The sequence below is a fragment of the Maridesulfovibrio salinus genome (assembly GCF_055394525.1).
Genome location: NZ_AP042461.1, coordinates 287,587 through 344,536, shown reverse-complemented (window position 1 = coordinate 344,536; position 56,950 = coordinate 287,587). Strand labels below are relative to the sequence as shown.

The window sequence follows — 56,950 nt, the reverse complement described above, 5'->3', positions numbered from 1 at the left end:
TTTTAAATAGTTTGACCGGAATCATCAGGCTGATTATCTATTGAGAATAGAAATGTTAAATCTGTAACCATATCTTGCTTAGCGAGGGTGAAATTATATGGTTTGGGACAGCTTTGACGCTGAAAAATTTGAAACATGGTTCAACACTCCACCCGGTCAGTTCGCTCTGGAGCAGGAGGTTGCGCTTATGGACAGCCTTATTTCCGCCTGGCCAAGGAGAAAACGCAAGCTTCTTGAAGTCGGTTGCGGTACAGGGCTGTTTATTGACCACCTGTACAGGTGCGGTTTTGATATAACCGGAGTGGACCGCTCTCCGGTCATGCTTGAGTCTGCCCGCAAACGCCTTGGCAACAGGGCTGCGTTGCATCTGGGCAATGGCGAGAGGCTTCCGTTCAATGATAACGAGTTTGACTTCACACTGCTTTGGACCGTTTTAGAGTTCTGCGATAATCCGCAAGAGGTAATCCGGGAGGCGGCCCGTGTTTCAGCCGGAGGAATCCTTGTGGGTTTCCTCAACCGTCATTCAATTTATTATTTTACACATGGGCGCATGTGGCCATGGGCTTCATCCAGCACTTTGCGTTCCGCCCGCTGGTTTTCTCCTTCCGAGGTCCGCAAGATGATTAAGAAGGAGAGTGGCTACAGTCCTGCTGTTACCCGCTCGGTTCTTCCGGGGCCCTTATGGAGCTGGAAGGATAAAACTCCCTGGAAGCAGCTTAACGGTATTATTTATCCCCCTTATTTTGGGGCTTTTACCGCATGCAGGGTTGATTTTCGCAACCGAAGACCCTTGAATCCTCTTCACGCATGGAAGCATGTTCCATCCGCGGCAAGCAGGGCAAAACGAGAGGAGCTCAAACCCGAATGTTTTCGTGATGCAGAATAGAGAAGGTGTTTGTCTGAGGTAAAGAAGTCTCTTCCATACTTGGAGATGACCTCTGAGAAGTATTTTGTTATTTATCCGGTAAATAAAACTATCAGGAGTCTGACATGAAGAAATTGATACCGTTGCTGGTAATCTGCTTTTTATTTGTTTCTTCCGGGTGCGCCAATAAGGCTCAGTCCGGTGCTGGGATAGGCGCTCTTGCCGGAGCAACAATCGGTGCTCTCACGTTCAATAACAAGGCTTCGGGAGCGGCGATAGGCGCGGGCATAGGTGCTCTCATGGGCTATGTGGTCGGTAACGAGTGGGATAAATACGATGAAAACAAAGTAGCCCAGACTCTGGAAAGCAATCATTCCGGTCAGACTTCCAACTGGACAAATCCTGATACCGGAAAATCCTACAGTGCGGTTCCTTCTCCGGCTTATGTCAAACAGGGGCAGGTCTGCCGTGATGTTACTATAACAGAAGATGGCGGGGAAAAGATTCAGGCCAAAGCGTGTCGTGACGATGACGGGGTCTGGAGATTGCAACAGTAGACCTTAAGTAATATTTAAGGCCGGTGTAATGACAATGTAAGGCCGCAGTCATGCACAGACTGCGGCCTTTTTGATTAAGTCATCAAGTTGGATTTAACAGAATAATTTCCATTTATTCAGAAACCATGGCCTGAATAAGTTTATCCAGCTCTCTGGTCATTTCAGCGATCTCTTCCACTGACCGGGCAGCTTCATACATTGATGAACTGGTTTCCTGAGAGATACGATCGACCTCTTCACTGGAACGGGTGATTTCTTCCGCGGTCGTTGACTGCTCCTCCGAGGCGGCCGCAATGGAATGCACCTGCTGGGATGAGTCTTCAGAAAAGTGCACGATCTCTTTTAGGACTTCACCTGCCTGACCTGCAAGTTCGGTGCTGCGTGAAACAGCGGAAACAGCGGAATCTGTAGAATCAATATTCTTACGGCTTGAGTTCTGAATCGCGCTTATTGCCTCATTGACTTCAGTGGTTGCGGTCATGGTCTTTTCCGCAAGTTTGCGGACTTCGTCGGCAACAACCGCAAAACCCCGTCCTGCCTCACCTGCCCGGGCTGCCTCAATGGCTGCATTCAGGGCCAGCAGGTTTGTTTGATCGGCAATGTCGCTGATTACTTCAATTATGTTGCCGATGCCTTCAGCCTGACGGCCCATTTCAATGGAATCCGTTTTGAGAGTATCGGCCTGCTGCTGAACCTCTGCAATAGCTTCCACAACCTTATCTACAACATCAGCACCGATAGAAGCCTTTTCCTTGGTTGTTCCAGTATTCTCAGCGGCTTTACCGGCGTTGCTTGCGACTTCAAGTACCGTGGCATTCATTTCTTCCATAGCCGTTGCGGTTTCAGCAGTCCGCTCACTCTGAGTGGCTGCACCTCTGCTGGCCTCATCCACCTGACGGTTAAGGTCAGATGCCGAGGTTGAAAGACGTTGGGAAATGGTGGAGGCCTGTTCTGCGAGGGTCGCAATTTTCTGCTGCATCCCGATAACTTTTGTCTGGTCCACCAGTATTTCGAAAACTCCGTTGAGCTTGCCTTTCTTGTCCGTGATGGGAATGCCGGTGTAGGACACAGTGGCGGCTGTGTTCTCTTTCAGATCTTCTCCAGTCAGCACTGCCTCATAATTCCTTTTACAATCGTGACTGCGGATAAAATCAACGCATCTGCTGCGGCTGCCGCTGTCTGGAAGGAGTTGTGAAGATGCCGTAGCGGCTTTGTTGCTGAAGATGGTTTCCTGGGACGGGGTGATGCACGCTATGGGGTTGGCTATATCATCGAGATATTTGACCAGTGAGTCTGCGAGGCTGTTTCCATTATCCATAATTCCGGCAAAAAAACCCGAAAGTTCGGAGGAGTCACCTCTGAATCGCAGTTCTCCCTGCCTGATTTTATGTACTGCTTCTTCCAGCTGTTCTGATATGGAAGTAAGGCTGTCGTTTATTTCCAGCATAGCCATACTTACACCTTTTGCCTTTTCGCGGTTAATCTCCTTGGCGGCGTCAAGGTCTCCGGAAGCTATTCTGGTAGCGATTCTCTGAATACTGGCAGGCTCACCGCCTAGCTGGTTTATCAGAGATAATCCGATAAGGTGAGTGATCAACGCTGAAATCAGGGCTGCGGATATCACAATAGCGATCAGGAATACTCTGCCACTTGCGTATTCATTTTCAGCCTGATGGAACACATCCTCTGCAACAACAAGCTGTACGTCTATGAGCCTTCCTATAACTTCTGTGACCGGATCAATAACGGGATAAAGCTCCTTTTGAATGTAGGATACAAGTCTGTCTTTATCCCTCGAACTTAATATAGAACGGAGCTTGTTAATTGATGAGTCAGCTTTAGAAAGTTTCGGCTTCAGTTCATTTACCAGCCGTATCTCGTCCGGGACAAGTTCTGTAGCAAGATAGGCATCCAGTTCTTTTTTGATATGTTCCTGGGCTGTGTCCAGGTTTTCAAGTCCCTGATCCCAGGTCAGAGCAGAGCTGCGGACCTTGTGAGATGTGTCGACGATATTTACTGCGTATTCGTCTGATATTATTTTGAGTTGTTTCAGGGGTATAACCCGGTCAAGGTATACCGTCTTCAAACCGGAGTTGGAGTCCCCTGCCAGAATCAGCCCTATGGCCGAAGTGGTGATCATAAGCAAAAGCAGAATTCCTGCTAGCAAGCTTACTCTTGTTTTTACCTTCATTCTGCTTAAGGCTTTCATTTTTCCTCCCTCTACCAGTTCAGGAACTTTCAGTACAATAACTTGTTAATAATATCGTGGGGATTAGAGTGTCAGTTTATAAAATACTATAGCCTCATTTTTTTTCAAGACTATTGTGTTATAAATATCGCTTAAAGCTTAAACTTGATCGTAATCTTTGGATGTTTATCGAAGTACTGGTGTAATGGGGAGAAGTGGGCGCTGATTATAATTGTTAGAATAGGTTGCACTGTTGTGCAATGAGGGATATGGAGTTGCTTTGCTCCAAAAGTTGAAAGGGAGACCACTTGCCTGGGGAAGTGGAAGGATGGCAGTGGCCTCCTTTTCAGCGGAATGCCCGCCAACTCTACTTAACGATCAGCAATTGGACGTCGCAGACGTTAGTGTTGGTGGGGCCTGTTTTATGCAAGGCTCCTACCGTTTGAAGGAAGTGGTAGGAGTCGTTGTTTTTTAAATAATCGACAATTGACAGTCCTTTATCTCTGGATTCTTTCAGAATAGATTCGTCTGCAAATCCTCCGGCTGCGTCTGTGGGCCCGTCGTTTCCATCAGTTGAGGCGGCAAGAAAGAATATATTTTTGGCGTTATCTTCGTCCTGACTCAGTTTCTTTAAGAAATGCAGAGCCATTTCCTGATTTCTTCCGCCCTTACCGGAACCTTTTATTGTAACTACTGTTTCGCCACCGGCTATAATGCAGGCTGGCTTCTTTTCGAGCATTTCCCATTCACGTTCATCTTGTGCTATCGCCCAGAATAGATCTGCTGCAGCTGAAGCTTCACCCTGCAGACGCGAGGTCAGCACCCGCACATGATAGCCAAGTTCCTCAGCTTTTTCTTTAGCGCCCATCAGAGCGATACGGTTGGTACCGATAAGGATGTTGTTAACCCTGATTTCTTCGAATTCGTTTTCGCTGAGGGTTTCGGGCAGTTTATCTTTTTTTCCGAGCTCAAGAACTCTGAGCACATGTGAGGGTATTTTGTCGCGTATATCGTAGTGATTAATAATTGATATAGCGTCACCGTAAGTACTGCGGTCGGGACTGGTCATGCCGGATGCGATAGTGTCCAGATCATCTCCGACCACATCTGATAAAATAAGATTGAGGCTGCGGGCCGGGCGCAGACAGCGCAGCAGGCGGCCGCCTTTAAGATTTGAAAGATGTTTCCGTATGCAGTTGATTTCGCTTATGTCTGCCCCGCAGGAGAGTAAGGTCTTGGTTACATTCTGCTTGTCTTCGAGGGTTACTTCAATTTTTTCGCCATCAATTTCGGCATGCATGGGGCAGGGCAGAAGTGCAGATCCTCCACCGGAAATAAGATTTATAACCAGAGTTTTATCTGTTGCGGAACAAGCAAGGTCTTCAATCTGCAAGGCTGCTTCAACTCCGCTCTTATCCGGAACAGGGTGGGCTGCTTCAATGGTACGGATCCGTTCAAGATTTTCAGTATGACCGTACTTGACTGAGATCAGCCCGGATTCAATGCGCTCCCCAAGAATTTCTTCAACAGCTTTGGCCATTTTGGCCGTGGCCTTACCGGCTCCGATAACAACGATGCGTTCGAATTCATCAAGATCTATTGTAACATCGCCTTTATCATCGGCAATTGTAAGTATCCCCTCTTCTAGCGACATGCGTCTGATGATAATCCTGTATGGATCAACTCTTTTAAGGGCTTCAGCGAAAATCTGCTTCAGATGGGTCTGTTCTTGGGTCATGGTCATGGCTTTCTCTGCTCTGCTAATCGTTACTGAGCCCAGCATCTCCCAACCCCTTAAGGGCTTCGCTCAGGTGGGTCTTCATTAATTCCGCAGCTTTTTTGCCGTCCCTGTTTCCTATTGCCTCAAGAATTTCTTCATGTTCCTTAAGGCTTTTCCGGGGCTGTCCCGGGATTTTCAACGGAGCCTTCCATCCTTCGATCATGGATCGGTAAAGAGCATCCATAATGGAAGAAAGGACTTTATTGCCGGTGCCTTTACCTATGAGTCTATGGAATTCAGCATCAACCAGAATTGCCCGAGGCAGGTCCTCTTCCTCGACGGTTTCCCTGAATTCTTCATGGTTTTTTTGCAAGGCCTCAAAATCTTCTTCAGACATTCGCTCTGCCGCCATACGGGCCGTGGACGGTTCCAAAAGGGCACGAACTTCAAAGAAATGGCGTAAAGCTTCGTTATTGTCCTTGAGCCATGTTGAAAGGGGGGAGAAAATATCTCCCTCATAGCTTTTTACAAAAGCACCTATTCCCGGCTGGGTTTCTATAAAACCCTTGATTTCAAGAATGCGCAGAGCTTCACGAATGGACCCGCGCCCGACCTGGAGCTCTTTCATGAGCTGGCGTTCGGAGGGGAGCGGCTCTCCTTCAATAAAGGTCTTGTTCTTGATGAGTTCCTCAAGCTGCATTGCTGCAGTTTCTGAAACTCTGACTTTTTTGATGGGTTTGAACATGCGCATTCTTAATAAATAGTATTGTTATTTCTTTGTGTTGCGATCTGTGCTGCTTGTCAGGGTTTTCGAGTCAACACTGATGCAGCAATTAATATGGTCTGACATCATATTGTATACTGGTCCTACCAGTATAACTGAGTTCGTATTAAGTCAAGAAAATGTGAATCCAGAGCTTCTCCGGGGATTTGTTTTTCCATTATATTTAATATTGTATTCAAATCACGAGATAATTATGATAATCTGCGTGTGAGTGTTAACTGTAAAGTTTGTAAACCCCTATATGTTGTAGGGTAATTTTGGGGGAGATTGTTATGAGCTGGAAGGATTTGCGATTGGCGTATAAATTCGTCATCGGATTTGGATCGGTGCTGTTGTTGCTGGTCCTTTTGGGGGGGTGGTCTATTATGGGGATAGGCACGATTGTTCATGATTCTGAGCAGGTGATTGAGGGGAACAGGCTCAGGGGTGATTTTGTCCAGAAGATTGTGGATCATCTAAATTGGGCTAATCAGGTGAATACTCTTTTGACGGATAAGAACGTGAATACTCTTGAGGTCCAGACTGATCCGCATAAATGCGGCTTCGGTAAATGGTACTATAGTGATGCCCGGAAACAGGCTGAAGAGCTGGTTCCCGAGATACGGCCGCTGCTTGCACAGATTGAGGAGCCGCATAACGCATTGCATCTATCTGCCGTGGAAATTGGGGAAAAATATGAAAATGTGGACCCGGACATGGGGAGTTTTCTGCGGGATAAAAAACTTGACCACTTGAACTGGATGATGCTTGTCCTGAAGGAGTTGATGGATCCTAAGACAGTAAAGATTTCCGCTCAGGCAGATCCTCATAAATGCGGACTGGGTAAATGGCTTTATTCATCAAAGGTGCAGTCGATGTCACGTCAGCATCCCGAATTTGGCGCTCTCCTTAAAGAGGTCTTGGAGCCTCATGAAAAATTACACGATACGGTAAAGGATCTTGATGACTACCTCGTCAGGGGTGATCGTAGAGGGGCGCAGTTATATTTTGCTGATAAGGTGGAAAAGTTTGCGTTGGAGACTCTGGGTAAGATTGACGCCTTGATTGCCTGGCATGATAACGAGCTTAAAATACTAGCGGAGACAAATGAAATATATTCGACAGTGACTGTTCCTGCTCTAAATAAAATCCAGTCAATCCTCACCGAGGTTCGGCATACCGTGGCCGATAATATCATGACTGACGAAGAGATGCTGGCCGAGGCAGCCAATACAAGGCGAATCGTGATCATAGTCAGCGCGGTTGCCGTTATTGCCGGTGTCCTTATGGCCTGGATAATAGCAAGTGGAATCCTTGGGCCGTTGCGGAAAGGGCTCGAATTTGTAGGTGAAGTAAGCGAAGGAAATCTTGCTGCAGACGTAGAGCTTAAACGCAAGGATGAACTAGGCCGTCTGGCTCAGGGTATGCGTAATATGGTCAGCCGCCTGCGTGAGGTGGTTGACGATGTTACTAATGCCTCAGACAGTGTCGCCAGCGGCAGTGAAGAGCTTTCCGCGTCGGCTGAAAGTCTGTCACAGGGGGCTACTGAGCAGGCCGCTTCCATTGAAGAGGTTTCATCTTCCATGGAAGAGATGGCAGCCAACATCAAGCAGAATGCTGAAAATGCGATGCAGACAGAAGGGGTTGCCGAAAAGTCTCAGGCGCAGGCGGACCAGAGTGCTCAGGCGGTGGGTGAGGCCGTGCAGGCAATGAAGAGTATTGCCGAGAAGATTATGATAATTGAAGAGATTGCCAGACAGACCAATCTGCTGGCTCTGAACGCGGCAATTGAAGCGGCACGTGCGGGTGAGCACGGTAAAGGGTTCGCCGTTGTCGCGGCGGAGGTCCGCAAGCTGGCCGAACGCAGCGGTGTAGCTGCTGCCGAGATCAGTGAGCTTTCATCGTCTTCTGTGGTGGTTGCTGAAAAGGCCGGCGGCATGCTTGAGGAGTTGGTCCCGAGTATACGAAGGACAGCCGAACTGGTTCAGGAGATCGCTGCGGCAAGTAATGAGCAGAACACAGGTGTGCACCAGATTAATCAGGCCATCCAGCAACTTGATACCGTTATCCAGCAGAATGCCTCTGCTTCCGAAGAGATGGCTTCCACTTCGGAGGAATTGTCCCGTCAGGGCCAGTTGTTGCAGCAGGCCATGAGTTTTTTCAGGGTTGAGAAGGTTAGAGCCAGAATGCTGCCTTCTGGTAGAAGCTCAACTGCGGTTGACGAAGACGGTTTTGACAGGTTTTAATCTGTTGAGGATAAATTCAAGCCCCGGTGCAGTCTAATTGCAGCGGGGCTTTTCTTGAACTCTACAATTTACAATAACAAAGAAAAAGGCACACAATCTTTCGAAAGTGTGCCTTTTCTTTTAAAATGGTGGGTCGTGCTGGGCTCGAACCAGCGACTCTCTGCTTAAAAGGCAGATACTCTACCAACTGAGTTAACGACCCGTATATTTAAAAGCGCGTCTATCCAGATTAGCAGACTTAAATTTGATAAGTCAAGCAAAAAAACATTTTCTGTTTAGACCGCCAATTGTCAAAGATGTTTGCGGTGGTGGGTCGTGCTGGGCTCGAACCAGCGACTCTCTGCTTAAAAGGCAGATACTCTACCAACTGAGTTAACGACCCTCCGCTTGCGAACGAAGAAGCTTTTATCCATACAGGCATTCCCTGTCAACAGGAAAAGTGAAAAAAGTTTATTTTTTTTGTTTTTTGAGTTAGAATAGGTGGCTTGGATTATATGCCAAAAGTGATGTTTGCTCGTCGTTTTGTTTTTAAGTAGTTATTTTAATTAGGTAAAATTGAAAAAAGTTGACAAAGTGGACTCTTTTTCATATATTGACCGTGCTAATGTGGGGAGTTGTCTCCGCTGGGCAATACTATTTGGAGGAAACCTATAAATGACTCGTAAAGACCGTACTGAAGGCATATACAGCCGTCGTGAAGTTCTGGATGAAGGTGAGAGACGCCAATATTGCGCTCTTCAGCTCAAGGAACTCCTGACTTATGCCTACCGTTATTCCGAAGACGTTAAGAAACGCTTCGACAGAGCTCAGTTTCAGGTTGATAAATTCAGTGATATTTCCGACCTCAAGCATATACCTATTTTAAAGAAGAAAGAACTCATCTTTCTGCAGTCCATGGGGCCACGTCTTGGCGGGCTTCTGACCAAGGATCTCGGTGAGCTTCGCCGTATATTCCTTTCTCCCGGCCCTATTTTCGATCCTGAGGACCGTGCCGAGGACTACTGGGGATGGACTGAAGGCTTTTACGCCGCAGGCTTCCGTTCCGGTGATGTGGCTCAGATAACATTCAACTATCATCTGGCTCCTGCCGGGCTCATGTTTGAAGAACCTTTGCGCAATCTCAACTGTGCAGTTGTCCCTGCAGGCCCCGGCTCTACTAACAGTCAGCTTGAAATCATGCAGAAGCTCAGGGTTACCGGTTATGTCGGTACTCCCAGCTACCTTACCCACCTTGCCCAGAAAGCTGAAGAAGCAGGGCTTAATCTGCGTAAGGATCTGTATCTTGAAGTGGCTTTTGTCACCGGTGAAAAATTCTCCGAGAAAGTCCGCTCCAACCTTGAGAAAAAATTCGATCTGATCATGCGTCAGGGATATGGTACCGCGGATGTAGGTTGTATCGGTTACGAGTGTTACCACAAAAACGGTCTGCACATCACCAACCGTGCCTTTGTTGAGATCTGCCATCCCGATACCGGTATTCCGCTCAAGGACGGTGAAGTCGGTGAGATCGTCATCACCGCTTTCAACAAGACTTACCCGCTCATCAGGCTTGCGACCGGTGACCTGAGCTATATTGACCGCACCCCCTGCCCCTGCGGACGTTCCACCCCGCGCCTTGGCAACATTGTAGGCCGAGTGGACACCACCGCACGCATCAAGGGTATGTTTGTATACCCCCATCAGGTTGAGCAGGTCATGGCACATTTTGAAGAAGTCAAACGCTGGCAGATCGAAGTCACCAACCCCGGCGGCATCGATGAGATGATCCTCAATATCGAGGTCTCCAACTTCAAGCGTGAAGACGAACTGCTGCATATGTTCCGTGAAAAGATCAAACTTCGTCCGATCCTCAAGGTGCTGACCCCCGGCTCACTCCCGCCGCAGGTCAGACCCATTGAAGACAAAAGAATCTGGGATTAGCCCGGGACATTGCATGGTGCAAAATAAAATCAATAAATGCGCAAAGGGTCTACTGGCCCTTTGCGCTCTTTTTTTTCTTATGGGCGCAGTCGGATGTACTAAAAAGCCTGTACCGCCTGAGATGGCGGTGTCGTTCCTGCCCTGTCCGGGGGAGTATCTTAATCCCGTGGGCGACCGCCTGACCTTTGATCTGCTGATGAGCGAAGCATCGGAAGCTGATTACGTGCTTATAGGTGAAGGGCATACCAGCATTTGTGACCATAAAGTCCAGTTCGAGATCATTGAAGGTCTTACAAGGGCCCACAAGAAGGTCGCCATCGGGCTGGAAATGGTCACTGCCGGGAAGCAGGATATTCTCAACCGTTTCAACCTCGGCCAGTTATCAGTTGATGAACTGCCGGAGGAACTGGATTGGGAAAACGGCTGGCGTTATGATTTCAGCATGTTCAGGCCTATTTTCGAGCTTGCAGCAAAGCGCCAGCTTACTGTGGCCGGTTTGAATTTTCCTTTCCGATTGACCCGTGAGGTTCGGAAAAAAGGACTGGAAGGCCTGTCAGCGGAAGATAGGGCTCTGCTTCCTGAAAAGGTTATCGCTCCCCCGGTTGAACAGGAAGAAGGACTTAAGGAAGTTCTGGCTATGCATAAAGGGCGCGATGCCACGGACCCCGAGCAGGTGGAGAGATTTCTTCTTGTGCAGTCATTGTGGGATACGGCAATGGCGGAAAAAGCTGTCAGCCTGCGCAGAAGTTCAGGACATCCGGTTGTTATACTTGCCGGAGGCGGGCATGTTGAACACGGATGGGGAATTCCCGGACGTTTGAAAGTCCTTGATCCTGAAGCAAAAATTATGACCCTTATGCCCTGGCGTGGGGAAGAATTTTATCCGACAGCTGCGGATTCGTTTTTTTATTGTCCCCCCAGTTATGAAAGCAGGATGGGGATGACCGTTGAAATGCGTCAGGGAAGAGCCGTGATTACTGAGGTTAAGCGTGACCGCAAAGCCTATCGCAGTGGAATCCGTCCCGGAGATATAATCGTTGAAGCGCAGGGAATTCCCGTGACCTCTTTGAGAGCCATACACATGGCCGGAGCCAAAGCTCATCAGGAGAATAAGCCTCTCTTGTTCAAAATGGACAGGCAGGGAGAATCTTACGATCTTGACCTCGGGCTTCTGGGCAGGATTAAAAAAGACAAATAACCTCCTTACATATTTCAGGAAAGACAATGCCAGAATTGCCGGAAGTAGAAGTTATATCCCGTGGATTGGCCGAATCTCTGGTCGGCAAGACCATTGAGTCGGTTAAGATTCTTAACCACAGCAGCGTGAAAATGCCGTGGTTTTTATTCTCTTCCCGAGTAGCCGGAAGAGAGATTACAGCTGTCAGGCGCAGGGCCAAGTTGCTGATCATGGACCTTGGGGAAGATCTGCATGTGACATTTCATCTTAAAATGACCGGCAGGGTTATTGCCCATGACGGCCCCACAGCTCCACAGACACATACCCGTCTGGTTTTCGGGCTTACTGACGGAGGGTCTGTAGAGTTCCATGACACCCGTAAGTTCGGTGAGGTCCGGGCGCTTAATAATGAAGAGCTTGAAGAGTGGGATTTTTACAAGAATCTTGGCCCGGAACCACTGGAAACCACAGCAGCGGAACTGGCGGAGCGTGTTGCTGGACGCAAGGCTCAGATCAAGGGTTTGCTTCTGAACCAGTCTGTTGTGGCCGGAGTCGGTAATATTTATGCTGATGAATGTCTGTTCCGTTCCGGCATTCATCCCAAGGCCAAAGCATCTGACCTTTCTCGCGAGTCTCTTGAGAAGCTGTTTACCGAGCTGCAGGCAGTTCTCAGGCAGGCCATCAGTGAGAACGGCAGTTCCATCCGTGATTATGTTGACTCGGGAGGCGATGCCGGTGGATTTCAGAACAGCTTCAAGGCTTATGGCAAGAAAGGTGAGCCCTGCCCCTGCTGCGGTAAAACTTTTGAAGGCGGAACTGTTGCCGGCAGAGGGTCAACCTATTGCTGCAATTGTCAGAAGATGTGTGATTAGCCTCAGCCTAGCTTTCCCCGGTTACCGGAGGCATCCATAATGACAGCAGAATCAAGCAGGATAGTCCGTAACGCATCAGTCGTTGCGGGCGCTACTTTACTTTCCAGGGTCCTTGGCTTCGCCAGGGACCTTATTGTTGCGTTTGCTTTGGGAGCAGGGCTTCCTGCAGATGCTTTTTTTGTTGCCTTCCGCATCCCGAATCTTCTACGCCGCCTTTTCGGTGAAGGGTCTTTGACCATGGCTTTTGTGCCTGTCTTCAGCCGAATCAGGCAAGAGCAGGGGGAGGAAGCCGCTTTTGCTATGGCCCGCTCGGCCATGAGCTGGCTGCTGATAATTCTGGGAGTGCTGACCCTGCTGGCAATTATTTTCGCAAAGCCTATGGTGCTTGTTATCGCACCGGGGTTCAGCCGTAACCCGGAGTTGATGTCACTTACGGTTGAGCTGGTAAGGGTCTGCTTTCCTTATGTTGTGTTCATTTGTGGTGTTGCCTTGTGTATGGGCATACTAAACAGCATGGGACATTTTCTGGCTCCGGCGCTTGCTCCGTGCATGCTTAATATTGCACTGATCACTGCTGCTCTTATCGGCTATTTCACTGGAAACAGCGTGGCCCTGTTCATGGCCTGGGGTGTGCTTATCGGCGGGTTCATGCAGTGGATGCTGCAACAGCCTTATCTTAAGCGGGTGGGGCTAAGCTGGCGAGGAAAGCCTGACCTGAAAGATCCCGGTGTAAGGCGCATGGGCAAGCTTATGCTTCCTACTGTTTTAGGGGCGGCAGTCTATCAGATTAATGTTGCTCTGGGCACTCTGCTGGCTTCTTTTCTGCCGGTGGGCAGTGTCTCTTATCTGTATTATGCGGATCGGTTGGTGCAGTTTCCTTTGGGTATATTCGGCATTGCAGTGGGGACTGCAGCCCTTCCAAGTCTGGCCGCCCTATGCGTTAAGGGCAGGGAGGAAGAATTCGCCCTGACCCTCAGGCAGACCGTCGGGCTGACACTTTTTATCTCTCTGCCGGCTATGGCTGGGCTGGTGGCACTTGCCGAGCCGCTGATCGGCCTGCTTTTTGAGCGCGGTGCTTTTGACTCACAGGCGGTTAGCGCTACGGCACAGGCTCTTATGGCTTATGGAATCGGCCTGCCGTTTATCGCCATGTCCCGCCCTCTGGTTTCGGCTTTTTATGCGCAGGAAGATACCAAGACTCCGGTGAAGATTGCCATGCTCTGCCTGCTGGTGAATGTGGTGGGCGGTTACCTGCTGATGCAGTATCTGGCTCATGTGGGGCTGGCACTGGCTGTATCGCTTTCTTCCATGCTCAACAGTCTGCTTTTGATGATAATAATGACTAAAAGAACAGGAGGAACTCCTCTGCCATGGCTGAACGCCTTTAAGAGTCTTTTTCTGAGCGGGATTATCGGTTTCGGGGCATGGTCTTCCGCTCGCTACGATATTCTCTGGTTCACACTTATTCCGGTATGGATTGCGGTTTATGGAGGCGGGGCTTTGCTGTTAAAGTCTCAGGATGCGCGGATGCTGATCGGAGCGCTCCGCCGGAGAGGATGCTGATTTAGAGGTAATTGCCCGTATTATGCTGCAAAACCGGATTATTTTTTAACTCCGGCTTTGGGGCTGGATTCTTTTCAAGTATTACGGGTAAAGAAACGCAAGTCCCTTTTATAGCTGTTCGAGTCTTCCCATGTTTGAAGAAGCACGTAAATATTTTCCCCGAGGCATGAAACAGCCTGAGGATGGATTCCGTTTTTCTACGGATTCATTACTGGTAAGCAGCTTTGTCTCAGTTCCCAAGAAAGCGCGGATTCTGGATCTTGGCACGGGTAGTGGAGTCATCCCCCTTGGAATCATGCTGCGTAATTCTGATAAACAGATTACCATTACCGGAATTGATGTTAACCCGGAAATGATAGCGTCAGCACAGTCTAATGTTGAAAAGCTGGGATTTGCCGATCAGATAAGCATCGTGAAGGCCAATGTCTGCCGCCCTGATTTTGCACCTGCCGGAAGTTATGACCTGGTCGTCTCAAATCCTCCATACCGAACCGAAGGACGGGGGCGCGCCTGCCCTGACGAACTGAAAAACAAGGCCAGATTCGAGATTGACTGTGATCTGGACGCATTTGTTGCGGCGTCTTCGCTTATGGTGCGCAATCGTGGGCGGGTCTGTTTTGTTTTTCTTTCCGAACGGTTGAGTGAACTGATCAATTCGTTCACCCGCCACAAACTTGAGCCCAAGCGTATGAAGTTTATTCATGGACGTTTGGATTCCCCGTCAAAAGTTGTGCTGATTGAGGCTGTGAAAAATGGCAGACCGGGCCTGATCCTTGAACCTCCGGTGATTTTGTTTGAGAAAGGAACGGACCTAACAGCCGGGGCAGTTGAATATTGTTCCTTTATTGCCAAGTAACCGCTCCGCAGGTAAAGAATATCCAGACAAATACAGGAAGCTGTTTCCTGCTGATGAATGGGGCGCTTCTCTATGCACAAGTAAATGCTCTGTAAGGTTTTGTCATTATCGTGAATCAGCAGTGTCATGGGCTGGACTGGTAAAGGATCACCCTTTATAGAGGACCTTGAAATATCCATAATAAAATGAGTTTACGCGTCCGAAAGACGGTCGCAGGCAAGCACCGGAATCTATGATCAAAAAAATTATCCTTAAAGACTTTCTTGCCCATGCTGATACCGAGATAGAACTCGGTGAAGGCATGACCGTGCTTACCGGGCCTAATAACAGCGGTAAATCTTCTGTGGTGGAAGCTTTACGCTGCATTGCCACCAACCCGCTGCCCAAGCATTTTATCCGCCACGGGGCAAAAGTGGCCCGGGTTGAACTTGAAATGAATGACGGTGTTCGCGTGGCCTGGATACGCAAAAAGGCCACTGCATGGTATGAAGTGCTGCATCCCGGGGAAGAAGAGTGGGTGGTGTATGCCAAATTCGGCCGCAAGACTCCTGAGGACATTCTCAACATCCTGCGGTTGAATCAGGTCCCGCTGGAAGGGGGTAACTCCCTTGATGTCCATATCGGCAACCAGCGCAATCCCATTTTTCTGCTCGATCAGCCTGCATCCGTGGCTGCACAGTTTTTTGCTTCGTCGTCCGAGGCTTCTCATTTGCTGGCAATGCAGACCGAACTTAAAAACCGGGTCCGTTCCGCCAAGCGCGAAATGAAGTTTCAACAGCAAAAAATGGATGAAATACGTGTTGAACTGGACTCTTTACAAAACCTGCCGGACGTCAATCTTGAAATAGAATCAGCGCGTGAGCTCAAAGGACGGATTGAAAGGACAGAAGCGGAAATTCCCGCGATTGAAAATCTTATCCAGCGTAAAAAAGAGCTGGAAGATTATAAAAACAGGTTTGCCGGTCGTGAAAAGAAACTGGCTGAGCTTAAGGCTGCCCCGGAGATTTATCCTACTAAAGAACTTGAAAGTACCGTGTCACGTATGAGTGACCTGCGTGGCTTCGGAGATAAGCTGAGGGGAAGGTCTGACCTGCTGTATGAACTCAAGGATGCTCCGGATCTTTTTCCGGTTCAGCAACTGGAAGGGGACATAAGCAGGCAAAGCAGACTGTTTTCAGCACAGAAGATGTTTTCTTCAAGGGGCAGGGCTCTTGGACATCTGGCTTCACCTCCCGAGATTTATGATACTTCCGCTCTGTCTGCAATCATCTCCAATCTTGACCGCAACCGGGCGTTTCAGAGCAATATAGGGCGACGTTCCAATATTTTGAAACCGCTCAGTCATCCCCCTGAACTGTTTGACGAAATTCCTATGATACAGTTGCTTGGGAATATCTCAGCACTTAGCACAGCGCGTGAAGAGAACCGCAAACGCATTGCAGAACTCAAGCAGGCCGAAAAGCAACTTAAGCTGCGTATTGAAAAACGTCTTGCGGAAATAGGGAACTGCCCCTTGTGTGGCGGAGACCTCGAAGCTGAAAAGATGATCGGGGAGGACGGCTATGACTCTTGAGCGGGTAAAGGGTAAAGGGCTTTTCCTGATCGGTGATCCACACATTGCATCCACTCCGCCCGGTCAGCGTCAGGGCGATTATGCCGCTGACGTGCTTGATAAACTTGAAGCATGTTTCAAACGGGCCTGCGAACTGGATATGATCCCGCTTATCCTCGGAGATCTGTTCCACTGGCCGCGTGACAACGGTAATTCTATTCTGGTTGATCTCATCGCCCTTTTCGGACAGTTCAAGCCCTTTGTGCTGGTGGGAAATCACGACAAGTATCAGGCCCGCTTTACCAGTGATGTCTCCATGGCTGTTCTGGATGCCGCAGGGGTGATTCGTTTAATGAGTGAGGCTGGGCCTGCTTTTGAGCTGGATACCCCGCAGGGGCTGGTGCTTGTAGGCGCTTCACCGGACGGTTATACCATCCCCAAGAGTTTTGACCGTGAGGATGGCAGGTATCACAAGGTCCTGTGGGTAACTCATCACAACATATCTTTCCCTGACTGCGAGAAGAAACAGTATGCCATCAAAGAGAAGCCGGGCATAGACTGGATAATTAACGGGCACATTCACAGGCCCCGTGAGTCGATAACCGTAGGACAGACAACATGGGCCAATCCCGGAAATATCACCCGTCTTGTCTTTTCCCGTCTGGCACTGGAGAGGGTTCCACAGGCCGCTCTCTGGACATCTGATTGTGAGGATCTGGAAAAGTGGGATGTCCCGCATAAGGATTTTTATGAAGTTTTCCCTGATCAGGATTTTCCTGTGGAAATTGAAGATGCAGAAGCGGCGGAGTCTAAGTTTTTACAGGGCCTTGAGAGGCTTGCATGGAAGCGCACCCATGAAGGGGCCGGGCTTAAACAGTTTCTCGAAGAAAATATTGATCCGGATGAACCTGAAAGCGGTTTAATCTGGGAATTATATACGGAGGTTACCAATGGCAATGGGTAGTGGAACCGCCAATGGCGGTATGCAGCATCCGGGAAACGGACTTGAGCGGGAACTTGCCCAGCTCAAGCAGCAGTATGAAAGACTTCGGGAGGACAAAGTCCGGACCGAGCAGAATCTGGATAACATCGGCCGTCAACTGGCAGATCTTGAAGCTCAGGCTGTTCAGCAATACGGCACTGCCGATCCTCAGGAGCTCAACAGGATGCTTGAAGAGAAGCGTGCCGAGAACGCCCGTCTGGTAGCTGAGTACCGTGAGCATATCTCTTCCATCATGGAAGGGTTGAATAAACTGGAACAGGGCGGAGTCTGAACGTGAATCCTTCAGAACTGCCGGATCTGGATTCACTGGAGAGGCGTGCCGACCATCTGTCCGCGCGGGCATCTTCACGCATGGATGACTGGCTGGGATTGCGTTCAGAATCCCTCAGAACCGAGGAATTCCTGGAACTCGCCCCCTCTGCTGCAGAACGCCTTGAAGAGCTTTCCACGGCCCTTTTCGGAGAGCTGCTTAGTGAACTGGAAACAAACCTGACTCATGCAATACGGGAAATTCTGGGTCAGGACCGGGAAGTTAAAGCAGTGGCCTCCATAAGGGACAAAAAACTGCAGGTGGATTTCCAGATAATGAATCAGGGCGGCGAGGAAGATATCATGGTTGGACAGGGGGGGTCTGTCTGCAACATCCTGTCGGTAGGTTTGCGTTTGATTGCGCTTTCCCGGCTCAATCCCGAAGCCCATCGACCGTTCCTTGTGCTCGATGAGCAGGATTGCTGGCTAAGACCCGATCTTGTCCCCCGGTTTATGGAACTGATAAGTACAATTGCGCGGCGTCTCGGCTTTCAGGTTCTGGTTATCAGCCACCATCCTCTTGAGCTTTTCGCGGAAAGTGCCGATAATGTTTTGGCTCTTGAGCCTGACCGTAAAAACGGTGTCAGTATAAAAGTGGTCAAATAAGCGGTCTTTGTTTTGCTGGTTGTTTGAAGAATTTTGGGATAAACTTAATGCAGGTTAATATGTTTAAGCGGAGATTTTAATGGCATCAGATCAAGGATTGAAACGCATTCTGGATATCCCTCTTGAGGTCAAGGTCGAAATGGGCCGTACTAAACTTTTGGTCAACGAGATTATCCAGTTCGGTCAGGGAACGGTTATCGAGCTGCATAAGCTGGCCGGAGAACCTTTGGACATGTATGTGGAAGGGCGTCTTGTCGCCCGTGGAGAACTCGTTGTAATAAATGAAAATTTCGGTTTCAGAGTAACTGAGATCATCAAGCCTGAAGACCGTATCAAGAGTCTCGGCCTATAGCTTCCGCTTCAACAAGGTATTCAAGCAACCCCCGCATCCCCGGGGGTTTATTTTTGCGGCTGTCTGATGTTGTCATAAGCAGCAGGCTCAGCTAAGAGTTTCCTCGCAAGGAGGTTGCACCAAGTGTCATCATTATCTGATTCATTTAGAAACAAGCCCGTAGTCTGGGCCATTTTAATAATAATATTCACAACCTTTGCCCGTATCTGGTTTCTTGGAACCGGGCAGCTTAATCTTGTGCAGGATGAGGCCCAGTATTGGGACTGGACCCGTCACATGCAGCTGACCTATTATTCCAAAGGTCCTCTGATTGCCTGGATTATTTCAACATTTACCTCAATCTTCGGTGATACTGAGTTCGGGGTGCGTTTTGGTTCTGTAACAGGGTCATTTCTTACCCAGATTGTGATTTTTTGGGGAATGGCGAAGCTCTGGAAGAAGCCCGCTGCTGCGGTATGGACTCTTGTCATATTCAATTCCATGCCTGTTTTTCTGGCTCTGGGCATATTGATGACCACTGACAACCCTTTCATCCTTAGCTGGTCGTGCGCTCTTTTTGCCCTTTATTCCGCTTCAATCGCGCATCCGCCCGGAATTGACCGTGATTCCAACGAATCCCGGACCAAGCCTTTTGTATTTATAGCTCTTTTTCTGGGGATTGGTATTCTGGCCAAGTATACAATGCTTGGTTTTGTAGGTCTTTCAGTCATGTACGGGCTGGTTCTTATGCGCAGGGAGCGGTTGCCGCGGGGATTCTGGCGGAAATTGTTCATCTCTTTGGGCAGCGGGGTATTTCTGGGTTTTCTGCCTACTCTCATTTGGAATATGCAGAATGATTTTGTGGGCTATAAGCATGTGCTGTACCTTATCGGCGCTTCCGGAGACAAGGCTACGCAGCTGATACGTTTAGACCGTGTGCTGCCGTTTGTCGGGGAGCAGGTCGGAATGGCCACACCGTGGTGGATTGCGTTCATGTTTATAGGCAGTATAGTCGCTCTCGGGTATCTTTTCAGCGGCAGGACCAGTAACCGATTGGGACTGAATAATCGCCAGTCTGCACTGCTGTCCGTCTTTTTCCTGCCTGTATGGCTGTTCTTTTTCATGTGGAGCTTCCACGCCAAGGTTCTCGGCAACTGGGCCGTCATTTCGTATGTCAGCGGGGTGATGATTGCCGGAGTGGCTTTTGAGAGGTTCTGGTCAAGAAAAGGGCGTTTCCGTTCGCTGTGGATGTTTTTGAGTATTGTTATTTTTACTGTCCTGCATTTTCAGAACCTTGTGCCGCTGCCTGACCACCTCAATCCTACCCATCGTCTTAAGGGGTGGACTGATCTCGGACAACAGGTGGTTGAGCTTGAAAAGAGCCAGTTTGAGGATCCTGAAAAGGTTTTCGTCATGAGCGAACTCTACGACATGACCGCTGCCCTTGCTTTTTATGTACCAGGACAACCCCGCACATATTGCGCCTGGATTGACCGCCGCATGAATCAGTATGATCTCTGGCCCGGTCCTGAGGATAAAATTGGCTGGGACTGCGTTTATGTGATCAAGAAGTTCAAGGGAGAACCTGACAAAGAGCTGCAGAAGATGTTCAAGCGCATCAGTTCGCCAATACATATCCAGACTACCTTCCGTGGCAAACCGGCCCGTAAGTTCACCATCTACCTGTGCTATGATTATAACGGATACTGGCCCCGTGATGATCGTTTAAGATATTAATAGGTTTACTTCGGGGTATCTTCTTAAACTGCATAACCGCTGTTCTCCTTTCCATGCAGCTTATACCTGTTTGAGACCAGGATTTCATCGGCCTGATATAGCGTAACAAAGACCGGGACTTACACAATGTGTTTAGTCCCGGTCTTTTTTTGCGCCTAGTTTACGATTCTCAGTCAATTTCAGGTGGATTTTCTGTGGATCTAATCCACTAGTTAATCAGGAGTGAGATTTCTTGAGCAAGCAACGAGAGAGTGAGCCTGTGTGTCAGTTTAGAAAAAAAGATTAAAAAAAATTTTTTCCAATTGTGGTCCGCAACCGTTCCTGTGCCATGTTGAGATGGTTTTCTTTGTAATTCCGGATAATTTGATAGCTGTTGTAGTCTTGTCGTAGAAAATGATGTACTTGAATGACAATCTTTGACATTTTTTGACAAATAATGTCATAAGAAGTAAATTGTAGTGTAATTTTGAAAAATCAGGATAAGTCTTTGACTCCCTCGCCTACACTCTACACGGTGCGTGAGATCGCTGACACGCTGAGAATCCATCCTCGAACAGCTTACCGGCTGATCAAGGAGGGACGGATTCGCGGTGTCAAGGTCGGAAGTCAGTGGCGAGTACCGGAAAGCTCTCTGCTTGAATACATTGAGAGTGGGCTTACGGCTCCCCGTAAGAAAGCGAAAGACAGCAAAGACGGCCCTGAGCAACTGAAACTGCCCATTTGAGAAGCATCGGTGGACACGATCATGAAAAAGAAGGCAACCCTGAAAAGGGTGACTCTGGAAAATGATTTCGGAGGTCAGATTTCCTTTACCGGGAAATTGGAAAATGAATCCTTGAATTTTGACGAAAACACCGGGGAGTTGGTATCTGAAAAGATTTACAGTACTGAACAGGGGAGAACCGGGTACAGCGTCGTCAACGGGGACGGAATCAGAAGGGAGAGACGGGCCTATCTGCTGGAGGATCAGGAGGATACCTGTATGGTTTCCAACGGATCAATCCTGCTGGGGCTTGATACTGAAAACCTGCTGACTTTTTTTGCGAAAGCTTTGGCTGAAGAAGCTGAATATTACTCTGAAGACAAAATGGAGTATGTTCAGAAACAGCTTGAAGCAGTGAATGAGTAGAATTCTGGCCTGTCCGGAGGGGGACAGGCTTTCACAGACTGTTGATAAGGCGCTGATCGCGTTGTAAAGTATTTTGACAGGGAGCTTTATAGCTTCAGGCCACGCTTCTGACGGAGGCTAGAAATAAAGCTGAGATTTAATTATATCTTAGTTCGCTTTATTCACCTCTTTAATAACAGTCTGCTGGTTTAAGTTTTGTTATCAAAAAGAAAGCCCCGATGCTTTTTGCATCGGGGCTTTCTTTATTTCAGTATTTGTTCTGGAGTAAAACTGCCAGCAGGCCAGTTGATTAATGAATCCGGGCTAAAGCGGATTTAAAAGCAGCCTGAAGGGAATCTTGCAGAGGTAATCATCTCGCTGCACCTTCAAGATAGCCGGGAGCGGTGCTACTTCGCATCTGCTTCATCTTTTGCACGTATTTCAGCGCGTTTGATTTTGCCGCTGATGGTCTTGGGCAGTTCAGCTACATAGTCGACGATTCTTGGATACTTATAGGGAGCAGTAACCTTTTTGACGTGGTTCTGGAGCTCCTTGGTAAGCTCGTCCCCGGGTTCAAAACCGGCGGCTAGAACAACGGTGGCTTTTACCGCCTGACCTCGGACATCACAGGGAACACCCGTGACTGCTGCTTCAACAACAGCTTCATGAGTGATCAGTGCGGATTCGACTTCAAAGGGACCGATTCTGTAGCCGGAGCTTTTTATGAGGTCGTCAGTACGTCCGAGGAACCAGTAGTATCCGTCTTCGTCCATCCATGCCTTGTCACCTGTCTGGTAATAACCATCCACCATCACGTTTGCAGTCTTTTGCGGTTCGTCAAGGTATCCGGTGAAAAGGCCCACGGGACGGGGATCGAGTTTTACGCATATCTGGCCCTCTTCACCGGGAGCGCAGATATTGCCTTCAACATCGATAAGGGTAACATCCCATCCGGGACAGGGCTTTCCGATAGAGCCGGGTTTTGGCTTCATGTTGGGGAAAGTCGCGATCTGGAGCACGGATTCAGTCTGTCCGTATCCTTCGTAAAGCGGCAGTCCGGTTGCTTCCTTCCATGCTTCGAAGACTGATGCGTTAAGCAGTTCTCCGGCGGTTGTGCAGTGTCTGAGCGCAGAAAGATCGTATTTTGAAAGATCTTCGCGGATCATGAAGCGGTAAACTGTGGGAGGCGCGCAGAAGGAGGTTACCTTGTGGTCAGAAAGAACCTGCAGAAGTTCAGCCGGTTCGAATTTACCACGGAAGTCCCATACGAAAACGGTAGCTCCGGCCATCCACTGCCCGTAATATTTGCCCCATACAGCCTTGCCCCAGCCTGTGTCTGCCAAAGTGAGGTGGATGTCCCCGGGTTCGAGGTCATGCCAGTATGCTCCGGTTACGTAGTGCCCCAGAGGATAGGTGTGAGTGTGTTCGACCATCTTGGGCGGTCCTGTCGTGCCGGAAGAGAAGAAGATGAGCAGTGAGTCATCTCCGCAGGCGCAGTCTGAAGGACGGGGAAATGAATCCGAAGCTTCAGCGCAGACAGTCTCTATATCCAGCCAGCCTTCAGGAGTGTTGCTTTCACCGGCCTGAATCATGACCTTAAGAGAGGGACAGCTTTTCTGTGCTTCAACTACTCGTTCGGTAACGGAGTCTTCACAGATTACCCCTTTGATCCCGGCAAAGTTCACGCGAAATTCAATATCCTTGACGGTAAGCAGGTTGGGGGACGGAACCGGAACAGCTCCTACTTTGTGGCATGCCAGCATTGCAACCCACCAGTCTATGCGACGGTAAAGGATGATCATGATCCGGTCGCCTTTTACCACACCTGAGTCGGACAGGGCGTTGGCAAGGCGGGAGGACTTTTTGGAAAAGAAATCAAAGTCTTTTTCGGTGCGTGTTCCGTCAGGGCCGATATGGATCATGGCCATACGGGATGGATCTTCAGCGGCAATCCTGTCAACGCAGTCAAATGCGAAGTTATAGTTTTCAGGTACTTCGGTCTTGAAATCGGCACAGAATTGTTCGTAGGAATCGTATTTTTGTTTCTGCATTCTATCTCTCCACAAAAGGATGTGTTCGCATCCCGATACTTGCTGTTATTAACGTTGAATCCTCAAAAGTAAAAATTGTGCTTTTTACCGCAGGCCGCAGGATCCTCCACGGAAGTGGAAGCAACTTGAAAGCGGCCTGCTAGAGAATGACGTCCAGCATGCGTGCAGATTTACCGCCAAGACCGCGCAGGGCATGGGGAGTGTTGGAGTCAAAGTACAGAGAGTCGCCTTTTCCAAGCTCAAGGACGGAATCGTCCAGCCTGAGTTCCAGGCGCCCTTCCAGTACATAAATGAACTCCTGCCCGCGGTGGGTAGTGAAATTCATGTCGGAGACCTCTTTGGGCGGAACTTCCACCATAAAGGGCTCCATGCGGCGGCCAACAAATGTTGAGGCCAGATTCTTGTAGTCGTAGTCCTTGCGGCGGTCTACGGTAAGGCCTTTGCCGCTGCGTACCAGTGCGTAGTTGGTCAGGTGCGCTTCATTTCCGGAAATGAGTACGGTAAGGCTCACTCCGCAGAGATGGGCCACATCCATCAGATAGCTGACCGGAATTTCAACTGTGCCGGATTCATATTCCGCTACACGTTCCGGAGTAACCCCGGTTTTCTCTGCCAGTTCCTCGATACTCATGTCCATTGCATCACGCAGGCCCGCCAGCCTCGGTGCAATTTCTTTATAAGCCTGTTCGTTACTCATCTTGCCTCCTAGTTGGATGCCTTCGGCTACCCTGCAATAACAAAAAACTATTAGGGATTCGCCGCCGTTGGCTATAAGTTGTCTTCGAAATTTGTTTCAATACGATTCGTACGGGGAGGTAGTATTCAACGTAATTGTTGATTCTCTATGCCTCCAAGCGAAAGCCCGCCGGGAATTCCAATAGGGCTTACTGTTCCACTCTTTCTATCCGTAAGACTCGGGCAAAAACTTTCGCCTGACGGCTATAAGTCTTTGGTTCCGCTGAGAGCGCCCCCGGAGAGCCGCCGGAAGCCATGCGAAGCGTATTTATCAAAAAAAGGGCCCTGCCGGAGCAGAGCCCCTTGGCTTTATGCGTCGGGGTACAGCTCTGCAGCCATTTCCCTGAGTTTGTATTTCTGAATCTTGCCGCTTGCGGTCATGGGATAAGCGTCAAGGAAGGTAATGTATTTGGGGATCTTATAGCGGGCAATCTGTCCGCGGCAGAAGTCGATGACGTCCTGCTTTTCCATCTCCACATCATCTTTTAGGATAATGAAAGCTCCCACCTGCTCACCGTATTTTTCGCTGGGAACACCGGCGACCTGAACATCGAGAATACCCTCCATGGTGTAAAGGAATTCTTCGATTTCACGCGGGTAAATGTTTTCTCCACCACGAATGATCATATCTTTCAGGCGTCCGGTAACGGTCACATAGCCTTCCTGATCCATTGTTCCAAGATCTCCGGAATGAAGCCATCCGTCGACGTCTATATTGGCATTCGTTGCTTCCGGGTTATTGTAATAACCCTTCATCACGTTGTAGCCGCGGCAGCAGATTTCCCCTGTTTCGCCGGGAGAGCATTCTTCTCCGGTTTCAGGGTTGAATATGGCAACCTCGATTTCAGGCATGGCCCGGCCTACGGTTTCCGTTCGGCGCTGGACGCTGTCTTCCATGCGGGTCTGGGTCATAACCGGTGATGCTTCGGTAAGTCCGTAGCAGATGGTGATGTCGGTCATGTTCATTTTGTCCATGACTTTTTTCATCACCTCAACAGGACAGGGTGATCCAGCCATGATACCGGTCCGCAGTGAAGAGTAGTCAAATTTTTCGAACAGCTTGTGTTCAAGAATGGCGATGAACATGGTCGGCACGCCATAGAGGGCGGTGCACTTTTCCTGATCCACGGATGCCATTACCAGCAGCGGGTCGAAACCTTCCAGAATGACCAGTGTGGTCCCGTGATTAACCGCGGCCAGCACGCCCAGAACACAGCCGAAGCAGTGAAACAGGGGCACAGGCAGACAGAGACGGTCACCAGGTTTAAATCCCTGATTTTCACCGATCCAGAAGCCGTTGTTGCCGATGTTATAATGGGTCAGCTGCACCCCTTTGGGGAAACCGGTTGTTCCCGAGGTATACTGCATGTTGACCACGTCATGCGGGTCAAGTGTTGCCTGACGTTCTTCATATTCTTCATCCGTGGTTACGGAGGAAAGGTTGATAACTTCAGCCATGGAGTACATGCCGCGGTGTTTTTCCTGACCGAGGAAGAAAACTCTTTTAAGGTGCGGAAAGGTTTCGCTTTTAAGGTAGCCACGTTCCTGGGTCTTGAGTTCGGGAATCAGGTCGTAAACTGTCTGAAGGTAGTCAATTTCCCTGAATCCGTCGATAATGACCAGGTTTTCACATTCGGACTGCTTGAGCAGGTAGTCCAGCTCTGATGTACGGTAAAAGGTATTTACCGTCAGCAGTATTGCCCCTATTTTGGCCGTGGCAAACTGGAGAGCCACCCAGTAGGGAACGTTGGTTGCCCATACTGCAACTTTTTCACCTTTCTTGATACCCAGCGCCATAAGGCCCATAGCCAGATCGTCCACCAGTTCTCCGAACTCACGGTAAGTGAGGCGGAAATCGCGATCTACATAAACAACAGCTTCCTGATCGGGCCATTTTTCAACAGTTTCATCAAGCAGTGCCCCCAGTGTTATTTCCCTGAGATGTGATTGTTCCATGAAAACCTCTCTTACTCCGGAAAATAAAGAACTGCGTATATATCACACTTTTCATTGCCTTCAGCGGCAACATAGTGCGGCACAACGGAATTGAAATATACACTGTCGCCAGCAGAAAGGACGCTTTCCTCTTTGCCGTAAACAACCTTGAGCTGTCCTGATACGACAATGATGAATTCCTCACCTTCATGGGAAGTCATCTTGGGAGCGTTATCTTCAGGCTGGATTTCAATGAAGAACGGCTCCATGTGGCGGTCACTTTTCCCTTTTCCAAGGGAAAAGTACTTCATTGAAGCAGTCTTTTCCTGATCGGAATGCATGGTGAACTCTTCTTCGCGCTCATCAAGCTTGACGATCAGGGGATCTTTACTGACCTGATCATCGAGAAATGTTCCAAGGCGAACGCCCAGTGCCCGTGCGATTTTGAGTAGGGGACCTAGAGAGGGGTATTTTTCTTTTTCTTCAACAGCCTTGAGGAAATCAAGTCCAAGGCCGGTGCGTTCGGAGAATTCTTCAAGGCTGATACCTTGTTTTTCCCTGAAATTTTGTATCCTTTGTCCTACTTTTGCTTTGCTCATACTTCCCTCTACTGGTCTAAATCCGCATCCTACGGCAGTTAGTTGACAATAATGAAAAACATTAGAAATGAGTGCTTACATTAATAACGTGTTTTTGTCACCTGCGTAATGATAGCGAGTGTTATTTCAATTTTATAACTGACGGGGCACAGAGTAAAACTTCATGATGCAAAAATGAAGGGCAAAATTCGACAATTGTGTATTTTTTATCGAATTTAAAGATAAGGATTCTCAATTGCAGAAATGATTTTGCTGTTGGCTTTTCGTGAAAAATTTATCTATAGTTCACTAGTTTGTAGTAATCAAAGGTAAGGAAGTTTAAATGGTATCTGCTGAACATGTGACTGACAGAAAAAAGATACAGGGCGTCTTTTCAAGCCAGAGTGTCCAGAAGATAGGTACTGGTACAACCGTGCGGCGAACCATCAGCAAGATGTACTGGATGGCCAGGGAACTTGATGACGGCACTGTTGAAGTCCAGGCCCTGAATAAGAGCTACATCCCGTCCGGTCCAAAGTCGACTATTGAAATGGAGGAATTCCTTTCAAAGTATTCGCCTGAGCCTGAGTTCTATATGTCGACTGTTTACCCTAAGCTTAAGGAACTCAACACAACTGTTGAGCGTGGTGAAAAAGCAAGACAGGCCGGAGCTACCTACAGCGCTGAATTTGAGTTTCAGAATGCTCTTGATGTTGACGAGGATAATGTAAAAGCGAACTTTGGACTTGGCCTTACTTATATGGAGCGCGGTGAAAGCAACAAGGCCAATGATATATTTGAAAGACTGGTCAAACTTGATGCTGCTTTCCAGACCGAGCACAAGCATCTGTTTAATGAATTCGGCATTAATCTTCGCAAAACCGGGATGCAGGATCAGGCCATTGATTATTATGAACGTGCTCTGGAGATGACTTCCAATGATGAAAACCTCCATTACAACATAGCCAGAGCCTATTATGAAAAGGGGCAGCTCGAAAAGTGTGCCGATCATCTGGCCAAGGCTCTGTCCTTGAATAAAGACCATGCCGAAGCTCAAAAATTTTTCGATTTTGTGAAAAAACAATTGCAGGACAAGTAGTTTTTACAGGACCATCAAAAAAGCCGCACATGATTCATGTGCGGCTTTTTTGATGGAGTTAACTAGATGAAATCACTGCTTTTCTATCAGTGCAGAATAAAAAAATTCGCGTAATTCCGATTCCGGGGGAGTTGTCCATTCCTTGAGCAGCTTTGCATTCTTGTGCTTGTTTAAAAATGCTGCAATCTGGCGTTCATTTTCATCAGGGTTCAAGGTGCAGGTTATATATGCCATGCGGCCTCTGCTTTTCACTGTCTTCCAGCTGTTTTCCAGAATTCTGGACTGTAGATGTATAAGTGAGTCAACATCTTCCGGAGTACGTTTGAATTTGGTGTCAGGACGTCTGGAAAGAACACCCAGACCGGAACATGGAACATCGAGCAAAGCGGTTCCTACAGATTCCCTTGCAAGGGGCGGATTGATTGCTGAAGCTCTGAACGCGGAAACTGCGGGAATTTCAGTTCTGAGAGCCGCCAGTCTGCCTTCGTGCGGATCGCTTGCAAAAACCGGAGATATTCCTTTCGAGTTGAGGAAGCGGGATTTACCGCCGCGACCTGAGCATCCATCCCATACCGGCGTGGGCCATTCTTGTGGTTCCAGAACCGACAAAGCCTGTCTGGCGGCATAGCTCTGGCGGGTCAGCACCTCATTGTCCAGTCCCTTGAAAGCGTTGGGCCATTGCCCGGAATAAAAAGCAAAACCCTGACCGTCAGCTTCAATATAATCGCCTTCCTGCATGAGTTCTTCCGCAGCGTTACGGGCATTTCCATCTGTCAGGTCGAGAACGAATCCTGCAGCGGGGGGGCAGATCTGGGCATCAAGGTACATTTCGGTTTTTTCGCGCCCATAACTGTCCAGCCACATATCCACTATCCATTCAGGGCAGGAGTAGTAAGCGGAAAGATACTCGATCTCACCTGAAGTGTTGCGTTGAAAGAATTCTTCATCCGCACCTTCTTCGGCAAGCCTAGCCACCTTACGGAGCACAGCATTTGCCAGACCACCAAGCTTGCCGCGTGAAAGTCTTTTGGCAGAGTCCACTCCCCAGTCGACAGAAGCGTAGGCCGGGACATCCATATGCAGGATTTCATAGGCAGCCATACCCAGAACCCGGATAATTGGGGCAGGGAGTCCATCCGGTCTGGAAAGGAAGCAGTTCAGAACAGTCTGCAGGCGGATACGCATACGCAGATATCCGTACATGATTTCTGTTATGAATCCGCGGTCCCGCTGATCAAGTTTTGAAGACGAAAGGATCGAGTCCAGCACGGCCTGTGCGTCAGCACCGCCTTCCAGAGAGCGTGTAACACACTCGTAGGCTAGGCCTCTCGGGCCGGGCAGGGAAAATTTTTTCATTTATTATAGTCCGCTTTTATAAGCCGGTAAGGGGTGTCATGCCGACATTTTTATCAGCGTCCGCAGGGAGTTTATCTTCTTTAATAAAACGGCGCAGGGCTTCTTCCACTGCAACAAGAGAAACTTCAGTGTCAAGGCAAGGGCCATGCGGCCTTTCGTTCAGAACGCCGTACACCGGAAGTGGATAAGTATCCTGAATGCCGCTGGCGAGGTCTCGTTCGCAAGCAATTGCCACAATCATGCGCGGACGCTTCTGCACAACCAGACGGCGGGCGATAGTGCCTCCGGTGGCAATGGCGAAATGCACGCCGTATTTATCACGCAGCTCAAGCAGTCCTTTTACCGTGCAAAGACCACAGCGTTTGCAGTTGTCCACATCGTAGGTCAGTCGCATGTCGCAACGGCTGGCCTGAAGGCAGTGCGGGGTAAGGATCATTATTTTTTCAGGGTCAAACCGTCCGGATTCCGAAAGAACCAGTTCGTTGTTTACCTTGATGAATGATCCTCTGATCTTGCGTTTTGAAAGGCCGAAAACTCTTCCCAGAATAGTCATCAGGGGCAGGAAGATCTTTACTGTCAATCCCCGCGCCTTCTGAAAAAAAGGAAGAGTGCGTCCGAGAACTACATTTGCCAGCAGTCCTGCATAAGCCCACCCGACAATAAAGATGAGCGCGAAAATAAATATTCCCCAGGCCCATGCGGCCCATGCTCCAAAGGAATCAAGACCTGCGAAAGGCACATACCAGAGCATCGCCAGAAAAAAACAAAGCAGGATACTGGTTCCGGTTATCAGACCGATGAAAAGGCGTTTTTTGGAATCTTTTTCTTTGCTCATCTAAAAACCTGAACCGGACGGAAGACCGTCCGGCTGAGTTGCTGTTTTGCTGTGGTTGTCTGCCTTATTAAGGCTCACATTTTCCCATATATCCGCAGACGAAGGCTTTACCGTCCATTTCTTTTTTACCCGCGGGTTTTACCTTTGGCGTGAGATATATTTTATCTGCGCAGGCGATTCCCAGCATTCCTTCAAATTCGCCTACGATCGTTCCGGGAGCGTTGTCACCGGCTTCTTCTTCACCCGGCTTTCCGGGGGCGATAACCAGACGGATAGGTTCAGAATCCTGCTTGTGGCTCCAGAAGAAGTATGCACCCGGCCACGGATACATGCCTCTGATCTGGTTATGAACGGACTGTACATCCTTAGTCCAGTCTATGAGCCCTTCTTCCTTGCTTAGCTTCGGGGCATAGGTGGCAATGGAATCGTCCTGTTCCATTATTATGAGATGTTTATTCTCATAGCGCAACAGGGTTTCCATGACCAGCGGGCCACCCATGGCGGCAAGCTCGTCATGTATTTTCCCGGTGTAGTCGTCCCATGCGATTCCAAGGGCCTGCTGAACGAGCATCGGTCCTGTATCAAGGCCGGCTTCCATTTTCATGATGGTAATTCCGGTCGCATGGTCACCGTTGGCTACAGACCTGTGAATGGGAGCTGCTCCACGGTATTTGGGCAGCAGTGAAGCGTGGACATTTAAAGGCATCACTTTGGGGATGTCCAGAACTGCCTGCGGCAGGATAAGTCCGTAAGCAGCCACGATCAGAAAGTCGGGTTCTAATGCGCGCAGTTCTTCAATGTCTTTCTCATCTTTGAAGTTCACGGGCTGATAAACGGGGATATCGTTTTTCAGCGCGACTTCCTTTACCGGGGACTGCCTGACTTTCTGCCCGCGTCCGCCTTTGCGGTCCGGCTGGGTATAAGCGGCTATGACATCGCATCCATCCCATTCAATGAGGTATTCAAGAATGGTGGACGCGAAGTCCGGTGTGCCCATAAATACTAGTTTCCAGCGCTTTTCTGCCATTTCTTTATCTTCTTGTCGTACATTGCACGTTTAAGGCGGCCTACACGGTCGACAATGAGGGTTCCGTCCAGATGATCAATTTCGTGCTGCAGCACGATGGCCAGAAAATCGTCTGCTTCGATTTTCAGTTCGTTGCCTTCAAGATCAGTTCCGGTCACAGTCACTTTTTCATCACGTTTGATGACACAGCGGAATGCGGGGCATGACAGGCAGCTTTCTTCGGAGTCAACTTTCCCTTCACGGCTGGTGATTTCGGGGTTGACGATAACCTGCAGGTCAGTCCGCTCTTTAGGACCGGACGGGTCGATGACGATCAGGCGTTTTTTCAGGCCGATCTGGGGTGCTGCAAGTCCAACGCCATCGTCCTCATACATGGTCTCGATCATATTATCTACGATTTCACGCAGCTCCGGAGTGATTTCCTCGATCTTTTCGCAGACCTCTTTCAAGGTCGGATCAGGATATTTTACTATTTCAAGCTTCATAAAAAATTATCTTCCTTGAAGGTCCAAACCCGTTCCCGGACCTTCTTTAATAAATGGCGTGACATCCGCATTTACGCAGATATTGCCTCCGGCAGCCCTCCGGGGGCGCCTTCAGCGGGACCAGAAGGGCTAAGCCCCTCTGGACTCCCTGAGGGTTTATATTTTTTGATTCCCCTCAGCTTTCTTTAGCGAAAGTTGAGGGGAATTTTTATTAATTGCAAAAGTTTAATTGGCTATCGGCGAAGCCCTACTAAAAAGTTTTGGGATTCTTGCACAAGCCCTTAAGCTTCTTTCTTTTCACGCAGGCGGATGCCCAGTTCACGGAGCTGGGTAGAAGAAACACCTGCGGGTGCTTCGGTCATCAGGCAGGTAGCCTTCTGGGTTTTGGGGAAGGCGATAACGTCCCTGATGGATTTTGCCCCGCACAGAATCATAATAAGTCTGTCCAGACCGAATGCAATACCACCGTGCGGCGGTGCACCGAATTTCAGCGCATCCATGAGGAAGCCGAACTTGGCGCGGGCTTCTTCTTCATTGATGCCGAGAGCAGCAAACATTTTTTCCTGCATTTCGGGAGTATGGATACGGATGGAACCTCCACCTACTTCATATCCGTTCATTACGAGGTCGTAAGCACGGGCGAGAGCTTCAGCGGGTTTGTCCGCCAGTTCATCAATCTGTCCTTCCTGCGGGGAAGTGAACGGATGGTGACGGGCAACATAACGCTTTTCGTCCGGGTTGTACTCAAGCAGCGGGAAGTCGGTAACCCACAGGGGAGCGAATTTGGTCTCGTCAATGAGTTCGAAACGTTCTCCGATCTTGATGCGCAGTGCGGCGAGTGCAGCGTTGACAATTTCTGAGGCTCCGGCCTGGAAGAAGAGTATGTCACCGGGCTGGCAGTTGGTGATTTCACGCAGCTTTGCGCACTCTTCTTCAGAGAAGAATTTAACTATGGGAGACTGCCATTCGCCGTCTTCCTTGACCTTGATCCATGCGAGGCCTTTGGAACCGTATATTTCAACGAACTTAGTGTACTCGTCGATTTCCTTGCGGGAAAGCTCTGCTCCGTTGGGAACCCGGAGGATCTTGATCAGCTCGGAGCTGGCAAAAACCTTGAAGCCGGAACCCTTGAAGACATCGGTGACTTCTTTCAGCTTGAGGTCGAAACGGACATCAGGCTTGTCACAACCGTAGTCACGCATGGCGTCAGCATAGCTCATGCGGGGGAACTGAGCGGGGAGTTCGGTTTCGATGGTTTCCTTGAAAACGGTGCGGACCATTTCTTCGGCCATACCCATGACCTGTTCTTCGTTGACGAAGCTCATCTCGATATCAATCTGGGTGAATTCGGGCTGACGGTCTGCACGCAGGTCTTCATCGCGGAAGCATTTCACGATCTGGAAGTAACGGTCCAGACCGGAAACCATGAGCATCTGCTTGAAAAGCTGCGGAGACTGCGGCAGGGCGTAGAAATCTCCATTATTCATGCGGCTGGGAACCAGAAAGTCACGTGCGCCTTCGGGAGTGGACTTGGTCAGAACAGGAGTCTCGACTTCAAGGAAACCGAGGCCGTCAAGATAGCGGCGGACGGACTGTGCGGCCTTGTTGCGCAGGATAAAGTTCTTGGCAAGGCTGGGGCGGCGCAGGTCCAGAAAGCGGTACTTGAGGCGCAGCATTTCCGATGCATCGGAACGGTCTTCAATGGCGAAGGGGGGAGTATCGGAAGTATTGAGAAGTTTCCATTCATCAACGACGATTTCGATATCTCCGGTGGTCAGGTTCGGATTGCGCATACCGTCAGGGCGCTCACGGACTTCACCCTTGATGGCGACAACGTACTCGGAGCGGATGGCGTGCGCGCGTTCGTGTGCATCAGAATTGTGCTCGGGGCTGAAAACAACCTGGGTCAGTCCTTCACGGTCACGAAGGTCGATGAAGATCAGCCCGCCATGGTCACGGCGAAACTGGACCCAGCCCATGATCAGAACTTTTTCCCCCATGTTTGCTGCAGTGATTTCGTTACAGCTGTGGGTACGTTTCCAGTCTCCGAGGGGCTCAATCACCCGGTATTCATCGTAATCGCGTTCTTCAATCTGTTCAGACATCTTTAGTCTCTCCCGATATTATTTGAAAATTTTATTTTGAACTGTCTATTTAAAAAACTGGTCGCGGTTTACAGTCTCCTGTTCTCCGCCTTCGGTCATATCTTTTATGGTGACCGTACCGTTTTCGAATTCATCAGCACCGAAGATAAAACACTTTGCCGCATTTATCTTGTTGGCATGCCTGAGCTGAGCTTTCATGCTCTTGGCGGTGAAGCCCACTTCGCCTTTCAGTCCGCTGCGGCGCAGTTTTTCGCCGAAGATGAGAGCTTCTTTTGCGGCTCTGTCATCCACAAGGGCAATGTAAAAGTCATTCGCAGCCTCAAATTCACCTTCAAGTAGCAGGGCCAGACGTTCCATGCCGCAGGCAAAGCCGATTCCGGGAACCTTTTTAGGGCCGCCGAGGCTCTCAACCAGTCCGTCATAACGTCCGCCGCCCGCAACAGCGGTCTGCGCGCCGATATCGCCGGAGGTTACCTCAAAGGTTGTGCGCTGGTAGTAATCCAGTCCGCGCACAAGGCGGGGGTTCAAAGTGTATTCGAGTCCCGCTTCATTAATAAGTGCGATGACCACGTCAAAATGGTCACGGCATTCTCCGCAAAGATGGTCAGGGATATTGGGTGCGTCTTTGGTCAACGCTTTGCAATTTTTGTTTTTGCAGTCGAGCACTCGCAGGGGATTGGTGTCCATGCGGCGCTGGCAGTCGTCACAAAGTTCTTCCCTGTTGAGTGCGTTCAGGAAATCTTTCAGTGCCTGATTGTACTGGGGGCGGCATTCCGGGCAACCCAGAGAATTCAGCTCAAAAGAGAGCTTGGTCAGGCCGATTTTATTCAGGAAGCCGGAGAGCATGAGCAGCACTTCAGCATCTGCCTGTGGTTCGGGTGCTCCGAAAACCTCGGCATTGATCTGGTGGAACTGGCGCATGCGTCCAGCTTGAGGTCTTTCGTAACGGAACATGGGACCGAAGGTGAAATATTTACTGACCTTGCCCGGCTGGTATATTTTGTTCTCCACGTATGCGCGGACAACACCTGCTGTCGCCTCGGGTCGCATGGTGAGAGAGCGTCCTTTGCGGTCGGGGAAAGTGTACATTTCCTTCTGGACCACATCTGTCTCTTCTCCGATGGAGCGACAGAACAATTCTGTTTTTTCCAGTATGGGTGTCCTGAGTTCACCGAAACCGTAGCTGGTGAAAGTATCCCGCGCGGCCTTCTCCATGAAAGCGTAACGAGCGCTGTCCTCGGGGAAGAGGTCTGCAACGCCTTTGATTTTCTGTATTTTTGCCATTTTATCTTCTCTTTGCGGATTTCCGGGAGAAAGCTAATAAATCAAGTCCGTCCCGGTACGGAGCGTGGAACCAAATTTCGTTAGTCCATAATTATATGAATGTCAAAGAATCCCTTGACAGATGGGATAATGTGCTAACACGCATCTTGCCAATAACCAAGTCCTGGGGCATGAAAGGGATATGGTAAAGTGAATTTGGAGTTGTATGAATTTAAGACGTTTCAGCACCTAATACATACCTGCTCAATCTCAACTATATTTAAATTGCCGGAGGCTGAATGCCTGAATACGGAGATACAAACATGCACATGGTAACCACCGATGATTACGCGGAATTCATCGGCCCCAACGCTGGGAAATATATCTTTAATTTCGCTAAATTTCAGACTCTGCGAGACGGCTTTACCGTGACCTGGCACTGGCCTGCTTTCCTTTTCGGATTCTGGTGGTTTCTTTACCGCAAAATGTATTTCTGGGCATTTATAACATTTCTGATCGGTTTTCTGCCTTTCGGGGGACTGTTGGCCCAGCTTGGTTACGGTATGAGTGCCTATTATTTTTACTACCGGGATTCAACTGCCAAAATCGGAGCGATCAAGTCCACCGCGCCTGTCGGCAGTGCTTCCATCGCTTTGCAGCAGTCCGGCGGCGTTCACGGCTGGGTTAAGATAGTCGGCCTGATCTGCTTCTTTTTACAGCCTATATGGATCTTTTTCATGACCGTTCTTTTCGGTGGAGCTTTCATTGTGTCTTTCCAGCAAGTTATGTTATAAAGAGATTATGTGAAAATATTTTCTCTTTATCTTGCAGGGGGAAGCAATGAAAACAACTACTTCCGGTCGGGGGCTGCTTTATTGTCTGTTTGTCGTTTTTTCGGTTCTGCTGTTTTCCGCAACTGATTGTGCGGCTCAGCAGAAACGACTGGCTCTTTTGATAGGTAATTCCGCTTACAAGAAGCTCGGTGCACTGAAGAATCCTGTCAATGATGTTGCCGCCATGAACAGGGCACTCAAAAAGTCGGGCTTTGATGTCATGGTGGTTAAAAACGCCGACCGTGCAACCATGGGCCGGGCCATTGATGAATTTGGCCGTAAACTCAGGAATTATCAGGTCGGATTGTTTTATTTTTCAGGGCATGGGTTGCAGGTGGATGGCATAAACTATCTCTGTCCGCTTTACATGTCTGTTCAGGGACAGTCCGATGTGCAGTACGAAGCGGTTGATGCCGGAAAAGTGCTGGCCAAGATGGAAGATGCCGGAAACCCCATGAATATCGTTATTCTTGATGCCTGCCGGAACAATCCCTTTAAGCGTAGTTTTCGTTCAATGAGGAACGGTCTGGCCCAGATGGATGCTCCCACCGGATCATTTATCGCCTTTGCCACAGCTCCCGGCAATGTGGCTCTTGACGGACGGGGTAATAACAGCCCTTATGTGACCCATATGGTGAACAATATGGGCAGCAAAGGGTTGTCTATCGAGAAGTTTTTCAAGCAGGTAAGGCGCGGTGTCATCAAGGATACCAACCGCAAACAGGTTCCGTGGGAATCTTCTTCTCTGGTTGGGGACTTTTATTTCGCCGGAGAGGGGGCGTCCGGATCCGCTTCATCTTCACAGGCCTCAAGTGCTCCGCCCGCAAATCAGCAGCAGGTTGCTCCCGCATCGGCCCCCGCTCCGAGACCCAAACCCAAACCACGCAAATCCAAGAGTGAACAGGCTATGGACAGTCTGTTGAACTAGGTTGTTTAGATGATGCGCTTCTCGTTTTATTATTAGATTTCACCTCCGGCGGCCAAAGTGGATAATCCGCTTTGGAATCCTTAAGGGGCGATTGCTGGTTGATGTGAGAAATGAACCCCGGCGCGGTTGTGTCGGGGTTCTTTAGTGAATATGCTAGGAGTGCTCTATTCCTGAGGTCGTAAATTTATTTTGGCGATGAACAGTATAAGTATGAGGAAGTGGCAATGAGATTACTTGGGAATATTCTGTGGTATTTTCCCTTTCTGGGATTTCTTAACGCAATTGCGTTTTTTCTGATCGGCTCACTTATGGTGTTGACTGTGGTTGCTTCGCCACTTGGTCTGGGGTTGATTCAGTACAGCAAATTTTTGTTTGCCCCGTTCAGTTGGTCCATGGTTTCAAAGGAAGATCTGCGAGTGGAAAGCAATATGGCGTGGGAGGCTTATTCAACCATCATAATGATTCTGTGGATTCCTTTCGGGATTATCTTCGCGCTGATCACCATTGCCCAGATAGTCGGGCTGGCAATATCCATTGTGGGTATTCCGGTAGCTATCGTTCTGGCAAAGTCGCTGCGGACGATATTCAATCCTGTAGGTATGGTCTGCGTGCCCGCTGTTGTTGCGCAGGAAGTGCAGAGGCGCAAGGATGAGGATGCTATCAGGAAGCATCTGCGGTAGATCTAGTTGTTTTTGTCAGTGTGATGCCCTGGTGCGGTTGTGCCGGGGCTTTGTTTTGGCCGGTTACCTGATTGACGCTTTTGGGCGAAACAAATACTTTGAGTTTAAGGAGTTTGAAATGACCGCAGACTACAATAAATCCAATTCGCTCCAGTCGCTGCTCAAAGAAATTGATGAACTCAAATCCCTTCTAGACGAATGTCGTTACAGAGTCAGTGTGCAGATAACTGAGGCTTTGAACATCGAATATACTTACGACAGCAACCGAATCGAAGGGAATACGCTCACCTTGCGTGAGACCGATCTTGTCATCAACAAGGGGCTGACCATCGGCGGCAAGTCCATGAAAGAGCATCTCGAAGCGGTTAATCATTATGAAGCCATTCAATATATCCGTGAACTGTCCACTGCGGGAACTGGAATTTCTGAGAAGGTCATCAAGGATATTCATTCTATTATTTTACAGGGCATAGATCGCGAAAATGCGGGGAAATACCGTAGTGTGCCAGTTGCGATTTCCGGCAGCAGGCATATTCCCCCACAGCCGTGGCAGGTTCCGGTTCTTATGGAACAGCTGCTTGTCTGGTTAAGTGAAAACGAGTCTGATCTGCATCCTGTCATTCTTGCGGCAGAGGTGCATGAGCGTATAGCGACTATTCATCCGTTTATTGACGGGAATGGACGGACCGCACGGTTGGTCATGAATCTGTTGTTGATGCAGTGTGGTTATCTGGTGGTCAATATTGCCGGGGATACTGATAGTCGACTGGCTTATTATGATGCTTTGGAGAAGTTTAACCTTAAGGGGGAGAAGGGCGATTTTATAGAGTTGATCGCGGGGTATGTTTTGAAGAGTTTGAATGGGGTTCTGGAGCGGGTGAGTTAAATTAACATTCTGGTGTGATCAAGTATCTTCGCGTCTAGAATATAAGCAATTTCCTAAGGTAAAGAGACTTTTTTTAGTTTAATGATTTATAAGTTTCAGTAAGACCCCAAAAAGCCGGACCCTCACGAAAGAGTCCGGCTTCTTAAATTCAAATAAAATACCTGAAAAGAAAACTATTCAGCCTTCTCCTCATCAGAACCAGCAGATTCTGCAGGGTTAGCTTCTTCAGCTTCATCACCTTTCTTGGCGTGAATCATGTCCTTTCTGTCAACATGATACTTGTCCGCAGAGGGCTTTCCGCGATTCTCACGCTTCTTCTTGGGGGCTTCAACGCTCATTTCACAGCCGGACATGTTGCGCGCGAAAACGAGATACCCGGTGTGACCTACCATGCGGTCTTCGGGGCGCAGACGTTCGGCAATGGGCTTGTAACGGCGAATCAGTATTTCGCAGACTTCCTGTTCTTCGAAAGGCAGGTCTTCCATGGCTTTCAGCAGGTCGCTGACCTGATTGGTGGTCGGTAGCAGGAAGCCGCACATTGCTCCGGGAATGACCGCTTTGGGGATGTGGTGCAGGTAATCCCAAGGGTTGGGTACATCGAGGAACAGGGCGTCGCAGTCGCTTGCGAGGAAGCCGTCTTCGATGTTCAGGTTGAACTGCTCAACGCGGTGTTCAAGGCCTGCCCATTCAAGATTCTTGCGCACGAGCTTGTAAAATTCGGGACGTTTTTCATGGGTGTAGACTTTTCCGGTGTCGCCCACATAGTAGGCAAGGGCGGTGGTCAGCCCGCCGGAACCGGAACCGGATTCCACTACTCTTGTGCCGGGACCGATACCCAGCTTGAGCAGCAGGTAGCTGATTTCTTTGGGATACATGATCTGGGTCTGGCGTTTCAGTCCCTTGATGATATCGTAAATGGTCGGCTTAAGGACCTGATATTTGTGGCCCAGATGAGTTTCAACAACCTTTCCGTATCCGGAAGCGGCAATGTCGTCTGTCTTCATCATGCCGTCATGAGTATGTATTTCTTCCCCGGCTTTAAGCATGCGCAGGTAGCGCTTGCCTTTGGGGTTTACGAGCAAAATTAATTGTCCTGATTCAAGCATCAGACTTTCCTCCTGATAGAATATCACGCCCCGATTACGGACGAATAGGCACAAAGTCAACGTAAAAAGCGTTACAGCCATCAGTATGGCTTATTCCCGGCGGTTAAATTTGCCGTGGCTTTAGTTCTTTTGCAGGGCCACCTGCAGATCAAAGTGCTGCTTATTAAAAAAGACAGATTAATTCTTGTCAGGTCTTTTAAACTTAGCTGTAGTCCATGTGCTCATCAAACGGGTCTTGCCGAACATTGTTTCAGTTCAGTGAAAAGTTGCTGTTGTATAATATACAACTTGAGTTTTTTGCCATTTGAGAATAAGTGCATAACTTCCCGCTCGGAAATGATTGCTTTTCGCCCGGTCATAATTACATATCCCACGCATAATTCACAGAAGGATTTACTGAAAGACGAACAGCAGGTTCCGCTGTTTTAAATTATCAGGGATTCCGGGGTGCTGTTGTTTATTCCCGGAAATACGGGGTGTTGGTGGATAGCAGAGAAAGATGTCCCTTCCGGTTTTCGAAGAAGGAAGGTGGATATGAACAAGTGTTAAGCGGTCCATCCATGATTGGTGAGGCACTTGTTTCCGGTCCCCGCAGTGTGAAAAATGTCGGCGGGTTTGCTTTTTTCTGCCCAAGCGGGCATGGTTGGTAAGTTAATGTTCGTTTAAATATATTTTTTGCTTCTTGATGAGGCGGTTATGGGTTACAAGTATGTCTTCGGGCCGGTTTTTTCCGGCAGGATAGGCCGTTCGCTCGGTCTGGACCTTCTCGGCAGCCGGATCTGTTCAATGGATTGCGTGTACTGCGAGGTGGGCAGGACTGATATTCTGACAAGCGAGCGCAAGGCATACGTTTCCGCAGCAGAGATTCTGCATGAACTTGAGCAATGGAAGACTGAAGGGCATCAACCGCCCGAGGTTATCACTCTGGGAGGGTTAGGAGAGCCCACCCTTAACTCAGAAATGCCCGAAATTATTCGTGGTGTTAAAACACTTTTCCCGTCAATGAACGTGGCAGTGCTTACCAACGCATCCACTATGACGGACCCTGAAGTGAGAAAGGAACTGCAGGAAGCGGATGTGGTGCTTCCTTCAATGGATTCCCTTATCACTTCGGAATTCAGAGCTGTAAACAGACCTTGCAGAGGGACCGATCCGGCTGCAGTGGCTGAGGCTCTGATTGAATTCCGCAAGGAGTTCAAAGGTAAGATATTTCTGGAAGTGCTCCTTTCAAAGGGATACAATGATTCGGAGGAGAACCTCGAAAAAATGAGGCAGTTCTGTTCCGAGCTTGATCCTGACCGCATTGATGTGGTCACGCTTTCACGCCCCGGTACTCTGGAGAAGGCCGGTCCGGTAGATTCCGAGACCCTAGGCCACTGGAAAAAGGTTCTTGATGCCGCGCCCTCTAAAAACAGGGATTGCGGACCTGAGACCGGAGTGAAGGAAAGGAGCGGCAAGGATAATCCTGCCCGTGCGCAGGTTGATATATCCGATGCTTTTGACCGGATTCAGGCTTCTCTCATGCGCAGGCCGCAGACAGCGCAGCAGCTCTCCGGAGCCCTGGCAATTCCGCTCGATGAAGTGGACAGGGTGATCGGTGAACTCGAAAAAGGCGGCAGGCTGCACGTCAGGCAGACAGGTGATGATACTTATTACGATTGCAGGCTTGACGATGATTCATGATTTTAGCACCTGAGTCCGGGGAAATTCAAACTTTTCCTTGGATTAGGATATGACAGCAGGAAAAAAGAAAAAAGAGAAAATGTTCATCAGCGTACTTCCCGGCGAACAGGTGGAAGTTGCGCTTACTCAGGAAGGTCAGGTCATCGAGTATTATGTTGAAATGCTCCATCAGGCCAAGACCAAAGGTAACATTTACAAAGGTTACATTCACAACATTGATGCCGCGCTTCAGGCGGCTTTCATCAACTACGGGGCCGAACGTAACGGTTTCCTGCAGGTTGATGAAGTACACCCCGAATACTATCAGGGCACATACAAACTCAAGAAAGGCCATCGCTTTCCTCTTTTGCAGAAGGTTCTCAAACCCGGACAGGAAATTTTTGTACAGGTTGTAAAAGAGCCCACCGGCAAGAAAGGTGCTTTCCTTTCCTCATATCTCTCAATACCGGGACGCTACTTTGTGCTTACCCCGGGACGTGAGCAGATCGGCATTTCCCGCAAGATTGAGGATGAAAAAGAAAGGCAGAGGCTCAAGGACCTTATTGACGAGGTCAGCCCCGGCCCCGGTGTCGGCGTTATTGTCCGTACCGCCAGCAAAGGGCAGAGCAAGAACGCCCTGCGTCGTGATTTCAAATTTCTCACCCGGTTGTGGAATGATATCCGCACCAAGGGGCAGGATGCCAAGCCGCCGTCTCTGGTTTATGAAGAGATGGGACTTGCTGCCCGTTCCGTGCGCGATTATCTCTCCTCCGATGTTACTGAGATCTGGGTTGACGACAAGGAGACAGCTGAGCAGGTGAAAAAACTTGCGGCTCTGTCCTTTCCCCGCCGCAATAATCTTGTAAAACTTCATTCCGATACTGATAAATCACTGTGGGAGCGTTTTAATCTGGTAAAACAGATTGAACAGATTTACGGCCGTGACGTCAATCTGCCCTCGGGCGGCAGGCTGGTTTTCGACCAGACCGAAGCCCTTACCGCAATTGATATCAACTCCGGTAAGATTGGCGGCGAACGCAATTTCAAGGAAATGGCTCTCAAAACCAACAAGGAAAGTGCCGAGATGATCGCACGGCAGCTCAAGCTGCGTGACCTTGGCGGTCAGGTGGTTATTGACTTCATCGAAATGAAGGACCCCAAACACTGTCGCGAAGTTGAAAAAACCATGCGCGCAGCTCTCAAAGGAGACCGGGCCCGGACAGATGTGGGACGTATTTCCCGTTTCGGGCTTATGGAACTGGTCCGTCAGCGTCTCGGTTCTTCGGCCATTGCCGTCTCTTCGGAGGCATGTCCCTGTTGTGACGGAACAGGAATCCGCCGCAATATGGAGTGGCAGGCTATGCAGGCGCTGAAGGATGTCTACCGGATGCTGCGTAAGCCCGGGTGTACTTCTCCACTGCTTTTCGAGGCGGAAGAGGAACTGGCGCTTTACCTGCTCAACCATAAGCGTGATGCCATCGTCAATTACGAGAAAATGTTTGATACCAAGATCAACATCGAAATTCAGTGGGCAGAATAATTTCTGCCTTTGCCGACCAGCGAGATAACTTTTATTGGCCCTGAAATGGGCCTATCAGTGGGCGTTACCTGTGAGGTAACGCCCACCTCCGCAGCCTTATGGATTTGTGGAAAGTTATTCCTGGGAACTCCCTTCTAATTATTTTAGCATGCTTCGCATTCAGCGCGCTGAGACAGCTTTCAAATGCCCTCAAAGAGAATTTTACTTCACGGTTGTTGTGGGCCTTGTTCGATTACCACGATTGATACTTTGAGAGATCAGGGCTTCGAGGTCTCTGCTTTTTTCTATAATCCGAATATTCATCCGCTGCAGGAATATGTGAGACGAAGGGACGGCTTTCTTGAAGTCTGCGAAAAGATGGGCGTAAAAGTTATCGGCCGTCTTGATGAGTACGACTCCAAGCGCTGGTTCCGCAATGTGGCTTTCCGTGAGGAGAACCGCTGTTTTCATTGCTATGCTGACCGTCTTGAACGGACTCTTTCCCTTGCTAAGCGTGGTGGATTTGATTTTTACACCACCACCCTTCTTTACAGTAAATTTCAGCAGCATAAACGGATTGCCGATTTGGGAAAAGACATGGCCGGAGCGGGCAAATGCCTTTTTTACTACCATGATTTTCGTGAAGGCTGGTCTGAAGGCATTGAGAGATCCAAAGAGTTGGGGATTTACCGCCAGCAATATTGCGGCTGTTTGTTCAGTGAGAATGAAAGATATGTAAAAGAGCTTGAAAAATCTTAGCTTGTTTTAATATTTCTAAGCCGCTATTCTGGGAAAAGACTGTACTAGCATATATTAATTCTGATGTTGTTGCATACTAACTACAGGAAGGGTGGAAATGGAAAAACATTTGATGGTCTGCGTGCGTGATGACGGTGCTGCTTCCTACGCGGTAAGGTTTATAAAGGATTTTTTTAATGCTCCTTGTGATATCCGCATTACCCTGTTCCATGTGGCGCCTCCGAAAGGTTCTTGGCATGTAGGAAATCCACGCAAAAAAGGTGAACAGCTTCTTGAAGAAACCCGTAAGTGGTTTGTGGACCACAGTTTTTGTGGTGAACACAAAATTGAGATCAAGAGCATTCATTCGAGGGGTAACACTGCCCGTGAGATAGTGCAGGAAGGCCATAAAGGCATGTACGATGCAGTTATTCTGGGCAGACAGACGTCCACCATGCTGGAAGAATTTTTTGATTACAGTGTAGGAAGCAGGGTGATCTGGGAAGAAGTCGATTTTCCTCTCTGGTTCTGCAAGTCTCCTCATGAAATGCCCAAAAAGGATATTCTTCTCTGTGTAGATGAGGATGCCCCCTCGCAGCGTATTGCCGACCATGTCGGCTTCATGCTCCATGACAATCCCAATCATGATATTACAATGCTTCATGTCCATGATTCCAAAGAGAAGGGAACAGCAACCTCTGAGGATGTATTCGCACTTTGCAGAGAGCATCTCACCACCAATGGAGTCCCTGAGGAGCGCATAAAGGAATTGGTTATAGACAGCGACAATGTGGCCAAAGCCATACTAAAGCATGCTGCGAGCAAGCATTATGCAGTTGTTGCCGCCGGACGGGGGGTGCATGACCAGACCGCGGCTGAAAAACTGTTCCCCAAATCTTTGAGTGTTAAGCTTCTTCAAGGCCTTGAAGGTTCAGCTCTTTGGATCAGCAGATAATTTTCAGGATATCAGTTAATGAGTTTGACCCCGGCTTTTTTAAATGCGCCCCTGCTGAGGGGAGACGGTAAGGAGGCCAGAAACCTCCTTATCTACATTCACGTACCTTTCTGCATTCGTAAATGCCATTACTGCGCATTCCATTCTCAGCCTTTTGATCAGGTTCAGTTCGCCTGGTATTTGAAGAATCTGCTCAGCGAAATTGAACTCTGGGGCAGGAGATTGAAAAATCCCAGAGTCGGCACTGTTTATTTCGGTGGTGGAACTCCAAGTCTTATTCCACCTTTCCAACTGCAGTTGATCATGGATGCCCTGCGTAAAAACTTCAGTTTCACCAAGGGCATGGAGATAACTCTTGAGGCCAATCCCGATTCCGCCAACGACCTGTCCTATTTTCAGAATCTTCTTTCAACCGGCATTAACCGGCTAAGCCTCGGGTTTCAGTCTCTGGATGACCGTAATCTGGAAACTCTGGGCCGTCCCCACTCTGCAAGGCAGGCTGCGGAAACATTCTATATGGCCCGCAAGGCCGGGTTTGCCAACATCAGTGTTGATCTTATCTGGGGGCTTCCCCGCCAGAAGCCCAAAGACTGGAATAACGAGTTGCAGGCTGTCGTGAAGCTCAAACCGGAGCATCTTTCCTGCTACGGGCTTACTATCGAGCCTGAAACAGTCTTTGGAAAGCGCCATGAATCCGGAGTTGATCTTGAACTGCCGAGTGATGACGAGCAGGCCCGTATGTTCATATACGGAGCTGAGTTTCTTGAAGCTCACGGGTATATTCAATACGAGATTTCCAATTTCGCGCGCATGGGTTTCACCTCCCGCCATAATCAGGGGTACTGGGACCGTATGGATTACCTTGGACTCGGTCCGACAGCTGTATCTACTATCGGTAACCGCCGATTTACAAATCCTAAATATCTCGATGAGTATGATGCTGCCGTTCGCGGTGAATTTGTGGGTGATGACTTTGAGGAATTGACGGACGAGATCAGAGCTCAGGAGCTCATCATGCTCTCTCTGCGTACGTCTAAAGGGCTTAAACTTTCCGACTATCAAGAGTTGTCCGGCAAAGATCTGGCCAAGGAAAAGAAGTCACTTATTCATGCCCTTCATAAAAATGGACTGGTCCGCATGAGTGGCGGGTATCTGCGTCTGACCAAAAACGGTATGCTTGTTTCCAATTCCATTCTCCAGTCATTGGCTTTCGATTAAAGACCTTCATATCTACTACTTCTAATCTCTGACTCAACTATAGTTATTAATATTTAGCTTCTTCCCCTGAACACAGCCCAAAATTTATTTTGGGCTGTGTTGGCACTTGTACATTATGAACAATAAAGTACGTTAAAGGAGCAGACTAGAACTTATAAAATCGATAAGTGACGAGTTAGTTATTCGATAACTGACAATGAATTTTAAGCTTTTTTATTAGATATATAAAAGTGTGCAATTTTAAAATGTATAAGAGCCGATAGCTTTATTCACAAATCAGTTTGGAAGAGGATTTGTGCATCGCTTGCTAGCCCTGCCTGAAGGGTTAAGCCTCAGGAATGAGCGGTATATAAAATGTCTACAGTCTCGCTAGAAGCGTCACCGAGGGACTACCGGAAAAAGGCCCCTGCTTCGTATGAAGCAGGGGCCTTTTTTAAATGATCTTCGAGCTGTCCTGAAGATTAATCTTCGGGGGTCAGTTCGCCGAGTTCGCGCTTAACGTCTGTGGCAATCTTGTAGAGGAAAGTCAGAGTCAGCGCGCCGAGTGCGTAAACCATCATGGAGATCATGAGCTCTTTACCGGTGGGCCAGTAAACAGTGATCTCGTTGAAGGGGTTCGGAGTGAAACCACCGATCAGCAGGCCGAGGCCCTTGTCGATCCAGGTTGCAATAACGAGGATGGCGAGGGACCAGGGCAGCAGCTTCTGGTTGTAACGCAGTTTGGGCGGGATAAGCAGTGCAAGGCTGACAATAGCGCAGCCTGCTGCTGTCCACATCCAGGGAACCAGTTCGTGGTGGCCGTGGCTACCGGCGAAGAGGTATGCGATGGAGTGGATGTGTCCCGGCATATTGGAGTAGAATGCGGTGAAGATTTCAAGCAGGAAGAAGAAAACGTTCACGCACATTGCGTAAGTGATAATAGTGGTGAGTGTTCCGATTGCTTTTTTGCCGGGATCGTAGCTGGTGATCTTGCGGACCACGAACAGTACGAGCAGCAGAATAGCGGGACCTGAACAGAACGCAGATGCCAGGAAGCGGGCAGCCAGAATAGCGGTGAGCCAGTAGTGGCGGCCGGGCAGACCTGCGTAAAGGAACGCTGTTACGGTATGGATGGAGAATGCCCAGATGATGGAGGTGTAAACCAGAGGTTTAACCCATTTGGGGTGGGACACGCGCTGGCGGTCACACTCAAGGCAGGTCCAGCCGATAACAACGTTCAGGATCAGGTATCCGTTCAGAACAATCATATCCCAGAAGAGAATGGAGTTCGGAGTCGGATGGAACACAATGTTGAGCATACGCTGGGGCTGACCGATGTCGACGATGATGAAACCGAGACACATGACAACAGCAGCGATAGCCATGAATTCACCCATGATGACCATGCCTTTGAACTTCTTGTAATGGTGGAAGTAGTAAGGCAGTACGATCATAACACCGGATGCGGCAAGACCGACCAGGTAGGTGAACTGAGCAATATAAAAGCCCCAGGATACATCACGGTTGAGACCGGTGATAGTCATACCTTCCTGAAGCTGAGTCAGATATACGCAGAAACCGGAAGCAATAATGAGCAGCAGGAAACCAATCCAGGCCCAGTACTTCGGTCCGCCTCTTAGAGCTTTTTCGAGCATATCAGGCTTCCCCCCTAGATGATGTAGTAAACGCCGGGCTCGGTGCCTGCGGCGGGTTTCCTACGGATGGTGAAGTTCTCACGCAGAGCCTTTCTGACGTTGGAGTCAGGGTCCTGCAGATCGCCAAAGATCATTGCGCCTTTAGACTGCTCCACACAGGCGGGGATTTCACCCTCGGCCAGACGCTCTACGCAGAAGTTGCATTTTTCAACAACACCGCGCATGCGGGTGGGGAACTTCATGTTGATTTTATCCATGTCGAGGTGAACTCTGGGATCCATGAAGTTGAAGCTTCTTGCGCCGAACGGACATGCTGCCATGCAGTAACGGCAGCCGATGCAGCGGTGGTAGTCCATTGCAACGATGTTGTCAGGGCGTTTGAAGGTTGCCTTAGTCGGGCAGACGCGTACACAGGAAGGGTGCTCGCAGTGGTTGCAGAGCAGGGGGAACCTGTGTGTTTCCTGAGCTTCTGAGGGGAAGTTATTCTCCTGCTCGGGAAAGGTTTCGCCGTAAGTGCCGCTCCACAGCCACTTGATGTCCTGCTCGGAATCGATAGTGGGCACGTTGTGAATGTGGTGGCATGTTTCCGCCAGTTCAGCGATGGCTTCTTCAGTGTTCAGCTTTCGAGTGTCGATTACCATTGCCCAGCGCTTGGCGTGCAGGGAGTTGGAATTGACAGCAGCGTGAGCACCTTTACTCGGACCACCGGAAGCGAGAGCCGCGGTGGTGGGAGCGAGGCAAAGTCCTGCTGCAGAGAGACCTGCAAACTTGAGGAAGTTTCTTCTACTCTGTTTCATTATTTTGCCTCCTTGGGAGGTACGTGGCAATCCCAGCAGTAGGGAGTTACGCTGGCGGCAGTATGACACTTATCGCAGAATTCCTGTTTGCTGGTGTGGCATTTCATACAGGTGTTCTGAAGGCTGATAGTGTACTTGTCGCCTTTTGCACTGATATATGTTCTTTTGCCTTCGCGAAGAGCCATGTCTCTCCACTCGTCAAGAAGCTTCATGTGGTTCTTGCGCATGTTTTCAGTAGGCGCGACACAGATTTTAGCGTTCTTGGGCAGTTCCAGCTTGGGTTCGTCGAAGCTTCCGCCGATGTTGAACCAGAAGGGCATGGATACCAGGCCGAGGAAGATTACCAGTCCGGTAATGATTTTTCCACCGTAATGCATGAGTTACCCCTCCTTCCCGGGCAGAGGATTCATACGAAGGTCAGTTTCCCTTTCTTTTTCGCCGTCAAGAATGAGGGCGTTACCAACCAGCTCGTGAACACCGCAGACGTCAACGTCGGGGGCCCAGTAGTTAGCCAGAGGTATAAGGGTAGCGCGGTCAATCGCACAGATGCAGGAAAGCATGTTTACACCGTGCTCATCCTTGACTGTTTTCAGTGCGTTACCGCGGGGCAGACCGCCGCGCATGCGGATTTCCATGATTTCGTCAGTGTTGAGTCCGGAGCCGCCAGCGCAGCAGAAAGTCTGCTCACGGATGGTCTGCTCGGGCATTTCAAAGAAGTTTTTAACAACATTCTTGATGACGTAACGAGGCTCGTCCATGAGGCCCATGGCGCGCGCAGGGTTACAGGAATCATGGAAGGTCGCACGGATATGGTCGTTCCTGCTGGGATCAAGCTTCAGTTTGTTGTGCTTCATCAGGTCAGCAGTGAATTCGGTAATGTGAACCATCTTGGTCTGGCGTGCGTTTTCGAACACGGTACCGGTGATGGGGCTCTTGGGAACTTCAAGGAAGTTCGCGGGGCCGTTCATGGTATCCATGTACTGGTTAATCACGCGCCACATGTGACCACACTCACCGCCCAGGATCCATTTTGCTCCGAGGCGCTCGGCTTCGGCGTACATCTTGGCGTTGAGTTTCTTCATCATGTCCGCAGAAGTGAACAGACCGAAGTTACCGCCTTCAGATGCGTAGGTGGACAGGGTGTAGTCAAGACCGATGTGGTCGAAGAGCATCAGGTAACCCATAAAGGTGTAGATGCCCGGATCAGCGAAAACGTCACCTGAAGGAGTGATGAAGATTACTTCATGTCCTTTTTCGTTCATGGGGACGTTGAGGCGTTTGCCGGTGATTTCTTCGATGTCGTCAACCATGAAGTCAACGATATCTTTGAAAGCGTGGGGCTGGATACCGAGGTGGTTACCGGTACGGTTACAGTTGGAAACCGGCTCAAGGATCCAGTTGATGTTCACGCCGCAAAGATGCAGCAGTTCACGTGCCATCATGGTTACTTCCGCTGTGTCGATGCCGTAGGGGCAGAACAGGGAACAACGGCGGCATTCTGTGCACTGGTAGAAGTAGATAAACCACTCTTTAAGTACATCTTCGGTCATAACCCTGGACCCGGTGAGGGTGGACAGGATTTTACCGGCCATTGTGAAGTCCTTGCGGTAAATGGAACGCATGAGCTCCGCACGCAGGACGGGCATGTTCTTCGGATCACCGGAGCCGATGAAGAAGTGGCACTTATCAGCGCAAGCACCACAGCGGACACAGATATCCATGAACACTTTGAGTGAACGATACTTGTCGAGTCTTTCCTTGAAGCCCTGGTGGACAATGTCCTGCCAGTTTTCAGGGAGCTTCCAGTCAACGTCAGCGGGGTTCCACTCACGAGGGTTGGGGAAGCCCAGATACTCGAGTTTTTCCGCCTTGGCGGGGTAACACCAGTTGCCCGGAGATGTGTCTACCGGGGTATCCATCCATCCAGTGGACGGCGGCGTATAATTAATGCTTTTAAAAAGCTCATCAGCTTTTGGGAGGTCAGCCATGTCAACTCCTCATCAAAAGGTATGTTAAGGTCTAAGCTGCATCAGAATCCTTTCAAGGGATTCCTATGCCTCTTTTTCCACCGGGAGACCCGCTTCAATCATTGCTTCCCTGAACTCATCTTCATAAGCCTCATAGCTGTGGGGCTTGATGTTGGGATCGTTCCAGGGGTTCTCATGATGCTTGATACGGGTATCGTTAGGCATGTTCCTGGTCGGAGACAGGAAGACACCACCCGCATGCATGAGCTTGCTGAAGGGGAAGTACACCAGCAGCACGCAGACCAGGAAGAGATGGATGTAGAAAACTACACTGATCTTCATGGCAGCTTCCGCAGCGATGGGGCTGAAGGTTACCAGACCCATGGTCAGCGCTTTGATATCCACGATGTCCACATGTGCGAAGTAGCGCATGTAGATACCGGAGAGAGCGATACCGATGATGAGAAGCAGGGGAAAATAGTCAGTTACAAGAGAAATGTAACGGAGTTTGGGATCTTTCAGTCTGCGGGCAAGCAGAAAGCCAACGCCGGCCAGAATGAGCAGGTCGGACATGTACAGTCTGGGTACGCCGAGCTGCATGATACCATCAATCATTTCCACAAAACCGATACATGCGGGTACCGGCTCAAAGAAAAGTCTCATGTGCCTGATCACGATGAGCAGGAATGAGTAGTGGAAGAGCAGGGAAAAAAGCCACAGCCATTTGGATGAGGCGTAAGTTACTCTTCCGTCCTTGAGTGCCACGCTGGTGTTCCTGAAAAGGGAACGGAAGCAGCAGACTTCAAGAATCATACGGATAAAAGTTTGACCCGGAGTCACGGGGTTGTCGAAGCGGTCATGCTTGATGAAGTCCAGAGACTTCTGCTGTCCGCCCGTGGTCGGGATACTGAAAGGAACCGGGCTTTTTGCCCAGCCGATAATCCGGCGAGCAAAGCCCACCAGAAATACGGCAACTGCTACATAAGGTAGCAAAGTGCCGAACAGTCCTGCCATGTGCGCTGTACCAACTCCGAAAAGAGCGATAAGCACCAGGGCAAAAACTAAAACGAGTGAGTACAAAGCGTTCATCTACCTTCACCTCGCTTACACGTTTGGCTTCCGGGGAAGCCGGCCACTACACCTGTCCGGCCCCTTTGGCCGAAGCGTCCTCGATTTTGTTGACCCGCCGAAGGAGCATGTGATGAGATCTCTTGACCTCTTCAATTCTCATTTGCGCAATCAAATCCCTATTCTTGGTATAGATGTCGAACGCGATCAGACCCAGGTTGTCCACCCGGGCTTCGAACGCGAGCAACTCATCAAGTTTGCCTTCTTTTTTCAGTTCACTCATGAACTCGTCTCTCAGGAGCTTCTTGAAGAGAAAGACAAAACTTAAAGCTTTAGATGGTGCAAAGTCCTGAACAGTTCTGATTTTAATCAGTTCTTCCAGAGACCTGGCAATGTCGTCGGCACTTTTCCATTCAAGGATAAGGTCAAACAGCTCGTTGGTGACCTTCCTGATGGTGATCCCGACAGGATTGGTGAACTTATCGTCATTGCTTCTCCACACTTCCTGAGTTTCCTTAGGGTATGTGGAAAGAATGAGTTCAAACCATTTTTCGGTCAGGTCTTCTTTTCTTTCCGACAATTTTTGTACAAGACTCATTTTATCTACCTGTTTTATAAACAATAACAATTACCAGAACCCCTTACCTTATGGATTAATGGGGTCTGGATTCAGGCGCGGCTCCTTGATCCGGGGCCGGAAAAGTGAAAATTGTCACACTGTGACTAACAGGACGATATTCCAGATACCCGCTGGTTCGTCAAGGGGTTTTACCGCCTATCAACCGTCTTCGATGGTATGAAAATCATTGTCAAACAAGGGTTTCATAAGCAGCATAAAGGAGCTGGCAGAGGAAATGGCGTCCTGTGAGGGTAAGGATAATTTCTGTCCTGAGTCCTGATTCTTGAACAAAAAGTATCAATAAACCAGATTATGAGATTTCCCGTCCCAGGTCGCTTTAATCACATAGTCAGGGGAAAGTAAAATGTCAGAGCCGTTAATTTTTTATCCGGAAGGTTGTCGCCGGGCTGTATTTGTCCGTCGTTATAAGCGTTTTACAGTGGAAGCGGAGATGGATGGGGAATTGGTAGGAGTGCACACTAATAATACCGGATCAATGCTGGGGCTCCTGCGTCCGGGGCAGGAAATATATATTTCTCCGGCCCAGAACCCTAAACGAAAACTTAAATGGACACTTGAAGCGGTCATGCCCCAAGGTGAAATGGTGGGGGTAAATACTTCCGTCCCAAATAAAATGCTGCAACTCTCATTTGAAGCAGGCCTGCTTCCAGAGGCTGGGGGGTACAGCTCACTGAAGAGAGAAGCAAAAGTCGGCAAGAGTCGCCTTGACGGCTTGCTGACGGATGAATCAGGCAGGCTTCCCGATCTTTGGGTTGAGTGTAAGAACGTGACGCTGGTTGAAGATGATGTTGCATGTTTCCCTGATGCCCAGACTGAGCGGGGGCGAAAGCATCTGCTGGAATTGATGGATCTGGCCGCGAAGGGTGATCGGGTGGCATTATTTTTCTTCATTCAGCGTAACGATGGGAATTGTTTCGGGCCTGCCGATTTTATTGATCCCGAGTATGCGGAGTTATTCTATAAGGCGGTTGATGTCGGAGTGGAGTGCTGGGCTTATGAAGCGGTTTTGAGTGAGCTCGGAATAGGGATTGGCCGTAAGTTGCCGCTGGTGCATCGTTCATGAAGCACAGGTTTTCTTTTTTTGGATAGAAAGCATCTGTGCCGAGGTGTGCAGGCATATTGCCTATGTAGATTTGTGCTGAAACTCAGGTAAGATTGTTTTGAAAAGTGGAAAGCCCCCGCAGTTGAATCCCAACTGCGGGGGCTTTCCTGCCTTGTGGTGTTGAAAAAGGCGTGGTGTCCGGCCGGGACCGGGTTAATCCCGACCGGACACCATAGGAGCAGGATGCCGAAATTTTGCCGGGAGGGTGGAGCTCCCGGCCAGAAACCAGACTCGGAGTAGCTGCATTCCTTACAATGCAGGATGCGGCTCAGGCTGACTTTGGACGGTCACCGCACCGATTCGAGCTGTGTACAATGGTCTATTTTTCCGCCTGTTCGGCGGAGACTTTTTCGCGTTGCCGTTCGGCCTTGCGCACTGCCCTGCGTTCAATGGCCTCACGGTTACGCCTGTGGTCCACCCCTGTCTCCAATATTAACGGAGGCACGGTTGTGGGGCGTCCATTTTCCCCCATGGCCACAAAAGTCAGATAGGCTGAGTTTGTATGCCTGATCTCGCCTGTTAATAAATTTTCAGCTTCTACACGCACTCCTATTTCCATGGAAGTGCTTCCAACCATATTCACATTGGCGTGCAGGTTGATCAGTTCCCCGACATATGCAGGACGTAAAAAGTTCATGCGGTCTATTGAAGCAGTTACAACCGGTTTCCGTGCATGGCGCATGGCGCAGGTTGCTGCTACAAGGTCCAGTTGCTTGAGCAGCACGCCTCCATGTAGATTCCCGGCAGGGTTCGTATCCTGAGGAAGGACCCTGTAGGTCATCAGTGTACGGCTTTCGCTGACTTTTTTAGCTTTCATTCGTTATTCCTGATTGTCGGTCTAAGATTGTGTAATACTATTAGGTTGTTTTATGTAATACAAAATTAAGTCTAATCAATCTTACCATATTCAGCTCTTGCTTCCCATATCATTTTCGCAATCCTTTTTCCTAAGTCGGTCTGTCTTGCTTTGATAAGAGCTTGGGCTGCATCAGGATTTCCTTCGTTTTTGAGTAAAGAGGCAGACTCCAGATCTCTGAGGTAGTTCTCAAATTCCCGGATCAACTTCGATAAATTAAGGGATTCCAGTTCAATCGGAACCCTGACTGATTTAACTTTTCTAGTCATAGAGTTTGTTCTGCCTGCTTCATTTGAGTCGATAATTACTGTTTGAAAATTATTTGTCAATACTTTTGTATTACACACCAGCTCTTTTTTAACTACTTAAAATAATCAAAAGTTAACGTTAATCAAATAAATAAAAATTCAAATAAATTGTGATTTTGTAATATAAAAGTATTACAAATGTATTTAAAAAGATCGTTTGAAGTGTACGCAACTGAAGAATAAGGTGAGTTGAACTAAAATAGGTGCAAGACCTGATTCAGGTTTTTGCTATTTTCTTGATTCCCAAAAAAAGGTCTAAGTCACAATTGAATGTGTTTAATGCAGGAGAAAGCAGATATTGTTTGATAAGCGGGAAGGTTATTTCAGGGGGGCAGGGGTGTCCGCTATTCAAATTTGAAAGATCTTAGTTCAGGTTTTGTCGCACTGAGAAAGGCGCAGAAAAGTATTGCGGCTGAAGGAGCGCTGTAGAACAGGGGGGAAAACAGACCGGTCATGGCAATTATCGTGATAAGGCCTGCCATCATGGCGGAAGGGTATTTACGGTACAAAACAGTCAGAGCGGCAACAACAGCGCAGACGCCGCCCAGTCCCCAGGCAATGATTACATGCAGCCAGAACGGGGTTACATGAAAAAGATAAACGCCCTGATTAGTCCATACAAGATGCTGTTCATGCCATATGTTCCATAGTGATGCCGGAATGCTGAGCGGCAACGGAGTGGAGAAAGGAAATCCAGTCAGAAGCAGCCCGGGGTTGCGAGCCAGAAGCTCTAAACAGGAAAACCATATCCAGTACTGGGGCAGGTCGTTCCGGTTGAGCATGGTCATATCCTGGGGAATGAGGGATATATATGTAAAGAAAAAAAGGCCTATGACCAGAAGCATTTTTTTAAATATTCCTTTTGGTCCAAAAACAAGCAGCACAGTTACAGCAGTAAGGCTTATATCCCGGGTCAGTGTGCAGAAAATACCACATAGAATTATGAGTCGGGTGATGCGTTGCCTGTTTTCGTTGTGCAGCGTTGAACAAAGTCCGGCAAGCATTGCAGGGCCGGTAAGTGTGTAGTGCCCGAAAATATTGGGTTCGATGGCAAGGCCATGCACAAAAAATCCGAATCCGAACTCGATGCAGATCAGCAACGCCAGCCAGAAAGCCCAGAAAGATATCTGGTCGGGGGTGGGGATACCGAACATGGTGGTCCATAGAACCGCGACCAGAAGATAAATCAGAGGTTTGGCTTCCATGATATAGGGCAGGAAGTCAACCAGAGGCATTGCGAGGGGAGGGAATGAGCTGAAAGAAATCCATGAAATAAGTATCCCGGGAATGCCAGCTTTGATCCATATCGGCACAACGTGATGGTCATCATCTCTGAAGGGTTCGGCCAGCAAACCGATTACCGCAAGCCCGGTCATTAAAATATCCGCAAGATTGGAGGGCGCAATGATTCCGCTCAGACTGTATGCAGCCAGAGTCAAAGGCATTCCGAGCATAAACAGAGCCAGCGGGAATTCAGCGGGAGATATGGATTTGTTGTCTGGACTCATTGCACTGTCTGTTACATGGATATGTAACGGATTAGAAGCCTTGAAGTTAAGAAAAATGAATTGTTCATTTAACAAGTCTGAAAAAAGTGCATGCCGTGTATATGGGGTCCGGTTTGTGGAAGCATCAATTTTGCTCCATCGCACGGTTATCCGGGACGCAGTCTCAATTTAAGCCTATTCAAATAATTATGTGGAAATCCCGGCAGTCTGGGGAGGCTGTCTCTTTCCACCGTCAGCAGGTCCAGAACATGGACGGTGAGGTGTTCGGGTTTGAGATAGTTGACACATCCCGCACAGTAAGTCGCCATAGGCAGGTTGACTTTCCGTGCTTCGTCAATTCTTTTGTCCGACCATGTCCGCGCAAGGTCAAGACGGTGGAAACCTACAGCTCCGCCTTCTCCACAGCAAAGGGTCTTCTTCCCGTGATGGTCCATTTCAACAATTTGGACTCCCGCCCGAGCAAGAAGACTTCGGATTGAGTCATGGATGGATTCCTCAAAACGGGTAACGCAGGGGTCGTGGATAGTCACTTCCGGCAGATAAGGGGAGCAGGGTTGAATTCGCTGGCGATCAAGTTCTTCATAAATGGAGACAACTTCAAATGAAGGGTTATACTCTTTGAATGTCACATGGCAGTTCGGGCAGCAGGTAAGCAGCTTTTTAATCCCTTTTGACTCGATTTCGCGGACTGTTTGTGAAATTAAGTCATTGTGTTTCGCCTTTAGCCCGAGCATTTTTGAAGGTTTTGAACAACAGTTCAGTACTAGTCCGATGTCAGGAATGTTTTTTTTGAGGGTAGAGTATGTATTCTTAAGGGCTTCCGGGAAAAGTGCGGGAAAAGTACACCCTGGAAAAAAGGCTGTTGTGCATCCTTGGGGTATGTGATTGCCCTTGAAAGGGAATTTTCGGCCCAGTTTTTCGTAGTTTGTCAGGGGACTGTATTTCTTCAGGTCAACAAGTCCCTTGTCCTGAGCGTGGAAGCGCAGTCCGGGAAAGATGTCAGCAGGTCTTGCAGCCACAGGACAGACAGCCGAGCACAATCCGCACATTGAGCAGTCGTAGGCTTTGATGGCGGACCTGTCTATTTCTTCGGGGGTAGTGGCTGCCCTCAGCGCAATGCTGGCGGGGGAGCCGTTTTCCGCGAGAAAAGAGCATTCGGACATGCATTTCCCACAGTCAATGCACTCTTCTGCTGTTAATCCCAAGGAGTCGAGAAGGTTTGTCATAAATCGGATTTACCCTGAAAATGGACTGTATTTACCCGGTTATCCTGCAGGAAGCCGGTTCTGTTTGCGGTTGTTTCCACCTGATGAGCTTTTGGGAAATCCGGATATGCATCTGATACGGAAGACTCTGAGGTGCTGCCTAAATTATCTGGCAGCCCCATATCTTGACCCTTTTGTTAACCAGTTCAGTGCACTTTCCCTTTACCCGGACTTTCTGTCCCGGTTTAAGGTTGCTCACCAGTGAAGTCTGTTCATCAGTGAAATGACAGATCACCTCGGCAGTAAAATTCGACATACCTTTAAGGCCAATGCGCAGGTTGCCGAAATCTCTTGAGTTAACATCAACGATTTCACCGGAAATTTCAATGACCTCATTAAGATATTTACTGCTGGCCCGAGTGTTGTTTTCTATGAAGTCGATATAAAGCTTGTATGATCCCACATGCAGCTTGGGCTGTGCGGCCTGCACTTCGTTGG

The 56,950-nt window shown here is 49.0% G+C and carries 51 protein-coding genes, 2 tRNA genes and 1 pseudogene (1 of these 54 cut by a window edge); 27 read left to right on the top strand and 27 right to left on the bottom strand.

Annotated features, from left to right (window positions below; all coding sequences use genetic code 11):
* Positions 1-97: 97 nt before the first annotated feature.
* On the top strand, positions 98-886 hold the full coding sequence (locus tag ACZ5PW_RS01560; protein ID WP_464557408.1) for a class I SAM-dependent methyltransferase: 789 nt from the start codon (positions 98-100) through the stop codon (positions 884-886).
* A gap of 104 nt (positions 887-990) precedes the next feature.
* Complete coding sequence (locus ACZ5PW_RS01555) at positions 991-1,422, top strand: glycine zipper domain-containing protein (RefSeq protein WP_464557405.1); 432 nt, start codon at positions 991-993, stop codon at positions 1,420-1,422.
* A gap of 112 nt (positions 1,423-1,534) precedes the next feature.
* Here ACZ5PW_RS01555 and ACZ5PW_RS01550 read toward each other — a convergent pair whose 3' ends face one another.
* The 3 genes from ACZ5PW_RS01550 to ACZ5PW_RS01540 all read right to left on the bottom strand — a co-directional run bounded on the left by ACZ5PW_RS01550 (position 1,535) and on the right by ACZ5PW_RS01540 (position 6,075).
* Entirely contained in the window at positions 1,535-3,631 is a 2,097-nt protein-coding gene (locus ACZ5PW_RS01550; protein ID WP_464557403.1) for a HAMP domain-containing methyl-accepting chemotaxis protein, read from the bottom strand.
* 346 nt (positions 3,632-3,977) lie between these two features.
* On the bottom strand, positions 3,978-5,393 hold the full coding sequence (locus ACZ5PW_RS01545; RefSeq protein ID WP_464557402.1) for a glycerate kinase type-2 family protein: 1,416 nt from the start codon (positions 5,391-5,393) through the stop codon (positions 3,978-3,980).
* The gene (locus ACZ5PW_RS01540) at positions 5,371-6,075 is read right to left on the bottom strand and encodes a FadR/GntR family transcriptional regulator (protein WP_464557401.1); all 705 of its coding nucleotides are present in this window, start codon (positions 6,073-6,075) and stop codon (positions 5,371-5,373) included. The genes ACZ5PW_RS01545 and ACZ5PW_RS01540 overlap by 23 nt, the downstream gene beginning before the upstream one ends.
* Before the next feature lie 311 nt (positions 6,076-6,386).
* On the opposite strand from ACZ5PW_RS01540, the gene ACZ5PW_RS01535 reads away from it, so the two are divergent.
* Positions 6,387-8,339, top strand: coding sequence for a methyl-accepting chemotaxis protein (locus ACZ5PW_RS01535; protein WP_464557400.1), 1,953 nt, complete (start codon positions 6,387-6,389; stop codon positions 8,337-8,339).
* 126 nt (positions 8,340-8,465) lie between these two features.
* Here ACZ5PW_RS01535 and ACZ5PW_RS01530 read toward each other — a convergent pair.
* Both ACZ5PW_RS01530 and ACZ5PW_RS01525 read right to left on the bottom strand, forming a co-directional pair.
* Positions 8,466-8,541: transfer RNA gene (locus ACZ5PW_RS01530), tRNA-Lys, on the bottom strand.
* A gap of 104 nt (positions 8,542-8,645) precedes the next feature.
* Positions 8,646-8,721 (bottom strand) — tRNA-Lys (locus tag ACZ5PW_RS01525).
* Positions 8,722-8,993: 272 nt separating this feature from the next.
* Here ACZ5PW_RS01525 and ACZ5PW_RS01520 point away from each other — a divergent pair.
* From ACZ5PW_RS01520 to ACZ5PW_RS01460, 13 genes and pseudogenes are all read left to right on the top strand, one after another.
* The gene (locus tag ACZ5PW_RS01520) at positions 8,994-10,259 is read left to right on the top strand and encodes a phenylacetate--CoA ligase family protein (RefSeq protein ID WP_464557399.1); all 1,266 of its coding nucleotides are present in this window, start codon (positions 8,994-8,996) and stop codon (positions 10,257-10,259) included.
* A 13-nt stretch (positions 10,260-10,272) separates the two neighbouring features.
* Positions 10,273-11,457 (top strand): ChaN family lipoprotein, encoded by a 1,185-nt coding sequence (locus tag ACZ5PW_RS01515; protein WP_464557398.1) that lies wholly within the window; start codon positions 10,273-10,275, stop codon positions 11,455-11,457.
* 26 nt (positions 11,458-11,483) lie between these two features.
* Positions 11,484-12,308: a bifunctional DNA-formamidopyrimidine glycosylase/DNA-(apurinic or apyrimidinic site) lyase gene (mutM, locus tag ACZ5PW_RS01510; protein WP_464557397.1), complete on the top strand. Its 825-nt coding sequence runs from the start codon at positions 11,484-11,486 to the stop codon at positions 12,306-12,308.
* A 39-nt stretch (positions 12,309-12,347) separates the two neighbouring features.
* Positions 12,348-13,871: a murein biosynthesis integral membrane protein MurJ gene (gene murJ / locus ACZ5PW_RS01505; protein ID WP_464557396.1), complete on the top strand. Its 1,524-nt coding sequence runs from the start codon at positions 12,348-12,350 to the stop codon at positions 13,869-13,871.
* Positions 13,872-14,001: 130 nt separating this feature from the next.
* The gene (locus ACZ5PW_RS01500; RefSeq protein WP_464557395.1) at positions 14,002-14,727 is read left to right on the top strand and encodes a tRNA1(Val) (adenine(37)-N6)-methyltransferase; all 726 of its coding nucleotides are present in this window, start codon (positions 14,002-14,004) and stop codon (positions 14,725-14,727) included.
* A 232-nt stretch (positions 14,728-14,959) separates the two neighbouring features.
* On the top strand, positions 14,960-16,300 hold the full coding sequence (locus ACZ5PW_RS01495) for an AAA family ATPase (RefSeq protein WP_464557394.1): 1,341 nt from the start codon (positions 14,960-14,962) through the stop codon (positions 16,298-16,300).
* Complete coding sequence (locus ACZ5PW_RS01490; protein WP_464557393.1) at positions 16,290-17,243, top strand: metallophosphoesterase; 954 nt, start codon at positions 16,290-16,292, stop codon at positions 17,241-17,243. The genes ACZ5PW_RS01495 and ACZ5PW_RS01490 overlap by 11 nt, the downstream gene beginning before the upstream one ends.
* Entirely contained in the window at positions 17,230-17,553 is a 324-nt protein-coding gene (locus tag ACZ5PW_RS01485) for a hypothetical protein (protein ID WP_464557392.1), read from the top strand. Before ACZ5PW_RS01490 ends, ACZ5PW_RS01485 begins: the two co-directional genes overlap by 14 nt.
* A 2-nt stretch (positions 17,554-17,555) precedes the next feature.
* A complete protein-coding gene (locus tag ACZ5PW_RS01480) occupies positions 17,556-18,197 on the top strand; it encodes a hypothetical protein (RefSeq protein ID WP_464557391.1) in 642 nt (213 codons plus the stop codon).
* Positions 18,198-18,303: 106 nt separating this feature from the next.
* Positions 18,304-18,549, top strand: a pseudogene (gene fliN, locus ACZ5PW_RS01475) (flagellar motor switch protein FliN); the annotation flags it as partial.
* 123 nt (positions 18,550-18,672) lie between these two features.
* Positions 18,673-20,265, top strand: a complete 1,593-nt coding sequence (locus tag ACZ5PW_RS01470; protein ID WP_464557390.1) for an ArnT family glycosyltransferase — start codon at positions 18,673-18,675, stop codon at positions 20,263-20,265.
* A 487-nt stretch (positions 20,266-20,752) separates the two neighbouring features.
* On the top strand, positions 20,753-20,989 hold the full coding sequence (locus ACZ5PW_RS01465) for a helix-turn-helix domain-containing protein (RefSeq protein WP_464557389.1): 237 nt from the start codon (positions 20,753-20,755) through the stop codon (positions 20,987-20,989).
* A gap of 21 nt (positions 20,990-21,010) precedes the next feature.
* Positions 21,011-21,394 carry a hypothetical protein gene (locus ACZ5PW_RS01460; RefSeq protein ID WP_464557388.1) on the top strand — a complete coding sequence of 128 codons (384 nt, stop codon included), beginning with the start codon at positions 21,011-21,013 and terminating at the stop codon, positions 21,392-21,394.
* A 386-nt stretch (positions 21,395-21,780) separates the two neighbouring features.
* Here the strand turns inward: ACZ5PW_RS01460 and ACZ5PW_RS01455 are convergent, their stop codons facing one another.
* From ACZ5PW_RS01455 to ACZ5PW_RS01440, 4 genes are all read right to left on the bottom strand, one after another.
* Entirely contained in the window at positions 21,781-23,424 is a 1,644-nt protein-coding gene (locus tag ACZ5PW_RS01455) for an AMP-binding protein (protein ID WP_464557387.1), read from the bottom strand.
* 139 nt (positions 23,425-23,563) lie between these two features.
* Positions 23,564-24,121, bottom strand: coding sequence for a helix-turn-helix domain-containing protein (locus ACZ5PW_RS01450; protein ID WP_464557386.1), 558 nt, complete (start codon positions 24,119-24,121; stop codon positions 23,564-23,566).
* 347 nt (positions 24,122-24,468) lie between these two features.
* Positions 24,469-26,115, bottom strand: a complete 1,647-nt coding sequence (locus ACZ5PW_RS01445) for an AMP-binding protein (RefSeq protein WP_464557385.1) — start codon at positions 26,113-26,115, stop codon at positions 24,469-24,471.
* An 11-nt stretch (positions 26,116-26,126) separates the two neighbouring features.
* A complete protein-coding gene (locus tag ACZ5PW_RS01440) occupies positions 26,127-26,693 on the bottom strand; it encodes a helix-turn-helix domain-containing protein (RefSeq protein WP_464557384.1) in 567 nt (188 codons plus the stop codon).
* A gap of 322 nt (positions 26,694-27,015) precedes the next feature.
* Between ACZ5PW_RS01440 and ACZ5PW_RS01435 the strand changes: the two genes are divergently transcribed.
* Positions 27,016-27,771: a tetratricopeptide repeat protein gene (locus ACZ5PW_RS01435; protein WP_464557383.1), complete on the top strand. Its 756-nt coding sequence runs from the start codon at positions 27,016-27,018 to the stop codon at positions 27,769-27,771.
* A gap of 72 nt (positions 27,772-27,843) precedes the next feature.
* Here ACZ5PW_RS01435 and ACZ5PW_RS01430 read toward each other — a convergent pair whose 3' ends face one another.
* The 6 genes from ACZ5PW_RS01430 to hisS all read right to left on the bottom strand — a co-directional run bounded on the left by ACZ5PW_RS01430 (position 27,844) and on the right by hisS (position 34,863).
* A complete protein-coding gene (locus tag ACZ5PW_RS01430; protein WP_464557382.1) occupies positions 27,844-29,127 on the bottom strand; it encodes a transcription antitermination factor NusB in 1,284 nt (427 codons plus the stop codon).
* 16 nt (positions 29,128-29,143) lie between these two features.
* Positions 29,144-29,962, bottom strand: coding sequence for a DUF116 domain-containing protein (locus ACZ5PW_RS01425; protein ID WP_464557381.1), 819 nt, complete (start codon positions 29,960-29,962; stop codon positions 29,144-29,146).
* Positions 29,963-30,029: 67 nt separating this feature from the next.
* Complete coding sequence (fmt, locus tag ACZ5PW_RS01420) at positions 30,030-30,989, bottom strand: methionyl-tRNA formyltransferase (RefSeq protein ID WP_464557380.1); 960 nt, start codon at positions 30,987-30,989, stop codon at positions 30,030-30,032.
* On the bottom strand, positions 30,965-31,474 hold the full coding sequence (def, locus tag ACZ5PW_RS01415; RefSeq protein ID WP_464557379.1) for a peptide deformylase: 510 nt from the start codon (positions 31,472-31,474) through the stop codon (positions 30,965-30,967). The genes fmt and def overlap by 25 nt, the downstream gene beginning before the upstream one ends.
* A gap of 281 nt (positions 31,475-31,755) precedes the next feature.
* Positions 31,756-33,579, bottom strand: coding sequence for an aspartate--tRNA ligase (aspS, locus tag ACZ5PW_RS01410; protein ID WP_464557378.1), 1,824 nt, complete (start codon positions 33,577-33,579; stop codon positions 31,756-31,758).
* 45 nt (positions 33,580-33,624) lie between these two features.
* A complete protein-coding gene (gene hisS, locus ACZ5PW_RS01405) occupies positions 33,625-34,863 on the bottom strand; it encodes a histidine--tRNA ligase (RefSeq protein ID WP_464557377.1) in 1,239 nt (412 codons plus the stop codon).
* Between the two features lie 278 nt (positions 34,864-35,141).
* On the opposite strand from hisS, the gene ACZ5PW_RS01400 reads away from it, so the two are divergent.
* The 4 genes from ACZ5PW_RS01400 (at position 35,142) to ACZ5PW_RS01385 (ending at position 38,169) form a co-directional block, all read left to right on the top strand.
* Complete coding sequence (locus ACZ5PW_RS01400) at positions 35,142-35,636, top strand: DUF2628 domain-containing protein (RefSeq protein WP_464557376.1); 495 nt, start codon at positions 35,142-35,144, stop codon at positions 35,634-35,636.
* Between the two features lie 46 nt (positions 35,637-35,682).
* On the top strand, positions 35,683-36,603 hold the full coding sequence (locus tag ACZ5PW_RS01395; protein WP_464557375.1) for a caspase family protein: 921 nt from the start codon (positions 35,683-35,685) through the stop codon (positions 36,601-36,603).
* Between the two features lie 224 nt (positions 36,604-36,827).
* On the top strand, positions 36,828-37,283 hold the full coding sequence (locus ACZ5PW_RS01390) for a YccF domain-containing protein (protein ID WP_464557373.1): 456 nt from the start codon (positions 36,828-36,830) through the stop codon (positions 37,281-37,283).
* Positions 37,284-37,401: 118 nt separating this feature from the next.
* Positions 37,402-38,169 (top strand): Fic family protein, encoded by a 768-nt coding sequence (locus tag ACZ5PW_RS01385; protein WP_464557371.1) that lies wholly within the window; start codon positions 37,402-37,404, stop codon positions 38,167-38,169.
* Between the two features lie 173 nt (positions 38,170-38,342).
* Here the strand turns inward: ACZ5PW_RS01385 and ACZ5PW_RS01380 are convergent, their stop codons facing one another.
* Positions 38,343-39,275 (bottom strand): tRNA (adenine-N1)-methyltransferase, encoded by a 933-nt coding sequence (locus tag ACZ5PW_RS01380; RefSeq protein WP_464557369.1) that lies wholly within the window; start codon positions 39,273-39,275, stop codon positions 38,343-38,345.
* 696 nt (positions 39,276-39,971) lie between these two features.
* On the opposite strand from ACZ5PW_RS01380, the gene ACZ5PW_RS01375 reads away from it, so the two are divergent.
* The 5 genes from ACZ5PW_RS01375 (at position 39,972) to hemW (ending at position 45,367) form a co-directional block, all read left to right on the top strand.
* A complete protein-coding gene (locus tag ACZ5PW_RS01375) occupies positions 39,972-40,958 on the top strand; it encodes a radical SAM protein (protein WP_464557368.1) in 987 nt (328 codons plus the stop codon).
* Between the two features lie 49 nt (positions 40,959-41,007).
* On the top strand, positions 41,008-42,477 hold the full coding sequence (locus tag ACZ5PW_RS01370; RefSeq protein WP_464557367.1) for an Rne/Rng family ribonuclease: 1,470 nt from the start codon (positions 41,008-41,010) through the stop codon (positions 42,475-42,477).
* A gap of 183 nt (positions 42,478-42,660) precedes the next feature.
* Complete coding sequence (locus tag ACZ5PW_RS01365) at positions 42,661-43,215, top strand: epoxyqueuosine reductase QueH (RefSeq protein WP_464557363.1); 555 nt, start codon at positions 42,661-42,663, stop codon at positions 43,213-43,215.
* A gap of 97 nt (positions 43,216-43,312) precedes the next feature.
* Positions 43,313-44,149, top strand: coding sequence for a universal stress protein (locus ACZ5PW_RS01360; RefSeq protein WP_464557361.1), 837 nt, complete (start codon positions 43,313-43,315; stop codon positions 44,147-44,149).
* A gap of 18 nt (positions 44,150-44,167) precedes the next feature.
* Positions 44,168-45,367 (top strand): radical SAM family heme chaperone HemW, encoded by a 1,200-nt coding sequence (hemW, locus tag ACZ5PW_RS01355; RefSeq protein WP_464557359.1) that lies wholly within the window; start codon positions 44,168-44,170, stop codon positions 45,365-45,367.
* 461 nt (positions 45,368-45,828) lie between these two features.
* Here the strand turns inward: hemW and dsrP are convergent, their stop codons facing one another.
* From dsrP to ACZ5PW_RS01325, 6 genes are all read right to left on the bottom strand, one after another.
* Entirely contained in the window at positions 45,829-47,001 is a 1,173-nt protein-coding gene (gene dsrP, locus ACZ5PW_RS01350; protein ID WP_464557357.1) for a sulfate reduction electron transfer complex DsrMKJOP subunit DsrP, read from the bottom strand.
* 14 nt (positions 47,002-47,015) lie between these two features.
* Entirely contained in the window at positions 47,016-47,798 is a 783-nt protein-coding gene (gene dsrO / locus ACZ5PW_RS01345; RefSeq protein ID WP_464557353.1) for a sulfate reduction electron transfer complex DsrMKJOP subunit DsrO, read from the bottom strand.
* The gene (gene dsrJ / locus ACZ5PW_RS01340; protein WP_464557351.1) at positions 47,798-48,175 is read right to left on the bottom strand and encodes a sulfate reduction electron transfer complex DsrMKJOP subunit DsrJ; all 378 of its coding nucleotides are present in this window, start codon (positions 48,173-48,175) and stop codon (positions 47,798-47,800) included. The genes dsrO and dsrJ overlap by 1 nt, the downstream gene beginning before the upstream one ends.
* A 3-nt stretch (positions 48,176-48,178) precedes the next feature.
* Entirely contained in the window at positions 48,179-49,786 is a 1,608-nt protein-coding gene (gene dsrK / locus ACZ5PW_RS01335) for a sulfate reduction electron transfer complex DsrMKJOP subunit DsrK (protein ID WP_464557348.1), read from the bottom strand.
* Positions 49,787-49,849: 63 nt separating this feature from the next.
* A complete protein-coding gene (gene dsrM / locus ACZ5PW_RS01330) occupies positions 49,850-50,854 on the bottom strand; it encodes a sulfate reduction electron transfer complex DsrMKJOP subunit DsrM (protein WP_464557343.1) in 1,005 nt (334 codons plus the stop codon).
* A 46-nt stretch (positions 50,855-50,900) separates the two neighbouring features.
* On the bottom strand, positions 50,901-51,431 hold the full coding sequence (locus ACZ5PW_RS01325) for an RsbRD N-terminal domain-containing protein (RefSeq protein ID WP_464557341.1): 531 nt from the start codon (positions 51,429-51,431) through the stop codon (positions 50,901-50,903).
* 385 nt (positions 51,432-51,816) lie between these two features.
* Between ACZ5PW_RS01325 and sfsA the strand changes: the two genes are divergently transcribed.
* Positions 51,817-52,536 (top strand): DNA/RNA nuclease SfsA, encoded by a 720-nt coding sequence (gene sfsA / locus ACZ5PW_RS01320; RefSeq protein ID WP_464557339.1) that lies wholly within the window; start codon positions 51,817-51,819, stop codon positions 52,534-52,536.
* 358 nt (positions 52,537-52,894) lie between these two features.
* On the opposite strand, the gene ACZ5PW_RS01315 is transcribed toward sfsA, so the two are convergent.
* The 5 genes from ACZ5PW_RS01315 to ACZ5PW_RS01295 all read right to left on the bottom strand — a co-directional run.
* On the bottom strand, positions 52,895-53,392 hold the full coding sequence (locus tag ACZ5PW_RS01315; RefSeq protein ID WP_464557338.1) for an acyl-CoA thioesterase: 498 nt from the start codon (positions 53,390-53,392) through the stop codon (positions 52,895-52,897).
* Between the two features lie 71 nt (positions 53,393-53,463).
* Positions 53,464-53,700: a hypothetical protein gene (locus tag ACZ5PW_RS01310; RefSeq protein WP_464557336.1), complete on the bottom strand. Its 237-nt coding sequence runs from the start codon at positions 53,698-53,700 to the stop codon at positions 53,464-53,466.
* Positions 53,701-54,083: 383 nt separating this feature from the next.
* On the bottom strand, positions 54,084-55,247 hold the full coding sequence (locus ACZ5PW_RS01305; protein WP_464557335.1) for a hypothetical protein: 1,164 nt from the start codon (positions 55,245-55,247) through the stop codon (positions 54,084-54,086).
* A 146-nt stretch (positions 55,248-55,393) separates the two neighbouring features.
* Complete coding sequence (locus ACZ5PW_RS01300; protein WP_464557334.1) at positions 55,394-56,473, bottom strand: (Fe-S)-binding protein; 1,080 nt, start codon at positions 56,471-56,473, stop codon at positions 55,394-55,396.
* Between the two features lie 139 nt (positions 56,474-56,612).
* Positions 56,613-56,950 carry the 3' portion of an OB-fold protein gene (locus ACZ5PW_RS01295; protein ID WP_464557333.1) on the bottom strand. Its footprint extends 229 nt past the window's final position, so only the last 338 of its 567 coding nucleotides appear in the window; its start codon lies off the right edge, out of view; the stop codon is at positions 56,613-56,615.

What these genes read in the sequence shown, in the direction of transcription:
- ACZ5PW_RS01560 (WP_464557408.1), top strand. Translation starts at nt 98, where the DNA reads ATGGTTTGGGACAGCTTTGACGCTGAAAAATTTGAAACATGGTTCAAC.
- ACZ5PW_RS01555 (WP_464557405.1), top strand. Translation starts at nt 991, where the DNA reads ATGAAGAAATTGATACCGTTGCTGGTAATCTGCTTTTTATTTGTTTCT.
- ACZ5PW_RS01550 (WP_464557403.1), bottom strand. Translation starts at nt 3,631, where the DNA reads ATGAAAGCCTTAAGCAGAATGAAGGTAAAAACAAGAGTAAGCTTGCTA.
- ACZ5PW_RS01545 (WP_464557402.1), bottom strand. Translation starts at nt 5,393, where the DNA reads ATGCTGGGCTCAGTAACGATTAGCAGAGCAGAGAAAGCCATGACCATG.
- ACZ5PW_RS01540 (WP_464557401.1), bottom strand. Translation starts at nt 6,075, where the DNA reads ATGTTCAAACCCATCAAAAAAGTCAGAGTTTCAGAAACTGCAGCAATG.
- ACZ5PW_RS01535 (WP_464557400.1), top strand. Translation starts at nt 6,387, where the DNA reads ATGAGCTGGAAGGATTTGCGATTGGCGTATAAATTCGTCATCGGATTT.
- ACZ5PW_RS01520 (WP_464557399.1), top strand. Translation starts at nt 8,994, where the DNA reads ATGACTCGTAAAGACCGTACTGAAGGCATATACAGCCGTCGTGAAGTT.
- ACZ5PW_RS01515 (WP_464557398.1), top strand. Translation starts at nt 10,273, where the DNA reads ATGGTGCAAAATAAAATCAATAAATGCGCAAAGGGTCTACTGGCCCTT.
- mutM (WP_464557397.1), top strand. Translation starts at nt 11,484, where the DNA reads ATGCCAGAATTGCCGGAAGTAGAAGTTATATCCCGTGGATTGGCCGAA.
- murJ (WP_464557396.1), top strand. Translation starts at nt 12,348, where the DNA reads ATGACAGCAGAATCAAGCAGGATAGTCCGTAACGCATCAGTCGTTGCG.
- ACZ5PW_RS01500 (WP_464557395.1), top strand. Translation starts at nt 14,002, where the DNA reads ATGTTTGAAGAAGCACGTAAATATTTTCCCCGAGGCATGAAACAGCCT.
- ACZ5PW_RS01495 (WP_464557394.1), top strand. Translation starts at nt 14,960, where the DNA reads ATGATCAAAAAAATTATCCTTAAAGACTTTCTTGCCCATGCTGATACC.
- ACZ5PW_RS01490 (WP_464557393.1), top strand. Translation starts at nt 16,290, where the DNA reads ATGACTCTTGAGCGGGTAAAGGGTAAAGGGCTTTTCCTGATCGGTGAT.
- ACZ5PW_RS01485 (WP_464557392.1), top strand. Translation starts at nt 17,230, where the DNA reads ATGGCAATGGGTAGTGGAACCGCCAATGGCGGTATGCAGCATCCGGGA.
- ACZ5PW_RS01460 (WP_464557388.1), top strand. Translation starts at nt 21,011, where the DNA reads ATGAAAAAGAAGGCAACCCTGAAAAGGGTGACTCTGGAAAATGATTTC.
- ACZ5PW_RS01455 (WP_464557387.1), bottom strand. Translation starts at nt 23,424, where the DNA reads ATGCAGAAACAAAAATACGATTCCTACGAACAATTCTGTGCCGATTTC.
- ACZ5PW_RS01450 (WP_464557386.1), bottom strand. Translation starts at nt 24,121, where the DNA reads ATGAGTAACGAACAGGCTTATAAAGAAATTGCACCGAGGCTGGCGGGC.
- ACZ5PW_RS01445 (WP_464557385.1), bottom strand. Translation starts at nt 26,115, where the DNA reads ATGGAACAATCACATCTCAGGGAAATAACACTGGGGGCACTGCTTGAT.
- ACZ5PW_RS01440 (WP_464557384.1), bottom strand. Translation starts at nt 26,693, where the DNA reads ATGAGCAAAGCAAAAGTAGGACAAAGGATACAAAATTTCAGGGAAAAA.
- ACZ5PW_RS01435 (WP_464557383.1), top strand. Translation starts at nt 27,016, where the DNA reads ATGGTATCTGCTGAACATGTGACTGACAGAAAAAAGATACAGGGCGTC.
- ACZ5PW_RS01430 (WP_464557382.1), bottom strand. Translation starts at nt 29,127, where the DNA reads ATGAAAAAATTTTCCCTGCCCGGCCCGAGAGGCCTAGCCTACGAGTGT.
- ACZ5PW_RS01425 (WP_464557381.1), bottom strand. Translation starts at nt 29,962, where the DNA reads ATGAGCAAAGAAAAAGATTCCAAAAAACGCCTTTTCATCGGTCTGATA.
- fmt (WP_464557380.1), bottom strand. Translation starts at nt 30,989, where the DNA reads ATGGCAGAAAAGCGCTGGAAACTAGTATTTATGGGCACACCGGACTTC.
- def (WP_464557379.1), bottom strand. Translation starts at nt 31,474, where the DNA reads ATGAAGCTTGAAATAGTAAAATATCCTGATCCGACCTTGAAAGAGGTC.
- aspS (WP_464557378.1), bottom strand. Translation starts at nt 33,579, where the DNA reads ATGTCTGAACAGATTGAAGAACGCGATTACGATGAATACCGGGTGATT.
- hisS (WP_464557377.1), bottom strand. Translation starts at nt 34,863, where the DNA reads ATGGCAAAAATACAGAAAATCAAAGGCGTTGCAGACCTCTTCCCCGAG.
- ACZ5PW_RS01400 (WP_464557376.1), top strand. Translation starts at nt 35,142, where the DNA reads ATGCCTGAATACGGAGATACAAACATGCACATGGTAACCACCGATGAT.
- ACZ5PW_RS01395 (WP_464557375.1), top strand. Translation starts at nt 35,683, where the DNA reads ATGAAAACAACTACTTCCGGTCGGGGGCTGCTTTATTGTCTGTTTGTC.
- ACZ5PW_RS01390 (WP_464557373.1), top strand. Translation starts at nt 36,828, where the DNA reads ATGAGATTACTTGGGAATATTCTGTGGTATTTTCCCTTTCTGGGATTT.
- ACZ5PW_RS01385 (WP_464557371.1), top strand. Translation starts at nt 37,402, where the DNA reads ATGACCGCAGACTACAATAAATCCAATTCGCTCCAGTCGCTGCTCAAA.
- ACZ5PW_RS01380 (WP_464557369.1), bottom strand. Translation starts at nt 39,275, where the DNA reads ATGCTTGAATCAGGACAATTAATTTTGCTCGTAAACCCCAAAGGCAAG.
- ACZ5PW_RS01375 (WP_464557368.1), top strand. Translation starts at nt 39,972, where the DNA reads ATGGGTTACAAGTATGTCTTCGGGCCGGTTTTTTCCGGCAGGATAGGC.
- ACZ5PW_RS01370 (WP_464557367.1), top strand. Translation starts at nt 41,008, where the DNA reads ATGACAGCAGGAAAAAAGAAAAAAGAGAAAATGTTCATCAGCGTACTT.
- ACZ5PW_RS01365 (WP_464557363.1), top strand. Translation starts at nt 42,661, where the DNA reads ATGCCCTCAAAGAGAATTTTACTTCACGGTTGTTGTGGGCCTTGTTCG.
- ACZ5PW_RS01360 (WP_464557361.1), top strand. Translation starts at nt 43,313, where the DNA reads ATGGAAAAACATTTGATGGTCTGCGTGCGTGATGACGGTGCTGCTTCC.
- hemW (WP_464557359.1), top strand. Translation starts at nt 44,168, where the DNA reads ATGAGTTTGACCCCGGCTTTTTTAAATGCGCCCCTGCTGAGGGGAGAC.
- dsrP (WP_464557357.1), bottom strand. Translation starts at nt 47,001, where the DNA reads ATGCTCGAAAAAGCTCTAAGAGGCGGACCGAAGTACTGGGCCTGGATT.
- dsrO (WP_464557353.1), bottom strand. Translation starts at nt 47,798, where the DNA reads ATGAAACAGAGTAGAAGAAACTTCCTCAAGTTTGCAGGTCTCTCTGCA.
- dsrJ (WP_464557351.1), bottom strand. Translation starts at nt 48,175, where the DNA reads ATGCATTACGGTGGAAAAATCATTACCGGACTGGTAATCTTCCTCGGC.
- dsrK (WP_464557348.1), bottom strand. Translation starts at nt 49,786, where the DNA reads ATGGCTGACCTCCCAAAAGCTGATGAGCTTTTTAAAAGCATTAATTAT.
- dsrM (WP_464557343.1), bottom strand. Translation starts at nt 50,854, where the DNA reads ATGAACGCTTTGTACTCACTCGTTTTAGTTTTTGCCCTGGTGCTTATC.
- ACZ5PW_RS01325 (WP_464557341.1), bottom strand. Translation starts at nt 51,431, where the DNA reads ATGAGTCTTGTACAAAAATTGTCGGAAAGAAAAGAAGACCTGACCGAA.
- sfsA (WP_464557339.1), top strand. Translation starts at nt 51,817, where the DNA reads ATGTCAGAGCCGTTAATTTTTTATCCGGAAGGTTGTCGCCGGGCTGTA.
- ACZ5PW_RS01315 (WP_464557338.1), bottom strand. Translation starts at nt 53,392, where the DNA reads ATGAAAGCTAAAAAAGTCAGCGAAAGCCGTACACTGATGACCTACAGG.
- ACZ5PW_RS01310 (WP_464557336.1), bottom strand. Translation starts at nt 53,700, where the DNA reads ATGACTAGAAAAGTTAAATCAGTCAGGGTTCCGATTGAACTGGAATCC.
- ACZ5PW_RS01305 (WP_464557335.1), bottom strand. Translation starts at nt 55,247, where the DNA reads ATGAGTCCAGACAACAAATCCATATCTCCCGCTGAATTCCCGCTGGCT.
- ACZ5PW_RS01300 (WP_464557334.1), bottom strand. Translation starts at nt 56,473, where the DNA reads ATGACAAACCTTCTCGACTCCTTGGGATTAACAGCAGAAGAGTGCATT.